Raw genomic sequence first — 57,671 nt, 5'->3', positions numbered from 1 at the left:
AACTTAGCCGAGCCAATGAGATGCTGCTTGGTGTTATGCTGCCCTTCGTTTTGTTGGCCTGTGTTGAACTATATGCGAAATCACGTGGAAAGATAAGTTCAGAATATATTGCGCTCAAAAACATTAAAGCCGCGCGTAAGGAAAGTGTACAGCGGATTGATAACGAAGAGGAAATAGCATTGAAAAGCCAGAATAAATTTGGATTGAAGATGATTGCATTTTCGCTCACCTTTATTGCGTTGCTGCTTTATGTATTGTGTTTTTTCTTTGCAGACCGTTCTCCATTAGTAGGCGGAATTGCAACAGTAATACTTATCAGTGCGTTGATTCCATGGCGCGCAGCTAATAGAGTTTTTATAAATCAGGTTTAAATACTCAAAAATCAGCACAGATTATCTGAGGCACTTCGTTTTCTTAGTGTTTTTTAACTTTATATGTTTGTAAACCCGCTATTAAACAGTTAAATTGCTTAAAATTTATTGTCAATTAGAATATAAACATACATAAGATGAAAAGAAATACCGCTTTTCTTTTAGGGGTTTTAGCTTCTTGTGCATTACCACAAGTGATCTCTGCTAAATCATTCGCAAAAGAATCTGTGCATTACAGGCAAGAAGTTGAAGGAAAAGAACTGATCGGGCGTTGGGATATTGAAGTTGACGTCAATGGCACACCGGCACCCTCCTGGCTTGAAGTGAAATTGTCGGGTTACAAGACCTTAGTCGGTCATTACGTAAGTACTTCTGGAAGCGCACGGCCTGTTTCACAGGTTTTTTACGAAAATGGGAAATTCAAATTCGCAATTCCACCACAATGGGAAGGCGGAAAGATGAATTTAAGTGTAGAAGGGGAGATCTTAAACGGAACATTGCAGGGAACGATAACGGAACCAGATGGAAAAACACATCGTTTTAAAGGAGTACGTGCGCCCGAGTTAAAAAGAACGGCCGCCGTAAAGTGGGGGAAACCGATCCAGCTTTTTAATGGAAAGGATCTGTCGGGCTGGAAAGCGACCGGAAAAACCAATCAGTGGATTGTGAAAAATGGTATTTTAACCAGTCCTCAATCGGGCTCTAACCTCGTCTCGGAACAAAAATTTGAAGATTTTAAATTGCACGTTGAATTTAAAATTCCTTCGGGCAGTAATAGTGGGGTGTATCTTAGAGGGCGCTATGAGGTGCAAATTGAGGATAGTCCGAAAGATGCGCATCCTAATGCCGTCCTTTTTGCAGGCGTCTATGGTTTCCTTGCAGCAAATGAGATGGTGAATAAAGGGGCCGGAGAATGGCAGACCTATGATATTACATTGATAGGACGCCTGGTGACTGTGGTTGCCAATGGTAAAACAGTGATCAGCAATCAAGAGATTCCGGGGATTACCGGCGGAGCACTGGATAGTAGAGAGGCTGAACCTGGTCCGATCTATTTCCAGGGTGATCACGGACCGGTTGAATTCCGTAAAGTAGTTATTACACCGGCCGTTAAATAATAGTGTAGAAAGCAATTATTCATGTGATGAGCTCGATATTTTATCGGGCTCATTCCTTTTAGATTCCAATTACAACGACCACAACGTCTTCGTTCTGGTATGATGTATAGTATCGATCAATTGAACCACTTTCTTTGTAATCCTGTAGTTCCTTAAATATCATTTTTTTTAAGGTACCTTTTCCCTTTCCGTGAATAAATTTGATTTCGTTCATCTCCCAATAAATGGCTGCATCCAGGTTGGATCTGAGGTAATCAATAGATTCTAACATCAGTTCGTCAGCCGAGTAGTCTTCCCAGTCTTCGAGAAAAGCATCTGCGTGTAGATCAACTATAGCGGGTGGTTTGCGCATGATTCAAATATATTACAATGCCGCAAATGTAAAACAAAACAACGACTTAGTAGGCGAGATCGGCGATGAAATCAACAGCCCGGGCGAATTTTTCATACCATTTTTTTATAATGGCAGCAATTTCGTATTCCTCTTTCTCTGCATGATTTAACATCAGTAATTCCAGCGATTGCAATAACTGCTTATGATCCAGGAACAAGCCGTCATAATCACGATAAGCAGAAACTGTTTCTTGAATAAGTTGCAGACTTTCATGCCTGGACACGATTGTCACATGCCGGGAGGAAATTCGGTCTAGCAGACATTCTTTCTGAAAATCGGACGCGATATGCCTATCGCATGCCTGATTAAACAATATTTCAAATTCAACAAGCTGGCTTTCTAAACCATGTATGGCGGATTGGAGCTCCTCAAAAGTGCCGATGATCCTTTCCTGTATTTCCATGTTTTTTGATATAATAGCCATGATATTTTTATCTAAATTTTATATAATGTTGGTTATTAGAATTTTAAATAAAAGCATGTAAGGTATATACAAACGGTTTGAATAAATGTTTTTCTTAATTTGAATAATAGTTGACCAACGATAGTGGGAGTTCTGCATAACAGTTATTGGATCTTGAGGGCCTCCGTGAAAAAGCGGAGTAGATTATCCTAATTGCCCTATAGCTGAAAATAGGTATTTTGCTTTTTTTTTGCGTTATTCGCATTGCGTAAAAACGGGTTAAAAATAGAATTGAATGAAGGAGAAAACAATCGGAAGCTATCAATTGGAAATATGTTCCAATTCAGTGGCTTCAGCAATCCAGGCGGAGAAAGGCGGTGCGACACGTATTGAATTTTGTCAGAATCTGGAGAATGGTGGTACAACACCGTCTTTTGGTCAACTAAAACTGGTGCGTGAGCTTGTTCATATCGGAATTCATGTCCTGATCAGACCACGGGGTGGAGACTTTCTATATACGGAAGAAGAAATGCTGGAGATGATCGCCGATATTGAGCTATGTAAGGAATTGGGCATGGATGGCGTTGTCCTAGGGGTATTGAATGCCGATGGTACCGTGGACAAGGTTAATACAAAGCGTTTGGTTGATGCTGCTCGACCTATGCATGTCACGTTTCACCGTGCTTTTGATCGGGTCAAAGATCCTTTTGGTGCATTGGAAGATATCATTGCTTTAGGTATTGACCGTATCTTGACTTCGGGACTGAGAAATTCAGCTTTATCCGGTGCGCCATTGCTGAAACAATTAATTGAGCAGGCAGCCGGACGAATTGTGATTATGCCAGGTGCCGGAGTGGATGCTTCCAATATCACGACAATCTTGGCGGAGACTGGGGCCATTGCGATCCATAGTTCAGCAAAAGAAAGTCAGTCTTCAAAGATGAGATTTTCGCAAGATCAGGTGAAGGGGATGGACGAGGCGCAGTGGATGAGCTCAAAAGAAAAAGTCCACCAGATGGTAGACTTATTAAAAAGCCTTTAAAGTATAACTTTAAAGGCTGCTAATTTCTTTGTGCTTATTTAGCTTCTGCAGCTAATTGATTTAAGATAGCATCGTTTTTAACGATTTGGTTGCTAGCTTTCATTTTTGATCTAGAACCTAACTCAACGTTAGTTCCTAATTTCAAGAACTGAACTTCAACACGTGAAACAGTTTTATTTCTTCTATCTTTTCTTTTTAAACGTGTAACTCCCATTTTGATAATATTTTTATTGTTTAAAATAAAACGAGGTCGGAAGCGGATTCGAACCGCTGTAGGAGGTTTTGCAGACCTCAGCCTAGCCACTCGGCCATCCGACCCTATTTTTTTCCTTTTGAAGGTCTGCAAAAATAAAACTTATAATTGGAATTAAAAAATCTTTGTGATAAAACTTTTGCGTTTTTGAGCATTATCTTGAAAACCAAGGGTGTAGTTTTTGAGTATGTTGCTTATGCAGGCTTTAAGCGTAGAAATACTAATGTATACGATCAGTAGAAAACATTAAAATTTCTACAAGCTACTGTATCATTTAGAGGACATTCAAAAAAAAATCGGCACGAGTTTTTTCTTTTGTTTTGAAGTGAAAATGAATAGTTTATCTATTTTGGAATAGATATTGCAAATGTCACTGTAATAAATCTCATACAAGAAATATATGAGAATAAATGATAGAAGAACAAAGTAAATTAAATTAGGAAACATGAAAAAACTATTATTATCTGCAGCAATTTTATTTGGTTCATTAGGAGCTTTTGCACAAGGCGGATTGGGATATGGACTCCGTGCGGGTGTAAACATTCCTAAATATTCTACGGAGATTGATCAGACAAAATCTAATACAGGCTTTTTTGTAACAGGTTATTTAGATGCGCCTATTTCTCCGTATTTCTCCATTCAGCCAGGATTATCTTTACAAAATAAGGGAACAAAATGGAAACCGACTGATGACCAACGCGAGGCGAAAGAGAGTATTATGACATTAGATATTCCGGTAAATGCTGTTGCGAAATTCCCTACAACATCTGGTAATTTCTTCGTTGGTGCTGGGCCTTATGTGGGTTTTGGTTTGAGTGGTAAATACAAAGGTGAAGACAACCAATCAAAATTTGAGAATGATATAAAATTTGGTAGTGAGGCGGGTAACGATCTAAAACGTACTGATTTTGGTGTGAATTTCCTAGCAGGTTATCAATTATCTAATGGTTTTCAGATCAACGCAGGTTACGGTTTAGGCCTAACAAATTTATCGCCTAATGGGGGCTCAATTAAAAACCGCGTATGGTCTATTGGTATTGGCTTTGGACTATAAGAAATATAAGTACTTAAGCTTATTATGAGGAAAGAGTCCCTGCATCTGTAGGGACTTTTTTATTTCTCTAAACTTAAGTCATCCGAAATTGTTATTTTTATTCAAAAGAATATTCAATGAAAAGATTCCTCACTTTACCCTTTTATGTGAAGTTGGCCTGTGTATTAATCAGTATCCTTCTTTTGGGTTATCTGGCAAAGATTGGTGATACGATACTTATCCCGATGATTTTGGGCTTGCTGTTCTCGCTGCTTTTGATTCCACTAAGCAATTTTATGGAACACAAGTTGCGATTCCCACGGACATTGGCCGGAATACTCAGTGTGATTCTGTTTTTCGGGGTACTGGGTTACGGTCTCTTCTTATTAGCCTCGCAACTCACACTGCTTAAAGAAGACTTTCCGGCATTTAAAGAGCAGATAATGGACGGAGCAGGTAAACTGCAAATCTGGGTCAGTGAACAATTTGGAATACAGCACAAAGAGCAAATGGAATTTATTAACAAAACAGCTTCAAAGTCAGTTGATTCCGGTACCCTATTTTTAGGCACGGCATTGGTTTCACTTTCCTCCCTGTTTATTTTGTTTGTTTTTACCTTTCTTTATACCTTCTTCTTACTGATTTATAGAGGTCATATTGTCAAGTTTCTTTTGTTTGTTAACCGGGTTGAAGATCGACCTATTGTTGTAGATGTTGTTAGGCAAATTCAATATGTTGTCAAGAAGTATTTGATCGGTCTGTTGATCCAGATGAGTTTAGTTTCCCTTTTAGTTTTTATTTGCCTCTCCCTAATTGGTGTGAAGTACAGTTTACTCTTGGCTTTAATCACAGGCGTATTCAACGTACTGCCTTATGTAGGTATTTTCTCATCCATGCTGATTATCTCCATTCTTACTTTCGCTACCTCGTCATTGACCCATGTTGTGTTAGTCATTCTAGCATTGATTATTGTACATATGATTGACAGCAATTTTATTGTTCCCAAAATTGTAGGATCCAAAGTGAAGGTCAATTCCCTATTTGCCATGCTGTCCATTATAATCGGTGAGATGATCTGGGGTATTTCAGGTATGTTTTTGGCAATCCCTATTTTGGCGATAGTCAAGATTGTGATGGACCGCATTAAAGAGCTGAAACCATGGGGATTCTTGCTGGGGGAAGAAGATAGTAAGGATGAAGTGTATAAGGATCTATTTGAGACTTTAAATCCGATTGAGAAGAAGATTATTGAAAATGAGGCGAAGGAGTGATTTTATTAAAACCGTTAACTTATTTTTAATATTGATAATCATGGTATTACGGATACTATTGTTTATCGGTTCTATGGTCCCCGGAAACCTGTACGATGACAGCATAGGGCTTTGCTATAGTTCCTTTCTGCAAAGAGACTCATAACTATAACACGTTATAAAAAATATTTACAAAAAACAAAATCAAGCCAGCGGAGTCGCTCTGCGATTAAAGTCATATGATGACTTTCTCTAATCTTGAGAGCGTAGCGACCCTGTTATATGCCGCTTAAAGACCTATCCCAACACTATTAGATTTAGCTCTTAATACCTTTTAAAAAATGAATAATTTTTACAAGAATGGGGAAGTAGTTGTCTATGTACTCGTTAAGTACTGTTTAAGTACAGATATAGCTTTGTTTGCGAAATTGTTGTTTAGCCCATCGGCAAAAAAAAATGCACTATACAGATACTTATCCCATGCTAACAAAGCGTTTGAAAAGCAGCGGTCAAATAACAACTAAGGAGTAGATTTTTTCAAGTGGCTTTTGGACTTTGTTCGGCTGGTCTTCGAACCTGCTCTGTAACTTGGTGGCTTAAGAAAGCCTCTGCAAAAGAGGGAAACGCGGAATTAGTCAATGGAAGAAGGGAGAGTTGTTTAAATTTGATGGTTTTAAGGTGTTTTGTGAGCGTGTTATTTCCATTGTTGGCTTTTTTTTTTGCTGATGGTACTTCAATGGCTAGAGCAGCTTAAAAATAGGAGTTAAGTGATAGGTTGTATACAGGAACCTTTGAAGTTCCAAAAATGTAATAGGAAATTTGTCGATTCATTTTTGATTGCATTTCAGTAAAATATATTATTTTAGTATTATATTTAATTTATTTTTTAATGAAAAGAAAATTACTCTCAATTGCAGCAGCATTATGTTTTATTGCTGGAGCAAAAGCACAAACTTCTTATGGTTTTAAAGCAGGGGCAAACTTTGCGAAGGTGAAAGAATCTCTTAAAGGTCTTTCTTATACCTCTGACGCGGCAACGTCATTTTATGTGGCAGGTTATGCGGATTTGCCATTGGCAAACAATTTTAGCATCCAGCCCGGGGTTTCTTTACAAGGTAAAGGACGTAAAATTTCGGTCGAGAAGTTGGCTGAGATCATCGGGGTAAGTGGAGCAACAGGGAATATCAAACAAGATTTTATGTACATTGAGGTACCTGTGAATTTTGTATATTCTATTCCGACAGGAAATTCCGGTAATGTCTTTTTGGGGGCCGGACCTTATGCGGGGATTGGAATTCATGTTAAAGAAAAAATAGAGAATATGAGCGGATTCGATGAGTATGGTGGTACTAATGGAACGGACAGTGGAAGCTTTAGTGATGCGGGTTTGAAAACTTTTGATGCTGGAGCAAACCTTTTAGCTGGTTTTAAATTTGCTAATGGTTTCTTGATTAATGCTGGTTATAGTCTAGGGCTAACAAATATAGCGAAGGATTCTGGCGATAGTTCAGCTAAAAACCGTGTTTTCTCAGTAGGTATCGGTTATCAGTTATAATGGTAAGACGGGACAATAAAAAAGGGCTTTTCTTACGAAAGGCCCTTTCTTTTTTCAGTGACTGAAATCTATCACACTTTGATTTCTACTTCAACACCTGAAGGCAATTCAAGTTTCATCAATGCGTCAACAGTTTTAGCGTTTGATGAATAGATATCCAACAATCTTTTGTAAGCACACAATTGGAATTGCTCACGTGCTTTTTTGTTAACGTGTGGTGAACGTAATACCGTGTAGATTTTTTTCTCAGTAGGCAATGGAATAGGACCACTAACAACTGCACCTGTAGGTTTTACTGTTTTTACGATTTTTTCAGCTGATTTGTCAACCAAATTGTAATCGTAAGATTTCAATTTAATTCTGATTCTTTGGCTCATAGTATATGATATTATTAAAAAATGACCGCTGATTAGAGCTATTAACAACCAGCGGTCGGTTTATTTTTGAGTTCTATATTATTCTACAGAACCTTTGATTCTACCTTTTGATTTTGCGATTACTTCTTCAGCAACGTTACGTGGAGCTTCAGCATAGTGATCAAATTCCATTGTAGATGTTGCACGACCTGAAGTGATTGTACGTAATTGAGTTACGTAACCGAACATTTCAGAAAGTGGAACCAATGCTTTGATTACTTGTGCACCGTTACGTGAATCCAAACCTTGCATTTGACCACGACGACGGTTCAAGTCACCCATTACATCACCCATGTTTTCTTCTGGAGTCAATACTTCAACTTTCATGATTGGCTCCATCAATACTGGAGAACATTTAGGCAATGCCTCACGGTAAGCCATTTTAGCTGCCAATTCGAATGACAATGAATCTGAATCGACTGCGTGGAATGAACCATCAATCAAACGAACTTTCATGCCAGAAAGTGGGTAACCAGCTAATACACCATTATTCAATGATGCTTCAAATCCTTTTTGAACCGAAGGGATGTATTCTTTTGGAATCGCACCACCCACAATTTCGTTTACGAATTGAAGTGCTGATTTTGTTGTATCGTAATCTGCATCGATAGGAGAGATAACAACTTTGATATCCGCGAATTTACCACGACCACCTGATTGTTTTTTGTATACCTCACGGTGCTCAGTAGTACCATTGATAGACTCTTTGTATGCTACTTGAGGAGCACCTTGGTTAACCTCAACTTTGAATTCACGTTTCAAACGGTCGATCAAGATCTCTAAGTGAAGCTCACCCATACCAGAGATAACTGTTTGGCCAGTCTCTTCGTCAGATTTAACAACGAATGTAGGATCCTCTTCAGCCAATTTACCAAGACCAATACCTAATCTATCCACGTCAGCTTGAGTTTTAGGCTCAATCGCTAAACCAATTACTGGCTCAGGGAAAGTCATGGACTCTAATACGATAGGCGCTTTTTCGTCACAAAGTGTATCACCAGTTTTGATGTCTTTGAAACCTACAACTGCACCGATATCACCTGCCTCGATAAAAGGAATAGGGTTTTGTTTGTTCGCGTGCATTTGGAAGATACGAGAGATACGTTCTTTGTTACCTGAACGTGTGTTCAATACATAAGAACCTGCATCTAACTTACCAGAGTAAGCACGGATGAAACATAAACGACCTACGAATGGGTCAGTCGCAATTTTGAAACCTAAAGCTGCGAAAGGCTCATTAACAGATGGTTTACGCTCGATTTCTTCACCAGTATCAGGGTTAGTACCTTTTACAGCCTCTACATCAAGAGGTGAAGGCAATAATTCCATTACAAGATCCAACATGGTTTGAACACCTTTGTTTTTGAAAGATGAACCACAAACCATAGGAACGATAGAGTTATCCAATACTGCTGCACGTAACGCATTTAAGATTTCACGCTCAGTCAATGAATCTGGATCTTCGAAGAATTTCTCCATCAAAGACTCATCATAGCCAGCTACTGCTTCCAATAATTTCTCACGGTATTCAGCAACCTCGTCCAACATATCCTCAGGAATTGGAACTTCAGTGAAAGTCATTCCTTTATCATGCTCATTCCAAACGATACCACGGTTGTTGATCAAATCAACCACACCTGTGAACGTATCTTCAGCACCGATAGGCAATTGTAAAGCTACAGCATCAGAACCTAACATGTCTTTTACTTGTTTTACAACTTTCAAGAAGTCAGCTCCTGAACGGTCCATTTTGTTAACGAAACCGATACGAGGTACTTTGTAGCCATCAGCTAAGCGCCAGTTTGTTTCAGATTGAGGCTCAACACCATCAACTGCTGAAAACAAGAATACCAATCCATCCAATACACGTAACGAACGGTTTACCTCAACCGTGAAATCCACGTGTCCAGGTGTATCGATAACGTTTACTTGGTATTTGTTGTTACGGTAGTTCCAGAATACAGTTGTTGCAGCAGAAGTGATCGTGATACCACGCTCAGCCTCTTGCTCCATCCAGTCCATTGTTGAAGCACCTTCGTGAACCTCACCAATTTTATGGTTTACACCTGAGTAATAAAGGATACGCTCAGTTGTTGTAGTTTTACCAGCATCGATGTGTGCAGCGATACCGATATTTCTAGTGAATTTTAAATCTCTTGCCATAATATTTTTAAGCAGCTGGCCTTACGGGCCTTATGTGTTTAAATGTAATGTTAAATAAGTACACCGACCTTGATAAAAGAGTGTTCGTTTATCGGAGGTCGGTGTAATCATATTTTTTTGAATGTCTTCAAAATTAGAATCTGAAGTGTGAGAACGCTTTGTTAGCTTCCGCCATTTTGTGCGTATCTTCTTTCTTCTTAACAGCAGCACCTTCACCTTTAGAAGCTGAAATGATTTCTCCTGCTAATTTTTCGAACATTGTTTTTTCACCACGTTTACGAGCGTATGAAATTAACCATTTCATACCCAAAGCAATTTTACGCTCTGGACGAACTTCCATAGGAACTTGGAAGTTAGCACCACCTACACGGCGTGATTTAACTTCAACAGCAGGCATAACGTTGTTTAAAGCTTTTTTCCAAGCTTCTAAACCGCTTTCTTGTGTTTTTTGTTCTACTAATTCTACTGCATCGTAAAAAATATCATAAGCGATGGATTTTTTACCATCTACCATCATATTGTTTACGAAACGTGTTACCTGAACGTCATTAAACTTTGGATCAGGTAAAATGATTCTCTTTTTCGGTTTTGACTTTCTCATTTTTCTTTCCTCCGTTTAATTATTTCTTTTTACCTTTTGCTGGAGCTGCAGCTGCTTGTCCTGGTTTAGGACGCTTAGTTCCGTATTTAGAACGACGTTGGTTACGACCTGCTACACCTGAAGTATCTAATGCACCACGGATGATGTGGTAACGCACACCTGGTAAATCCTTAACACGACCACCACGGATCAATACGATCGAGTGCTCTTGTAAGTTGTGACCTTCTCCAGGGATGTAAGCGTTGACCTCTTTACCGTTTGTTAAACGTACACGAGCTACTTTACGCATTGCTGAGTTTGGTTTTTTAGGGGTAGTAGTATATACACGTGTACATACACCTCTTCGCTGTGGACATGAGTCCAACGCTGGTGACTTACTCTTATCAACCAGAGCTACTCTACCTTTTCTAACTAATTGTTGAATAGTAGGCATTTACCTGTTTTTGTTTATAAATTTTATACCTAAATTATTTTAAGTTCGCAAAGATACTGATTCTGTTTTGAATATTAAATAGTTAGTGTATAAAATTTAGATTATTTTTTAGAGATGTCGGATGCCTTTTCCCTCTGGCGAAGCTGTTTTCCCTCCTTGTTTGATGAGTTCGCGCTCCTTCTCGTGCATGCTGTCCTTGGTTTAGATGATTTAGTCGGGTGGAAGTTTCATTTCCCCGTCTGTCGGAATTGGTTCGACGCCCGTTTGTGTCATCCGCCGCAGTAACGAAATGATCCAGTTCACTGTCGAAATGATTCCGTCACCTGTCTGGCCCGTTTTGTCAATGGTTTGGATGATTTCGCCGAGTGGAATTTTCATTTCCCCACATGGAAAAATGATTTCGACACTGGTTTGTCTCAATCCGACATCGCGCAGAATCAATATTTTACTTGGCGAAATGGAGTAAACACAGTGCGGAATGTTTCCTTTTCTGAGATAGCGCAATAATATGTAAGGTGTGCTGTGATAATAATGGGAGCGTCGTTTAATGCTTGTACAATCCGATATTGCGCTCGCAAGTTTAGCAGCTGCTACTGGTTATTATTATGTTGTCAAATAAGGACAACGATAGTAGCGTTGTCTTAGGCTGGGAGCGAAAAGCAGAACACAATGTTTGACTCGTAAAAATCTTTATTGTCTTGAATACTAGTCGCTCTGTGTTTTTTCTGTGAAAATATTCTTCTACTGGTTTCTGAGTATATTTTATCTTTTTGCGTGTTTATGCTTCTTTTTGGCAAGACGTTTGTCAAACACGGACGGATAATTAACAGAAAAAAACAAATTAAAGTATGCAAATTATGAAAATCAAATCGATGTATTTAATGGTGTTAACGCTTGTGACTCTAGCGTTTGTGGGATGTTCAAAAGATGATGATCCGAAACCGGTGAACTTCAAAGATCATGATATTACGGCAACAATCACTGTTTCGAAAGAATTCAAAAAAACTGAAGATGATTATTTTAATTTATCAATTAATGGCGGGAAAGAAAATGGTACCTTCGTGGATTGGGATATAAATGGTACTAAAGTCACAGATGACATTATACAATTAGGGACGGATGATTTTGATGGAGGAAAAACAATAGTATTGAAATCATTAGAAAAGTTCCAGTTTGGTAGTTTGAAATTCGGAGGATTTGAATTCGGGAGTACTCCGTATACTGTTACTTGGAAAATCGAAGATAATGGAAAAGTAGTGGACGAAGGTAGCAAAGTGATTATTAAGGATGCCGATCCTCAATTTTTAAAAATGGTTTCATTTAACGAAGTTGATTAACAGATCTTAGTCTTTCCGTCATAAAAAAAATAAAAAGGAGAGCTAGTTCTCCTTTTTATTTTTGTGGAAGCTAAGACAACAACGTAAAATCTATCTGTCGTTTATCCAGATCTACTTTCTTCACACGGATCTGTACCTCATCGCCCAACTGAAATTTCTTTTTCTTCCGCTGGCCGATAATCGCGTAGTTCTTCTCATCCAGTACATAGAAATCATCCGTGATATCACGTAAGCGTACCATACCCTCACACTTGTTCTCCTCAATCTCCACATACATACCCCATTCGGTCACACCCGAGACAATACCGGTATATTCTGTGCCGATCTGATCCTGTAGATATTCTGCCTGTTTGTATTTGATGGATGCGCGTTCCGCTTCGGCTGCCTTTTTCTCCATCTGTGAAGAGTGCTCTGACATTTTCTCATAGTGCTCGGCATTGACCTTTGTGCCACTATCCAGGTAGAACTGCAAAAGACGGTGAACCATCACATCCGGATATCGACGGATAGGGGAGGTGAAATGGGTATAATAGTCAAATGCCAATCCATAATGGCTTGTTTTCTTCGTCGTATAGATGGCCTTGGCCATGGAGCGCACCGCCAAAGAGGTCAGCATATTCTGTTCCTTGCTGCCTTCGATCTTGGTCATGATAGCATTTAGGGATTTTGCTGTTTCCTTGTCTGTTTTAATGGTCAGCTTATGGCCAAATCGTGCCGCAAATTGCGAAAATGTCGTCAATGTTTCCGGATTCGGCACATCGTGGTAACGGTATACAAATGTTAATTTGTTTTTACCGCGGCCTTGCTTACCGATATACTCAGCCACTTTACGGTTGGCCAACAACATAAAATCTTCGATCAGCTTGTGTGCATCCTTACGTATTTTGGTATAGACACCCGTAGGTTTGCCGTTTTCATCCAGGGTAAATTTGACTTCCTCACTTTCAAAGGCGATCGCACCATTCTTAAACTTACGCTCCCGGAGGATGTATGCCAGTTCATTCAATTTTAAAATCTCAGTACTGAAATCACCGGATTTTGTCTCAATGACTTCCTGTGCTTCCTCATAGCTAAAGCGCCTGTCCGAATGGATAACCGTACGGCCAAACCATTGATCGTGTATATTGGCTTTTTCATCCAACTCGAATACCGCCGAAAAACAGAGCTTGTCCTCATGTGGTCGTAATGAACATACGCCATTGGACAATCGCTCGGGAAGCATTGGAATAACGCGGTCTACCAGATAGACTGATGTAGCCCGGTTAAAAGCTTCCTTATCCAGTTCGGTATCCGGAATCACAAAATGTGATACATCGGCAATGTGCACACCGATCTCGTAATTGCCATTCTCCAGCTTTTGGAACGATAGGGCGTCATCAAAATCTTTGGCATCCGCAGGGTCAATCGTGAAGGTTGGAACTCCCCTGAAATCACGTCTTTTGGCGATCTCTTCCTTGCTGATTTCCTCCGTAATTTTATTGGCTTCTTCTTCTACCTTCTTTGGGAATTCCAGTGGGAAACCGTAGTCTGCGAGGATAGCATTCATCTCGGTATTGTTCTCTCCCTTGACCCCGAGGACATGCTTGACGGTACCAACCGGATTCTTGCTGCCGCTTGGCCAGTCAATGATCGAAACCACAACTTTTTCCTTGTCCTTGGCACCATTCAGGTTGTCCAGTGGTATAAAGATGTCGTGCAACATCTTGCGGTCGTCGGCGATAAAAAATGCGAAATTATTTGAAATGCTGATTGTTCCGGTAAAGTCGGTTTTGGCCCGTTGTAAGATTTCGACAACTTCGCCTTCTTTTTTACGTCCACCTTTTCTTTTCTCAAAAGTATGTACTTTGACAATATCCCCATGCAGAGCCTGCCTTAGTTTACGGGGTGCAATATAAATATCGTTCTCAAACTCATCGTCTGGGATGATATAGGCAGAGCCGTCAGCCGTCATATCCACTTTTCCGGTCACATATACTTTAAGCTGCTTGAGGTTGAACTTTCCACGCTCAACCTCGACAAATAGTCCACTCCGGACATTATCCTGTAAAATATCGGCAATGGCAACTTTGGAATCGTTGTCCGTCAGATTCAATTTGGAAGAAACTTGTTTATAGTTGAGTGGCTTGTTTCCTGATTTTTCGAAAATATCGATGATCAGTTGTGTTAATACCTCTTTATAGGGATTATCTTTTCTTGTCTTCATTCGTTTTATTATTTACTCATTCGTATTAGCCACCAAGTCATTTGCATGATAGCCAATGTGTAAAACAGTGGTTATTAGACCCGCAGGTACAATAAACCAGCTATGTGCGCAATCACTTATCAAGTATGGTTGCGGTGTTGATACAAGGTACAAAAAAAATCAGCATTCACCTGTACAATAGCCGAGCCAATCGGAGCGAATCCAATTATCAAACTATAGACAGATCAAGCGAAAAATTGTTTTGAAGCTGTACGTTGTGATTTATTTTTTACAATGGTTACATACGCCGAGTGCATTTACGGCAATCGCTTCCAGGCTAAACCCATTGGGGATATTTACTTTTGGTAATGTAATTTCATCCAGGCAATAGACCGAGTTGCATACCCGACAGATGAAATGTACATGTTGGTCATGATGGTCGTGTTCGGAGCAGTTGGTGGAACACATGGCATAGGTAGCGGTTCCGTGCAGATCAAAGATCTTGTGGATAATACCTTTTTCCTCAAAACTGGCCAGCACACGATACAAGGTCACACGATCGATATCCTTACCCAATAATTTCTCCAATTCAGGTTGAGAGATGGCCGAATCTTTTGTTGAAATAATTTCAAGTACCTTCAACCGGGGTTGGGTGACTTTTAAGCTATTCCGTTTCAGGATTTCTGGATATACGGTATTGGATTGTTCCATGGACTTCTTCGTTAAACCTTAGATCAACTACAAAAATACGGAATTTATCCGCATAAGAAAACCGATAAGGTTAAGATTATTGTCATCTTCTCCTTATCGGTTTAAAACCTATACCGAAATATAGTCTATTTTATTTACCCGCAGCTTTTGCGTGGTCAGCTAAAAATGTTGCTAAACCGCTGTCAGTCAATGGGTGTTTTAATAAAGATAAAATTGCCGACAATGGGCCTGTCATCACATCTGCACCAATTTTAGCACAGCCCAAGATGTGTGCACTATGGCGTACAGAAGCGGCCAAGATCTGTGTTGGATATTGGTAGTTATCATAGATCAGACGGATATCTTCGATCAATGCCAATCCGTCGGTAGAGATATCATCCAAACGGCCAATAAAAGGAGATACATAAGTCGCACCTGCTTTTGCCGCCAATAGCGCTTGACCAGCGGTGAATACCAATGTACAGTTTGTTTTAATCCCTTTTTTGCTGAAATATTTGATTGCTTTCACGCCATCTTTGATCATAGGAACTTTGACCACGATCTTGCTGTCAAGAGCTGCTAATGCTTCTCCTTCTTTAATCATTTCTTCATAAGTAGTCGAAATAACTTCAGCACTCACGTCGCCGTCAACAATTGCACAGATTGCTTTGTAGTGGTTGATTACGTTCTCATCACCGCTGATACCTTCTTTAGCCATTAAACTTGGATTGGTCGTTACACCGTCTAATACGCCTAAGTCCTGGGCTTCCTTGATTTGCTCTAGGTTCGCTGTGTCAATAAAAAATTTCATTGTGTATGTTATTGAATGATAATTATTTGATTATTTTAACGTTCGAAATAATAGGTGCAAAGTTATTGATTATATTCCAGTATTACGCATTGATTTCAATGAATTGCATCATTATTTTTGCAAATAAGAACCTCTTCTCTTTCTTTTTTGTTATATTTTTATAGTATTATCTTTCAATATGCAGGTTTTTAGGTCTCTCCATTATAGAAACTTCCGTTTACATGTTATAGGACAAGCAATTTCCCTGATGGGAACGTGGATGCAACGGATAGCGATCAGCTGGCTGGTGTATGAACTGACAAGTTCTGTGTTTTGGTTGGGTTTCGTTCAGTTTATTTCTTTATTGCCCTCGTTGGTATTGTCGCCTTTTATCGGAAGCTTCGTCGATAAGCACAAAAAATATAAATTGGTATTATTGACGCAGATCGGCCTGATGATACAGGCTGGTATACTCACGTTGGTGGTTTACCTCAGGTGGGAGAGTGTGCTGTGGCTCTCGGTTCTCGGTCTGATACAAGGGGTCATCAATTCCTTTGATGTGCTCGGCCGGCAGTCGTTGATGATGTATCTGGTCGGTGACCGCAAGGATCTGCCCAATGCCATTGCGCTCAATTCGACTATCTTTAACGCTGCCCGGATGCTGGGACCCGCGATTGGGGGTATTTTGCTCAGTACTTATGGCGAGCTGGTCTGTTTCGCATTGAATTTTATCAGTTTTGTACCGGTTATCATTACATTGCTGATGATGCAGGTGGATGAAACCAAAGGGCAGCTCAGTAAAGGGAGCAACTGGGAAGGCTTGGTTGAAGGTTTCCGCTACCTCAAGCGTTCGCCACATATCTCCTCCTTGATTATTATCATGACGTTTTCCAGTTTGATTGTGATCCCTTATACCTCGCTCTTACCGGCCATAGCAAAAGAAATGTTCCATGGGGATGAACGCACTTTCTCCTGGTTTGAAAGTGCAGCTGGATTGGGAGCTATGATCGGCGCATTTAATATGGCTCGCTTGAAGTCCGGATCAAACCTGCGGTATCAGGTGATGGGGGCTGCTGCGCTGATGGGACTGGCCTTGCTCTTCCTTGCTCATTCGAATATCTTGCAGATGGCGCTCGTCTATGTAATGCTGGTTTCCTTTGCCATGATGATGCAGAACTCGAGTATCAATACTTATATTCAGACACATGCCATACCGATATACCGGGCCAGGGCTATTTCATATTATGTCATGGCCTTCCAGGGAATTTTTCCGATAGGAACATTGATGATCGGCTCCTTGGCCAGTTATTGTGGTCTAAGGGCGACTTTATATACCATGGGGGGATTGGGGATATTGATCGCTATCCTCTATTATACTTACCTTCGCCTACATATCCATAAAAGGCTTTTTCGATTTTAGTATTGAGTAGTTCGTATGGAGGATTTAGATTTTTGGGAGTACAAGCCGGAGGTTTACTTATTCTTGATTTTTCGGTCGCGTAAGCGTAATGTCTGCTTGGCGTAATCAATGACGGCGCCATAGTCGGCAAAAATATCACCCCCCAATACCCCGATGACGGGATCAAGTTCCATTTGCCCGTAGGCATAATTAATGGAACTTAAGTCCAATACTGCAGTTTTTAATTTGTTGATTCGCCAGGTGCCGATCGCCAGGCTGGGGATTTCCATAGTAAAGCTCTCCATGGAATTGGTACCGAGACCAGTTGAAAGGGTTTCTGATGGCTCCAGCAGCAACTGATCTTCCAGAAGATGTGCCATTTGGGTTTTGTCAAATACGGTTTTAGATGCTCCTGTGTCAATCACCATTTTAAAATTGCGTTCGTATAGTGTTACATCAACTAGAATATGTGTTCCTTGCCCTTGAAGATCCAGGATTTGAAATGGTACTTTTGTCATATTCCCAAACATAGCCAAAAATTTAATTAAAAAAAATTTTGACGCCGGCTTATTATCTTCACCTCAAAAGTAAAATTTAGGGGTGTCATCTGTCAGATAGAAGATAAGGGAGAAATAATCTATTCTTTTAATGGCGGCTGTAGAGTGTGGGCAGCCCGGTCGGAATATTACAAAAAAGGCTGTCATTTAAAATAACAGCCTCTTTTTTTCATTTGCTTATACCAATTATAATGCATTGATTTCTTTCAATACGTTATTCATGGCACGTACCGCATCGGCACTCTTACTGAATTTTTCTTTATCCTCCTCATCCAACTGCAATGGAATAATACGGTCCCATCCTTTTTTGTTAATGATAACCGGAACACCTAGATTAATATCTTCTTGTCCAAATTCCCCTTCTAGGTAAACAGAAGCAGTAAATAATTTACCTTGGTCGCGCACGATGCTTTCCACGACGGCAGCGGTAGCGGCACCGGGGGCATACCAAGCTGAAGTACCGATCAGACTCGTTAATGTGGCCCCACCGACCATCGTCTTATGGACGATCTCTTCCTGCTCCTCAGCTGTAAGGAAGTTGCTTACCGGAATGCTGTTCCACGTGGAGTGCTTGATTAACGGGATCATCGTGGTATCACCATGGCCACCAATGACAATGGCGTTGAGATCCGCCGCCGAAGCATTTAATTTTTCACTCAATTGATATTTGAAGCGTGCAGAATCCAATGTTCCTCCCATCCCGATAATCCTATTTTTAGGCAAGCCACTCGATTTGAGTGCAAGATAAGTCATCGTATCCATTGGGTTGGATACAATAACAATAATGATATCCGGAGAATGTTTTACTAAATTCTCTACCACTGATTTGACGATATTTGCATTTGTTCCGATCAATTCCTCACGGGTCATTCCCGGTTTACGGGGAATGCCAGAAGTAATGACAGCAACAGTGGAGCCCGCAGTTGACAGATAGTCATTGGTTACACCTTTGATTTTGGATTCAAATCCCAATAAGGCCGCCGTTTGAGCCATATCCTGCGCTTTTCCTTCCGCAAATCCTTCCTTGATATCCAATAATACAATCTCCTCGGCGACATTTCGACGGATTAAATTGTCTGCTGTAGTTGCGCCTACAGCTCCAGCACCAACAATAGTTACTTTCATATGTAAATTATTTGTTTATTATGGGCATATGGAATATCCAGTCCATTTTCACGAATGCTTGTACCGTTCTTTTGCATGGATATTTCATGAGCATTAATGTGGATTAGTAAATAATGCTTGAATTTAATGAATTATTATCAGTAAATCAATCAATTTCACTGGAATAACTTGATTTTGGAAAGATAATAGAAGGGCCTGGGCGGATTTTGCTGTTTGCTATGCTTGTTATTACAAGAGTCTTGATTAAGGGGTATTTTGCATGTGTAAAATCTTCATGCAAAATACACCAGTAGTCTGCACTTATACTTATTTTGCCGGAACTTCAATCTCGATGGTTCCCTCTTCCAGAGACAGGATGTTTTTACCCTGTAAACTGCCTGTTTTCTTTAAATTTTCAAAGAATTCTTCTGTAGTTCCTGCGTGGGCAACTTGGATAGTTGACTTGTCTTTTTTAAATTTTAGGTTTGCGTTTTTTACACCTTTGCAGGAAACTATGTTGTCCTTAAATTTGTCAACATCATCATAGGATGCTAATCCTACGACATGTATAGTTGTTGCTGGAGCCATAGTGCTTTCAGCTTCCTTTTTGTCTTTTTTCTTAAATAGACCGCCAATTGTTTTCAGGGTTTTACCGGCTTTGTTTACCGTTTCCGCAGCTCCATCGGCCATATTCAGCGCGTTGTCGACCTTGGATTGCGCGAATGCACTGTGGCTTGTGGCTATTGTGATTAATACAATTCCCAATAATCCACAAATCTTCATGATGTTTGATTTCATAATCTTTGAATTTTAATTGTTCTTCATAAAGAATATGTACGATATCCTTTTATTTGTTTTGAAAGATAAAGTTATTGAAGCTGAAGATCAGAAACGCTCCATCTTATAAGGTGGGCGTTTTTTGTGGCCGTCTATCAGGTTAGACATGCACGAGAGAAAATATAAGTCAATCTAAAAAAGACTGAGCCCGACTTTTTTATCGGGCTCATTAGTTTGATTATTATTTTAATGCTGTTCAACTTTTGAACTGCATTTCATGGCGAGAGAGTCTAGAACGGATATCCAATAGCCAAATTGAACATCAGGTTATCTTTTCGCCACTTCGAACTGCCAAAATCTATATCTTTAAACACCCAACGTTCTCCTTTTGGTAAGTAAGGGATTCGGAAGGGAATCGAAAAATCCGTCCGGACAATCAGGAAAGTAAAGTCAAAACGTAGGCCGGCGCCACCGCCCACGGCAAGTTCATTTAGAAAGTTTTTACTGAACTTGGCTCCGGGTTTGTTGACATCCTCACGTTGCAACCAGACGTTACCAGCATCAATAAATGCTGCCCAATGTACAAAACCGGCCAGCTTAGCGCGGTATTCGGTATTCAATTCCAATTTGATGTCACCGGTTTGATCAGCATAAAACAGGCCATTGCTCAGTTTTTCCGGAGCAAGGGTTCCCGGACCAATAGCGCGGGCGCCGAAGGCACGGATGCTGTTTGGACCGCCGACATAATATTGTTTCAAATAAGGTAGGGAGCGCGAGTTCCCATAGGAATAACTCAAACCGAGGCTCACCCTTGAAGCTAGTTGTGAATTCTCCGATAATTTAAGATAATGTCTTCCGTCACCGCTTATTTTGATATACTGAGAGAAGTATGCGTCAAATAACTTGAAGGTTTTGCCTTTATTAAAATCCGCTCCCTTGATCAGACCGAGGATATTGCCCGACAGGTCTAAATTTCCTTTGAAATAGAACGTATTCTTCAAATGTTGCTTCATCGTATTCTGGAACGTGAAGTTGTAATTTGGTCCGATCGTAAACTGGGGATCGATCGCATGCCGCAAAGCAGGGATCGTATCCATTTGCTTTTGGTAATTCTCCGAAATGCCTTTCGGCTGTACATAGGTAATTTCCAGTAAAGCCAAATCATGCTGCTTTTCTTCCGATTCCTGCCAGATGTAACCATAGTCCAATGCAATGGAATTGAGGGTATAAGCCTTGCGACGGTTCAAGAATTCGTATCGGCCTTTCACATAGGTTTTGGGAATAAAGCGACGCGAGGGATTGATATGCCCGAAGGGAGAGAGTATCCTCGGAAAAGTTACTGTAGCTTCCATTCCGTAGCGGTAATAACTGGAATTTAGATCCGCATTTCCCCCGGTCTGTGTTTCATATCCGCCAAAGACGTTAAAGCTCAATTGCTCAGCGCCTTTAAATGCATTGCGCAATGTCCAGTTGACGTTTACCTCTGTACCGTTGTAGACTGAAGCCATTTTTCCTAAAAGCTCTACCCGCAACGATTTTTTTGGCAACGGTGTCAGATAGTAGTAGACATCCAGTGCATTGGGGACTTCCTTGCTATCGACAAAATTGTTCTTCACAAATTTCCAGCTATTTAGACTGACCAAATGACTGATTGTTTGGTTGTGCGCCGTACGGTTATAGACATCCCCCGGTTTAAAGAAAATATGATTGGCAATGACCGGCTTCCGAAAGGTACGCCTTCGATCAATAAAATAGTAACTGCTGTCAAAGAGTTCGGCATTGCGCGTTGATCTTTGGTAGCCCGAACTGGTCTCTGTGTAGTTCGGGAAAATATAGATCTTATTGATTTTAGACGGGATCTTCGCTTGGGCAGGTGTTTCCTTTTTTACGGTCACATACATGTCTACCCGATTATTTCGATGTGAGCTATCGACTTCCACCAAAATATAATCCGGACTAAAATAGTAGTAGCCCTTGTTCTTAAGGTCATTGTCAATACGGTCACGCTCATTCAAGATAACATCAAGACTGTAATTTTTCCCTATCTGGAGTAAGCTTTTGTCTGAAGATGAAAGAATATCCCGTCCCAATTGGCTTGTGCTATCCATGTCAAACTTGACCGATTGTATCCTATAGATCAGATTCGGTTTAGCCGTATAATTGATAGTTGCCTTTTTCTCTTCAACCAAGGTGTCTGATTTAACCTCGGCATTGAAAAAGCCAATGTTTTCCATGCGGTTACGTAGGAGATTTTCATTGTACTCACGGTTGACATCGCTCAACAGAACGGGTTCTTCTCCAATTTTCTTGAAGAATCTTTTGATCATGTTTTTGTTGGCGGAATCACCGGCCATATTGTTAAAATATAGCTTAAATGGGACACCTGCCAGACGTTTATTGGGTTTGGGCATCAAGGACGACTGGAGATAGGTCGAAAGTTTTTCCTTGTTCTCTTTTGAAATGGTGTCTGAATCTATAATGACATTACCTTTGACATACAGGCTTTCCCCTTCTTTCAAATTCTTGGTAGAAGAGCAGGATGCTATGATCGTAGTCAGTGTCAATATTCCGATAGCAAATTTCAGCTTAGCTCGCATGATAACTCCTTTCCTCATCTTCATTTTTAATCGCAGTCGTTCTGATCGTATCTAATTTTGTTTTTGGACCCGGATTTTTTGGCGCATTCTTGCTTGAGTCCAATTCTTGTTTACGTTTTTCTTTTTCGCGTTCTTCAATACGTTTTCGATATGCTGGACTATGGAGCATCAAACTGTCTCTAATCACTGTACGTACACTGTCCCGATAGACCGAGTCGGTTTCCATCCGCTCCACATTAAAGCGTTTCCTAAACCCTTTGCTGTCGGTATCATAGTATTCTTTGAGTTTTTTTGAACTCATCCATATCTCTTTAAACTTATTATAATCCATATTAATAATGAATCCGATACCTGTTTCCACATATTGCCCTTGAAGGGTTACTTGATATTGGTTTTTGCGATACATACGGGCAAAATAGCGGCCATCTTGTGAAAGTTGGTAATCCAATTGAATATCGCCAGCGATATTATTGGACGCTTCGCCAGGACGGGTATTGCCTTCAACTTCAAAATTGGAACCTATCGTAATTTTCAGCCGGTCATTGAGGAGCATTTTTGAGACGCCGATATTCAGATCTGTCCTTGTCTGCCCAGCCCCGGTAGTATAATCTTCTTCAGAAGTCAAGTTGAAATCCAATTCTACACCCGTAATTAATTCTGAAGCCAAACGATTTAACTGTCCACTCAAAAACGAACTGATGCTGTTTCTGACAATCGCTTCTGTGCCGCCGCCTCCGGATAAACTTTCAAATGGATTAGTCGACATAAATCTTCCCAATACAATGAGTGAGAATACCTGCTTATTAAGTTCTGAGGGGTTTTCGCGGAGGGTAGTCAATGCATTGTTTACTTTACTGACCACGTCTTGGGATACAATAGAGTTGTTCTCATCCAAATCAATGTCAAAACCCAATTGCGGCTGGAAGAGCTTATCCGTAATTTTTAGCAACACGTTGAATGGTACACGTTGTTTATACAAATTTGCGTTTTCCGAACCCAATTGCGTCGCGACTAATTCCAACGTAGGCGCTTTGGTCGTATATGCTGCTGTGATATTCAGTCGTGCATCCAAGGGGTCTCCATTCCAGGTGATGGTACTTCCTTTTTGGAAGGTAAAATCTTTTTTCACGGGACCAAAACTAAACGAGTAACTCCCTTTGTCTACAGTAAATGTTCCGGACAAAGTAATTTTGCTGCTGGCATCTATACCGGCATTTAATTCAGCCTGACCCTGAATATTAAGAGCATCCTGGGAGCCTGCATCCAGAAGAATTTTAAATTTAGCCTCTTTGTCTGTCTGCAGGTTGAGGTCTACATCCATTCCTGTCAATCTGGTAACGGTCATCGAATCCAACTTGGCAAATACATTCGCACGGGTTGTATCACTCTTATCAACAAATTCGACCACCCCTTTGCGGTCAGCCATCCCGGGGTTTTCATTTGGCATGACAAAGGTGAAGTCAGTTTCGTCAAGTACTTTGATTGTTCCATCGACAACAGGCTTATCTAGGTTTCCTCTGATCCGTAGATTGGAGGTTAGGTACATCTTACCATAGAACATGTCGTTGTCTGTCTGGGTAGAGTTGAGCACCTCAAAATTGTTGGTATTGACATTGAGATTAAAATCAAAATCAGTATAGGTTTTTGTATCGATCGACCCCGTCACCTTAGCAATATTTCCTTTTTTGTCTTCCAATGCAAATTTAGGAAAAGTGATTCCGTTATTACCAAAATGTATAGTTTCATCTTTTGCTTTGAAAAGAGCATTTAACATCGCGATATTAAATTGGGCATCTTTAAACTTGACATCGCCATCTATAAGCGGCTTGGAAGGGGAGCCTGTTATTTTTAATTGACCTTCGAGGTTTCCTTTTGACTCCTTCAGATAGCCCAAACTAAATGCTTGCACAGTCTGCATGGTCAATGGCTTAATATCCAAGGTGAAATCCAGACTCGATTCTCCTTTCGGTGGACTGATAAAATCCCCACTTAACACCACGTTGTTGCCATTTTCGCTGATACTGATGTTTGCATTATAGGTGTTTTCTTTTTCATTATTGACTTTGATGTTCACATTTCCAACGGTATCTTTCCCAACATAGAATTTATCGATGACCAGATCCGAAACAAATACAGGATTACTTTCCAGTCGTGATATAGTAGCCTGCCCATTGATGCCACCGCCCAGATCCATAATATCGCTTTCGAGCATTTTACTTATAGTCTCAATACGGAAATTATTGAAGGAAATATTGACAGGCGAATTCAAAACGCTGTCCTGCGAAGTGATACTCAATTCTTGCCCCTTGTTGCTCAGGACAAAGTCTTTTGCCTGAATCCCCGTACTTCCAAATTTGAGCACGTTGGACGGATTTACGGTCCATTTGTCGTAGTTCAGCATGAGTCCGTCCTGTAGTAGACTAAAGACAAAGGCCCCATTGTCCACGCGCATATTGGCACCTAAATGATATTGTTCCTTCTCTTTCTTGTCTTTGATCCATAACCCGAAATCCAGATTATTCTGGATGACCTTACCACTAAACACGGTATTGACTAGTTCAATATTACTGACCTTGATCTTATTGATCAAAGCAGAATAATAAAGGGTGCTATCCAAGGTATTGATATCCAAGGTAACGTTATTTATTTCTGTTCCGTTATAGATTATTTTAGGGGCATCCAGTTTGGCCAATATGGTTTTCGTGGCACTATTGAACATTCCATCTAGGGTGATATCTTTCATTTCTGTCAATTCCGGGACAAAATCCTGTACAAATTTGGTACGGGTCAGCTGCGCTGAAAACTCGATATTCTGTGGTTCATAGGGGGGTACCTTCACCGGTTTTCCAGGTTGATAATAAACTTGCAAAATATCTTGAATAGCATTTTGTAGCTCTAGAATCTTATATTTCCCAACCAAGTGGGCATTGAAAAAAGCAGATTTAAGAAGCAACAAATTTCTGGATGTATCCGATTTTGCAATCAGGGAAATACTGTCCAAGGAGTAATAGGCATCGTTGTAGGCAATGGACGAGTTGGTGATATGTGCCTCCCCATTGAGAAAGTTTGGATCAGCGGAAGTAAAATGACCGACCATCTTACCGTGGTATTTGAAATCGTCCGCCATTAGCTTCAGGTTTTTGAGGTTGATGGTATCCACCATCAATTCAAAATCTACCTGTGGATACTTGGATTTCATATTGGCCGTGGCATCCAGTTTCAGCTTAATATTGGGGTCGGGGCTCACGACCGATGCTTTGATGTCACCTTTATCTGCAATGAGATTCATATCGATATTCTGATACCGATAACCCATGGCATCCATGCGGTTTACTTTACCATCGAAATTGGCGACAAGTTTCCTGAGATCCGTGCCATGTCCTTTTATTTTTCCTTCAAAGGAAAGTATACCTAAGGTACTGTCCATTTTCATGATCTTCCCAATATCAAAATCGCGGATACTAACAAGAGCATCGTAACTGGTATCTCTGTTTGCCATGCTGACTTTACCGTCAAATTTTGCTGTTCCTTTTTCGGTTACCAATGAAAGATTGGTGTCAAAAGCCGTCATACCGCCTTTAAAGGTACCTGTTAGTCCGATCGTATTCGGCAGTTCGATATTGGCCGGCAGCATGGATTTTGCAACGAGTTTTTCAATATCGGAACGTCCTGTGGTTAATTTTTTCAGATTCAGGTCAATGGACATTTTATCCACATTTGGCAGTCCTTTCAGTCGCATACTGGCGATTATCCGCGTATTGGATAGCGTCTGGAAATCAATATTGGGAATATTGAGGTCGTTTAACTTGCCTATCACGCGTCCATCAATATTAAACTTTTTATCCATCAAAGGTTTCATGACCTGCATCGTATCGAGGAAAGGAGCAAAGTAATAAATGTCGCGCATATCGACATGACTCTTTTTAAGCGTCGCATTCACATAGATCAGTTCTGGTTTTTTGGTAATGATATCCAGAGATGGGTAGGTTACTTTGAAGTAATTCCGAATCAGTGTACGTGGTGTTTCCGCATAGAGGTTTTTAATTTCTGCCCCTGTATTTGTATACTTGAAGTCACCTTTGAGCTGTTTAATAACCAAGCCTGAGTGATCGGATGCCGTCAGCTCATTCAGTGACCCACTAATGGAGTCCGCACTATAATATAAGTCGGTTAGATTTGTTTTTATCCCCGGAATTTTAATATTGAAGTAATCAAAGCCTTTCATGCGTGCCTGATTGTCATCTCTGTAGGCCAGACTTGTATTATTGATGCTGATATCCTTGGCAGAGACAACCCACTTAATTTTTGTGGTATCGGCTGTCGTGTCGCCTTTGGGCGGAATTTTCTTTGCAACCTTTCCAAAGAGCACGTCATTATCGGCACCATCAAGTTGGATGGTCTGGAGATCGACAATTTCTTTGTTTAAATCAATCTTGTTGATATCTGCCCGAAGATTCTTTATATTAAACTTGGTTTTCAGAGCACTGGATTCATCCTCATACCGAACCAGGATATTAGTCAGCTCGGCGATCTGTATTCCCACATCCGGAAGGAGCGTCGTTGTTTTTGCTGTCTTGTCCGTAATCCCAAAATCTTCGACCGATGGAGCTGAACCGTCAACGGCCGGCTTCCATTGTTTTACGGTCGCATTCAATCCTTCTATTTTTACCTTCGGTAGGTTGAAGGCCATATTTTTGGTCAGGTCAAATTTTTTAATATTGGTATTTAGCGTGCCCAGATACACATCAGCGCTCGTTCCGATAACATCGTCAGCATAAACGATATGAGATTTATCAAGCTTTACCTTGTCCAGATTAAAAACGAGGGCAGAAGTGGTATCTGCGGTAGGTTTACTTTCCTTTTCGGAGGCAAATGCTTTGACGATATAATCAAAATTAAAGGAACTGTCAGGCAGTGTTCGTCGAATTTTTGTAGTGATCCCTTCCGCTTCGATACTTTGGATTTCTACGGTGTTTTTCAGAAGCTTGAGCATGTTGATGTCCACAGCGATGCTTTTTCCGGCAACGAGAGTGTCCTTGCTCTGATCTTCCATATAGATATCTTGTAAGACTAACTTTTTCGGAAAATCAATATTGATGTAACCGATTTTAACCGGAGTGCCTATTTTCCCTTCGACATAATGCGTTACTTTTCCGGCAATATAGTTTTGAACGGCGGGTATCCGGATCAAAAATACAACTAGAATAATCAGCGCAATTATTACTCCAATAATCCACAATATTGTTCTGAATGCAATTCGGGTAAATCTGTTCAACGTATAATTTGATTTAAGTATCTATTAATAAAAACTAAAACGGAAAAAAGTTTGCAAAGTTTTTCAGATATTAAGTTATATCCCGCCGTTTCAGCAAACTAAGATAAATTTGCTTGTATATGCAAGTTTAATTTCTGCTACATAACGTTTAATTTGCGCTACGTATAGATATATGTAAACCTTGAGCCGCCCTCCCTCATCTCGCGCTAAATCGTGCTATTGAGGAGGTATCTACAAACCCATCAAATAATTGACCAAACCATTTTTGGAGTATAAAGTTTTTTATTTTTTAATTTTATACTAACAAAAACGTACAATCCCTATTAATTTCTTAATAATAGGAATTTTCCCTGACAGGATCCTGTCGTTTTTGTTTGGATGAACAGGATAATTATGCCATCAGTTTTTTATATTTCCTCCAATTTTCAAATACGACCCATATTCATAAAAAGTAAGCCAAACAAAACACAAACAATATTCTTTAGGATTTTCATGATCGTAAATTTTTTAAGGTCAAATTAGTTGACAGTGATCGTTGTCGGTGGTTCTGAGGGACCATCCTTTTTATCCTCTTCCTTCTTTTCGCTATTGCGCTCTACCGTAATTGTGCATTCGGTAAGCAAGGCTGCCACGGCGCCTATTGCGGCAAATACCGGCGCCAGGATCAGTCCGATCGCGCCAACTGTAATCGGAAAACTCATGATTTCTTTACCATGCTTGTCCGAGATACTGATTTTATTTACATTACCCTCTGCAATGATTTCTTTGATCTTTTGTAAAAGGTTTTCTCCGTTGATTTGAAATGTTTCCTTGAATCCCATAATGATATAATTTAAGTTCGTTCTTATAAAGTTATTCATTTTTTTACAGGAATCCGTATAAAGTTAAAAATCAACAATGAAGCTAGCATATAAAAGGGGTACGATTCTACCAGGCCATAAATGGACAGGAAAGTGCACCTCAAAAGAAGTCCCGCGGGTTTCGCGGGACTTTAAAAAATTATGATATTATGGTTTTTAACCTAACGCCGTTAAACTTTCTTGAAGGATCTTAATTTTAGCCTCTGCGTCTGCCTTCTTGCTTTTTTCGTTTTCAACAATTTCAGGTTTTGCATTTTGTACAAAGCGCTCGTTTGAAAGCTTTTTGTCTACAGACACTAGGAATCCTTTCAGGTAATCCAGCTCTTTTTCGATACGCTCGCGCTCAGCATCGATGTCGACATTATTTTCCAATAACACATAGCATTCATCTTTTCCTGCCAGGAAGCTTGTTGCGCCGGCTACTTTTTCAGTTACAAAAGTGACAGACTCCAGATTGGCAATTTTTGTGATGATGGCAATGTATTGCCCAAGATCGATATCAGATTGTTGATTAATGGCCAGAGGTAATGCTACTTTTGGAGAAATACCTTTTGAGTTGCGGATATTACGAACTTCGGAAATGATTTGTTGCGCTACCGCAAAATCTTTGATAACCTGCTCATCAAATACGTTGACTTTTGGAAATTCAGCAACAATGATACAGTCCTGCTCCTCTTTTGCGCCGAACAGTTCATCATGCCACAGCTCCTCCGTTAGGAAAGGCATAAACGGATGTACCAATGTCAATACACGTTGAAAGAAAGATGTTACTTTGTCTCGGGTTTCCGAAGCGATAGGAGAACCATAAGCCGGTTTGACTAATTCAAGATACCAGGCACAGAAATCGTCCCAGACCAATTTATATGTTGTCATCAGGGCATCTGATAAACGGTAGTGTTTGAAGTTTTCTTCAATTTCAGCCAATGCCTGGTTGAACCGAGCATCAAACCATGACGCCGAAATTTTATCTGCTTGCGAAGCCGGAGCATCAATAATCTCCCAGCCTTTTACCAGACGGAAGGCATTCCAGATCTTATTGGCGAAATTACGGCCCTGAACGCAAAGCTCGACATCAAAAGGCAGGTCATTCCCAGCAGGAGCTGTCAATAACATGCCCATCCGTGTTGCATCGGCACCATATTCATTCATTAGATCAATCGGATCTGGTGAATTACCTAAAGATTTTGACATCTTGCGGCCTAGCTTGTCGCGGACAATACCAGTGAAATAAACATTTTCAAAAGGCAATTGCCCACGGAATTCGTAACCCGATACGATCATACGTGCTACCCAGAAGAAAATTATATCAGGTGCAGTGACTAGATCCTGTGTTGGGTAGTAATAGTTGATCTCTTCATTTTCAGGTTCATTGATACCGTTGAATACAGAAATTGGCCATAACCAAGCTGAAAACCAGGTGTCAAGCACATCTTCGTCCTGACGCAAATCTGTAAGCGTTAGACCCGCATTGCCCGATTTTTGCTGGGCCAGTGAAAGTGCCTCTTCGGCGGTTTGAGCAACAACAAAATCGTCGTTACCATCGCCATAGAAGTAAGCAGGTATCTGATGTCCCCACCACAATTGTCTGGAAATGTTCCAATCTGTTACATTTTCCATCCAGTTACGGTAGATATTTTTGAATTTAGTTGGATGGAATTTAATGGTATCATCCATGACATTATCCAAGGCAGGTTTTCCCAGGTCTTCCATTTTCAGGAACCATTGGTTGGAGATCTTAGGCTCAATAACCGCACCGGTTCTTTCCGATGTGCCGACATTATTGGTATAGTTCTCTACTTTCTCCAGCAATCCTTTTTCTTCAAGTTCTTTTTCGATCTCTTTGCGGACTTTGAAACGATCCATGCCGGCATAATGTAAGCCGTTGTCATTTAACTTCGCATCGTCTGTAAAGATGTCCACAAATTCCAGATCATGCTTTTTGCCGAGTTCGTAGTCATTGACATCGTGTGCCGGAGTTACTTTAAGACAGCCCGTACCAAATTCCAGATCAACATATTCATCCTCGATGATATTCACTTTACGGCCTACAATCGGTACAATTACCTGTTTTCCTTTTAACCAGGCATAACGTTCGTCATTTGGATTGATACATACGGCCGTGTCGCCAAAGATCGTTTCAGGGCGAGTGGTCGCAACAACAATATATTGATCTGATCCTTCAACTTGATATTTCAGGTGGTATAATTTCCCGTTCTTTTCTTTGTAAACAACTTCTTCATCCGAAATATTGGTTTTTGCTTCCGGATCCCAGTTGACCATGCGGTAACCACGGTAGATTAATCCTTTATTGTAAAGATCGACAAATACACGGATTACCGATTGATATAATTCAGGATCCATGGTGAAACGGGTACGGTCCCAGTCACAGGAAGCACCTAGTTTTTCCAATTGTTTTAAGATAATACCACCGTATTTTTCTTTCCATTCCCAGGCATGTTTTAAGAAATCCTCACGCGATAAGGACCTTTTATCAATGCCTTGCTCCTTTAACATAGCGACGACCTTAGCTTCAGTGGCGATGGAGGCGTGATCAGTCCCCGGTACCCAACAAGCGTTTTTACCCTGCATACGTGCGCGGCGAATCAAAACGTCTTGAATGGTATTGTTCAGCATATGACCCATGTGCAATACGCCAGTGACATTCGGTGGCGGCATTACAATCGTATAAGGTTCACGTTCGTCAGGAGTGGACCGGAAAAATCCGTTCGCTTTCCAATAGCTGTACCATTTTTCTTCAGCTTCTTTTGGATTGTAAGTTTTCGCTATGCTCATTTTAAATTTTATATTCAAATTTTTAAGGAATACAAAAGTAAGGAATTCTATGTTATTTTCCTTGTTATCATTGATCTTGTTATTGATTGTAGATCAAAGACGAGGAACTAAAGATGAAATGGGCAAGCATTAGAGATGAAAGATCGAAGACAATGTCTAAAGAGGCAAAAATTAAAAAGTTGGAACCATCCGAATAAGCCGAAGGCTTGTACAAGCAGAATCTCAGTACTCAATACTCAATACTCAATACTCACTACTCACTACTCACTACTCAAACCTTAATACTTTTTTAATCTTTTCTTCATATTACTAGTCAATTAGCCAAGTTTTAATGTAAATTAATGTAAATTTGCCTGTTTTATTTTTACACGAAGGGATGCAACGATTTGCGAACGAACTTAGAGCGTTAACACAATATTTCTTGTTTTGGCTAATTGTCTGTTTTTTAGACAGATTTATCTTTATTTCTGCTTTTTTTGAGAAAATAGGGACGGATCATTTGACTGAAATTTTTAGAATTTATTTTCATGGATTAAGCCTTGATTTTTCAGCGGTATCCTATATCTGCGCCCTTCCATTTCTTATTTATTGTATTCTGGGATTCTTTCCAAAGGTTCAGCCAAAGCGTACCATCCTTGATGTTTATACCGTTATTGTACTCGTTTTATTTTTCGTAACCAGCTTTATCAATGTCAATATCTATCGCGAATGGGGCGACAAAATATCGAAACGTGCGATAGATGCTTTCTTGGCTTCACCTTCCGGAGCGGTAGCTTCAGCAGAATCTACACCGGTTTTTCTTCCGATATTGGGGATGTTAGTGGGCATATTCTGTGGCTATTTTCTTTATCGCTGGATGTTTAAAAAGGTGCATTTTTATAATGTTAAATCACCGGTTGGCAATTTTTTTAAATTGGTAGTAGGCGTCTTTGTTCTTTTTACCTTTATCCGCGGGGGCTATGGCCGCGCGACACTAAACCCCAGTAAAGCTTATTATTCCGAAGTTACCTTTTATAATCATGCAGCGGTGAATACACAGTGGTCACTTTTGCGCGATTTTTTCACCAAAAGCACAAAGCTGAAAAACCCTTATGATTTCTATGGATCGGACGATAAGGCTATTCGGGAACAGCTAAAGCCAGTTTTTCAGAGCAAGCCCGATTCGGCAGTCGAGGTATTATCCACCACGCGTCCGAATGTTGTCATCATTATGCTGGAAAGTTTTGTCGGCGATCTTATTCAATCTTTGGGCGGTGAGAAGGGAATTACACCTCATATGGAAGAACTGATCAAAGGCGGGATTTTGTTTGATCATATCTATTCGGCGGCTGACCGTTCGGACAAGGGCATGGTTGCTATTTTGAGCGGATTTCCGGCCCAAGGACCGGAAAGTATCATTAAATATATTGACAAACATGAAAATATGCCTGCCATTGGGCAGGAATTTGATCACGCAGGTTATGAAACCTCATTTTATCATGGCGGACAAAGTGAATTTTATAATTTCAAGTCCTATATGTTGACACACGGGATCTCCAGAGTAGTTGATAATGGCAGTTTTGGACTGGATGCCGAAAGAGCTTCCTGGGGCGTTTACGATCATGTCGTGTTTAATCAGATGATCAAAGATTTTAACAAAGAAAAACAACCGTTTTTTTCAACGATCTTTACCTTGATCAATCACGAACCATTCGAATTAAAGCATGGTTACAAATTTGGTAGTACCAATAATGCAGATAAGTTTAGAAGCACGGCCAACTATACGGATTCGGCTGTTTTCGATTTCATTGGCAAAGCCAAAAATGAAGCATGGTATAAAAATACGCTCTTTGTAATTGTTGCGGATCATGGACATCGTTTGCCCTCGGAAAAATGGGAGCTTTATCACCCGAATAGATTTCATATTCCGTTGATCTTTTTTGGCGATGTAATTAAGCCTGAATATCGGGGCAAAATCTTCAATCGCATAGGAAATCAAACGGATTTGGCAGCCACGTTATTGACGCAGCTGAAGCTCCCAACCAATAGATATCATTGGAGCCGTGATTTATTCAACCCTACGACATCGCAAATTGCGTTCTATAACTCCAAAGATGCTTTTGGGACAATCACACCCGAACAGGCGGTATCTTTTGATAATGTGGGGCGAATTATCAATTATCGAGCTAACAAAGACTATCCTGCAGCTAAAACAGACAGTATTTTAAATATTGCCAAAGCATATTATCAACAGGTTTATCGTGAATTTCTAAAATATTAACAGGATGAAATTAAGAGGAATACTAGCACCCTATATTGCAGTCGCCATTCGTTTTGCCTTTCTTTTAATCATTTATGCCCTGCTGAGATGGGGATTTTACCTACTGAATTCTTCTTTATTTCCCAACGTAAATGCAGGAAAACTGTTTGTGATGTTTGGCGGGGGCGTCCGTTTTGATACCGTTGCTTTGCTCTATCTGAATATTCTCTACATTGTTATGCAAACGGTACCCGGACCATTCATTTATAATCCCACCTATCAGCGGGTTTCCAAATGGATTTTTGTCGTAGTCAATTCGCTAGGGATCGCCTTGAATTTAATTGACTATGCCTATTATCCTTTTACACTAAAACGGACCACTGGCACAGTATTGAGCCAGTTTTCAAATGAAACCAATTTGTTTAAATTGGCATTTGACTTTTGTCTTGATTACTGGTATCTCCTGCTGGTATTTGCAATGCTCGTTTATGGCCTGTCCAAATCGTATCGGTTGATCAAACTCGAACAACCAAAAGGTTATTCCTGGAAACCTTTCCTGGTTCAGGTTCCCTTCTTTTTAATGACCGCTTTTCTTTTTATAGGTGGTGTCCGTGGTGGATGGGCACATAGCACCCGTCCGATCACTTTGAGCAATGCCGGCGATTACGTAGACACCCCAGAGGAAATGAATATCGTGCTGAATACACCATTCAGCATACTGAAAACTCTAAAGGCTGTGAGCCTCAAACCGAAGAATTATTATCCGGAGCAAGAGCTGGCCAAGATATATGACCCGATTCATCTCCCGCAGACGGATAAGCCTTTCAATAAAAAGAATGTTGTTGTGCTGATTTTGGAAAGTTTTGCAAAAGAGCATTTTGGCGAGCTGAATAAAGATATTCAAGGCGGAAAATATAAGGGATATACTCCTTTTCTGGATTCTCTGATTCGCCATGGCTATACCTTTACTGACACCTATGCCAACGGCCGCAAATCCATCGATGCTTTACCGTCGGTCATTACGGGGATTCCCTCCATTGGTGAGCCATTTGTACTATCGGTGTATTCCGGTAATGAGACCACCAGTCTGGCCAAACTTTTGAAAAAGAAAGGCTATGAAACCGCTTTTTTTCATGGTGCTCCAAACGGAAGTATGGGCTTCTCGGCCTACATGAAACTGGCAGGAATTCAACACTATTTTGGTAAAAACGAATACAATAACGATCAGGATTTCGACGGTATTTGGGGCATCTGGGACGAACCTTTTCTGCAGTTTACGGCCAATAAGATCAACACGTTAAAACAACCGTTTTTTGCGAGTTTCTTTTCACTTTCCTCACACCATCCTTTTAAGGTTCCCGAAAAATATCAGGGAAAATTTCCCAAAGGGCCACTGCCGGTACAGGAACCGATCGGCTATACCGACAATGCCCTACGTGAATTTTTTGCGACGGCCTCCAAAATGCCCTGGTTCAACAATACCTTATTTGTAATCTGCGCCGATCATGCTACGGTAAGTTACCTCCCGGAGTATCAGACCACAGCGGGTGGTTTTCAGATTCCGATTATATTTTATGCACCCGGAGATGGATTGGTCGGCAAAACGGATAAATTGGTCCAACAAATTGATATTATGCCCACGGTCTTAAATTACCTCCATTATGATGAGCCTTATTTTGCATTTGGCTCGGATGCATTTATGCCGGGAAGGGACAATTTTGTGCTGAACAATAATGCAGGAAGCTATAACTTTTATTATAAAGACTTTATGATGTCTTATGATGGTCTTAAACCGGTATCGCTTTATAACATGAAGCAAGATCGGTTGATGAAGCAAGATTTACTTAAGCAGCATCCTGCAATCCTGGATACAATGGAAACCAAGATGAAAGCTTTTATTCAGCAATATAACAATCGGATGATTGAAAATAAGCTGACCTATAAAAGATAAGCCTGCTTATTCCGGTTGCTTTTTCTGTAATTTAGCCCTGATACTCCTGTCGACAACAAATAGGGCAAGGTCATAGGTGATATAGATCAGAGGTAGCGTAAACATGACCAGGAGGATATAACCCCTGGCGTTATGCTCAAAAATGCCATTGACCAAGTAATTTGCCAGACTGGTCCAAAACCAACAAAAACCGTAAAATGACGCCGGTACAATAAGATTTCCTAGCAACAAGGCATAGCGGTAAGAACCTGTTTTGTATTTTTTGTAGATATACCTGATGTGAAAATAGAGCAGTAGAATGGATCCGATCAGGGCAAGGACTTCAGGATTTATCCAAAGAAGTATCTTTGCGGGGAACGATATTTTTTCGCCTACTTCGATTTTAAAACTGTCCTGTTTTCCGGTGGATTCAATGATCCAGTGAACGAGCGTATCAGTTTGCGCTTTAGGAACACCCAAATCCTGTGCGTATGCCTTCATTTTATTCCCCGTATGCAGGTATAGGTCAATCGGGCCAAAGGAAGACCAGTACTTTGAAGGAAATAGGAGATATTCAATTTGATATTTTGTGAGGATATCCCGACGGTCATAACCCATAAATGCACGGTATTGAACTTTGATGCTGTTTTCACCCTTGTGAAGCTTGACCGTAAAATAAAATGCGTCACTCAGGTTAATTCGTTCCCATTCCGCTTTTCCATAGCTGATCTCATAATAACCATCTTTGAACCGTAAGAAAGAGAATTTTGTGTCCGATGGATCCAAAGGGACGGATTTAATCTCTTTTTGGTTAATGGTCACCTTTTCTAATCCATCTAAATTGAGGGCAAGGAATACCAAAGGGAAGTCTATGTTTTCCTCCGCATGGATTATATACTCGATATTGAATTGGCTCTTATCATCATAATCCAATGAGTCGCGCACAAGGTGTATATCAATTCGTTCGCGAAGTACTTTCGCTTTACCTGCAGGAACCAATTGTGCTGTGATGCTGTGTGGGCCAAAAGGATTGGCCATATTGGCAGAGAGTGTGAGCACAGCGAGCAAAAGAACCATCGTCAGACTTATTACCTTTCCGTTCATAATGTTTATTTAATGCATTTTCCGTTCTGCCGGCTATAAATACCTGCTAGGCTTATTTGTTTGCTAAGAGGCTATCAGCGAAATCAAATATCCACAGATGAAAGTATAAATTAAAAAGAAGAAATTAAAACGCTGATTTATATTCGCAACGGCGAATTCGGCAAAAGCTAAATCAGACGGTCTATGCGGCGAGGAAGCGGGAGAGATGATTAACATTCGCATAAAAAAACCTATACGACAATCGTATAGGTTTTTTACGTTAAAATATTCTGGTAACAATTATACGCCCAACAATAAACGAGCTGGATCTTCCAATAATTGTTTTACACGAACCAAGAAGCTTACTGACTCACGACCGTCAATAATACGGTGGTCATAAGAAAGCGCGATATACATCATTGGACGGATCACAACCTGACCATTCTCAGCGATAGGACGTTGAATGATGTTGTGCATACCCAAGATAGCCGATTGCGGTGCATTAATGATAGGTGTTGACATCATGGATCCAAATACACCACCGTTAGTGATTGTAAATGTACCACCAGTCATCTCGTCGATCGTTAATTTGTTGTCACGAGCTTTACCTGCCAATGTAGCAATTGCTTTTTCGATTTGCTCCAAAGACATAGACTCCGCATTACGGATAACAGGTACAACCAGACCTTTAGGTGCAGAAACTGCGATAGAAACGTCTGCGAAGTCCGAGTATACGATTTCATTTTCTTCGATACGAGCATTAACTGCTGGCCATTCTGCCAATGCTGTTGTTACTGCTTTTGTAAAGAAAGACATGAAACCAAGACCGATACCGAATTTCTCTTTGAACGTATCTTTATATTTAGCGCGTAGATCCATGATCGGCTGCATATTGACTTCATTGAATGTTGTCAACATTGCTGTTTCATTTTTAACAGCGACCAGACGTTTCGCGATTGTTTTACGTAAAGACGATAATTTCTCACGACGTTCATTTCTTGAACCAGCCACTGGAGCGGCGGCAGGGGTAGCAGCCGGAGCCGCAGGTTTTGCCGCTGGAGCAGCAGTTTTAGCAACAGGTTGCGCTTTTTCAGCATCTTCTTTTGTGATGCGGCCATCTTTGCCTGTTCCTTTTATAGTCGAAGGATCAATTCCTTTTTCTCTCAAAATTTTTGCAGCAGCAGGGGAGGCTGTACCAGCAGCATAGCTATCTGGATCTTCGTCTTTTGCAACAGCAGCCGGAGCAGCAGTTGATGATGCCTCAGCAGCAGGCGCTGCAGCTGGAGCTGAACCGCCAGCAGGAGCTTCACCTTCTTCAATTGTACAAACGACAGCACCGATTTCTAAAGTATCACCTTCTTGTGCAATGATTCTTAAGATACCTGCTTTTTCAGCTGGTAATTCAAACGTTGCTTTGTCTGACTCCAGTTCCGCGATGTTTTCATCCATCTCCACATAATCGCCATCTTGTTTCAACCATTGTGATAAGGTTACCTCCGTGATAGATTCACCTACGGTTGGTACTTTAATTTCTAAGCTCATATATAATGTTCTTTATTGACAATTGCGTCCTGTAGATAAGACGCAATTGATTTTAAATTGTTTTTATTCGAATGATTTATTTAAGATTGCAGCTTGTTGGGCAACGTGTTGTTTCATATAACCTGTCGCTGTACTTCCGCTTTCTTTACGCGCTACGAAACCTGTAAATGCAATTTCTGTACCCATCAGTTTGCGGCAGTAGTAAGACCATGCACCCATGTTCTCATTTTCCTCTTGTACCCATACAAACTCTTTGGCTTTGTTGTATTTTTTACGGATTGCTTTTAATTGATCCATTGGAACCGGGAACAATTGTTCAATACGGACAATCGCAACATCCTTACGTTTGTCCGCTTCCTGTTTTTCCAATAAGTCGTAATAAACTTTACCGGAACAGAACAATACGCGTTTTACATCTTTTGCAGCAACATTTGCATCGTCAATAACTTCTTGGAATACACCTTCTGTAAAGTCTTTCAATGGAGAAACCACTTTCGGGTGACGCAACAAGGATTTTGGCGTAAATACCACCAATGGCTTGCGGAATTCACGTACCAGTTGACGGCGCAATAAATGGAAGTAGTTTGCTGGGGATGTACAGTTTGCCATGATCATGTTCTCATCTGCACATAATTCCAGGAATCTCTCGATACGTGCCGAAGAGTGTTCAGGCCCCTGGCCTTCCATACCATGTGGAAGCATCATGACCAAACCGTTTGAACGTTTCCATTTTGTTTCCGCACTTGACAGATATTGATCTACAATAATTTGAGCACCATTGTAGAAATCACCGAACTGCGCTTCCCAGATTGTCAATGAATTTGGATTAGAAGATGCATAACCATATTCAAAGCCCAAAACAGCATATTCTGAAAGAAGGGAGTTGTAGATCGAGAACTTATCACCACCTTTAATGTTTGCTAATGGAACATATTTCTCTTCGGAATCTTCCAGCGTCAATACCGCATGACGGTGTGAGAATGTACCACGTTGTACATCCTGACCAGAAATTCGAACACGATTACCCTGATCCAATAAGGTCGCGTAGGCCATTAATTCACCCATTGCCCAATCGTATGCATCATTGCTGATCATTTTGGCGCGGTCTTCAAATAAACGGGTGATCTTACGGAAGAATTTTTTGTCCGCAGGTAACGTGGTGATCTCTTTCGCTAATTTCAGGAACGTATCTTTCGCAACTTGTGTTTTATCGGTTGTTGTTAATACTTCTCCTTTTTTCGCAGGACGCAATCCTTCCCATGCACCTTTAAACATCGGAATTTCTTCAGTCAATACTTCAACTGTTTTTGCTTCCTCGAATTTAGCTTGCAATTCCGCTTTAAATTCTTTCTCTATATTTTTCGAATACACTTCATCAACGCTTCCTTCAGCAATTAATTTTTTTGCGTATACTTCTTTCGGATTTGGATGTTTTTCAATGATTTTGTACAACAAAGGTTGTGTAAACTTAGGCTCATCGGCCTCATTGTGACCAAATCTTCTGTAGCATAACAAATCGATAAATACGTCTGTCTTGTATTTTTGACGGTATTCAACAGCTAAATTAATTGCATAAACGACAGCTTCTGCATCATCCCCATTGACATGGAATACAGGTGAAGAAGTGATTTTAGCCACATCTGTACAATAGGTTCCAGAACGTGCGTCTTTATAGTTTGTTGTAAATCCAATTTGGTTATTGATGACAATATGTACTGTACCTCCTGTTTTGTAGCCATCTAGTTTGGACATTTGAGTGACCTCATAGACAACGCCCTGACCGGCTATTGCAGCGTCACCATGGATAATGATAGGTGCAATTTTCGATGAATCGCCATCGTACTTGAAGTCGATTTTAGAACGTACCATACCTTCGACAATTGGATCTACCGTTTCCAGATGGGAAGGATTTGGTGCCAAACTAAGATGCACAGATTTGCCATCGTTGGTTTTCACTTCTGAGGAGAACCCCAAATGGTATTTTACGTCACCACCGAAGTTGACTTCGGGGTCGTCCGCATAGGTTTTGCCTTCAAATTCAGAGAATACGGATTTGTAGGATTTACCCATAATGTTGGTCAATACATTCAAACGACCACGGTGCGCCATACCGATCACAAACTCTTGGATACCGATGTCAGCACCTTTCTCGATGACAGAGTCCAATGCAGGAATTAAACTTTCCGCACCCTCTAATGAAAAACGTTTTTGACCCAAAAATTTGGTTCCCAAAAAATTTTCAAAAGCAACGGCATCGTTAAGTTTGTTTAAGATTCTCTTTTTGGTATCCAAAGAAAATTTTGGCATATTACGATCCGCTTCCATGCGGTCTTGCAACCATTTTATCTTTTCTGGATTACGGATATATTTGAATTCTGCACCAATAGAACGGCAATAAGTGTCTTCAACCAATTGACGGATGTCTTTTAATGTTGCTGGACCTAAGCCCACTTCGACACCTGCATTGAAAACCGTATTCATGTCTGCCTCAGCAAGACCAAAGGTTTCCAATTCCTTTCCGGGGTAGTACTTACGTCTTTCGCGAACAGGGTTGGTGTGTGTGAAGAGGTGGCCACGGTCACGGTAACCATTGATCATGTTCAGCACATTGATTTCTTTCAATACGTGCTCAGGAGTAGCTTCGCCTACTGAACCTGTCGTTCCACCAGCATTTTGACCGAAATCAAAACCTTCAAAGAATTTTTGCCATCCGAAATCTACCGATTGGGGATCTTGCTTGTACGATTGATATAAGCCATCGACATAAGCCGAATCAGCATTACTCAAATATGTCAGATTGTCCATTTACAATTAAAACTATGAAATTTGTCAAAGTTATGAATAAAAAAAGAGTTTCTAATACTGAAATTGAATAATTTAATCAATAAATCTATCCAATTCTTAACATTTTTAGCATGATTTAAAACGGGTCTATTATGCCCTGCAAATTTCTTTTGTTTTGAAATTATTTATTTCTGCCGAAGATTTATTTAGCGAATAATTCATCCAATTTTGGAAGGCCATTTGGGAAATTTGTTTTGATCAATTTTTGCCAGTCCAAGGCCTTATTGTCTTTCTCACTGGTCCCGACACCGGCGACATGTGACCATTGGCCATATACCGTAGCCGGAGAATAATCCAATAGCTGTTCCTCAAACCAGGAAGCCCCCTTTAACCAATTGACCTGATATTCATGCACCAGGTAACTTGCTGCGATCAATCCGGCCTGATAGGGAATGTAGCCTGTTTTTTTGAGTTGTATCATGGTACTATTGATGAAGTCATGGTCTGTCTGTCCGGATTTCCACTTCTCAAATAACTCCTCATTTACCGTTAATGCCGGAATATCTACAGTGCTGTTATTTTTCGTGCCCAGGGGCTTGAAAAATATATTGGGATATTTTTTGAGCATAAAACGGAAATAATCCCGCCAAAGTAAAATGTCTATTATTTTCTCAAATCGTTTATCTTTTTTTCCTTCTCCTAATTTCTTAATGTTGTTGTAAAGAAGAATTGGCGATAAGGCTCCGGCAGCGATAAAAGGACCTAATATGACCGGATCCTGCTCTGTCTCCGGATAGGTGGACAAAACCGAATGCATAATACTCAGTGCTGTGTCTTCGCCACCCAATATATAGATGTCATCAACAGACTTAATCTGTTGCTCCGAATAACCAAGGTCCTTTAGCGTCGGAATCTTGGTGTCTTCCAGATGTGGTGGCGTCAGGAAATTTGACGGGAAAGGAATCGGTTGGCGCACCGAACTTTCACGTTCTACTTTTTTCTTAAAAATGGAAAATCCATTAGGGATGTCCTTAATTGGAAAAGGGAGATCTTCTTTGTGGTAAAGTGTATGGCCTATAAAGTGACGGAGATTGATTTTGCTGCTCCATAATTCACTTTCTACTTTCTCGGAAATGGAAGTCTCGCGAAGGGCAACTTCCCGGTGGTGATAGACTTCATTAACCTGGTATTTTTGAGCAATCCGCGGGATAATATCTTCAGGCTTGCCAATATAAGTCAGCAGGTCACTGCCATGGCTTTTCAATTTTTCTTTGAGTGCAGTAACTGCCTCAATGATAAATGCCGCGCGCAGTACTCCTGTATTTAAATTGCCAAATTGATTGCGGTCAAAATAACGGGGATCAAAACAATAGACCGGAATGATGAAAGAACTCTTCTCAGAGGCTTGATAAAATACTTCATTGTCATGAAGTCTTAAATCATTCCTAAACCAGATCATTGTAGCCCTTTTGTCCATAGAGGTGAAGATAAATACTTTTTAGTGCAGCCTATTTTCAGAAGATTTACAAATATATAAGGATATTGTGTTTATGAAAATATTTGGGCATGAATTGACATAAAAAGGACAAAGAAGAGGTTTGGGACAAAATTTTGGAGGAGAATAAATTCGGAATACTGTCTTTGCAGGTTTTTAATTCAGTGATAAAAAACGGATTAACTGACCGATAATCATTCCTTTGTTGGGAAAAGCAAGGTATTCGAACGGAAAAATAAAAATAGTGTTAAACTTATTTGATGTTTCGCTGTTCTAAAATCAGGGAATTATGATATTAGTTAGTCAGCATTTTGGAAAACAAAACCATCGGGAGCTTACACAATCTATTGGACAGTTCGAATGGGATAAACCGATAAAATCAATTCATTTATGCCATTTAAAGCGAGTGCTCAGAAATAATTACAAGGATGAAAAAGGTTTTAATCAGTGGGCTAAATACCTATTTAGGACGACGGGCGTCATGCTATTTACAAACGAAAGATTTTGATGTTACAGGTTTGGTGCGAAATTTATCCATTTTTAATAAAATTGTGAAAGAGAAGGTGACAGCAAAACTTTTTGAACTGGATCTTTTACGAAAAGGCCCCGCATATGATAATTTTCAGATCAGTGACCTGAACTTCGGGATTTATTTTACACAGGTTCCTTCGCTCGATAATGATATTCAGCTTCAACTGGAACTGCTTGGGCTCCGTAATTTTGTGGAAATCTGTAAGCGGGCGGGCAATAACCGTGTGATTTATGTGGCCCGATTGATGGATGAGCATTTTTTGGACCCTGTTCGCAACCTCCTGGAGGCTTTGCGCGTGCAGTATACCATTGTGGTCAAAAGTAGTGTTATCGGAAAGGAAAGTGTGTTAAATCGAATTTTTAGCAAACTGGCCAAAAGGCAGACTATATTCTATTGGAACTGGGTGGCCTCCCTGAAATTTCATCCTTTACCTTTGCTGGATGTTTATCGCTGGCTCCGGGAAATGCCCTGGGAGAATAATTTTATTTCTGAGGTGATTTACCTCGGCGGACATGAAGAGGTGACATTTAGAAGTCTGTTTTATCAATTTCTAAGCTCCACTTCCGACACGCAAAAACGGGAGATCGGCGTCAATAAATTTTTTGCGAAATTGTTGCTGAGCCGGTTCAACGATATCAATAAGGAAGATATTGATGAATTTAGACGGGTGCTTTATTATGAAAAAAATGTGGACAACTCGACCTGGCAGAAAGTCCAGCCCTTTGAATTCACGCCATTGAAAGCCTATGTCAGTATGGATACCTGATGGTGTGACACCTGCTGTCCGCTGCCAGCTAGATGTAATCCCTTCTTTGATTTAAGGTCTCTGATGCGTTGTGCACGGGTGAGTTTTTTCTGGTGTGAATAATTATTTACTTCTGATTTATTCTCTTAAATTTGTGGATTAACGCGTTGATACAGATTTAATATATGGGATACAATAGTCTCGCAGCATGTGTTGCGGATCTTGAGAAACATGGTCATTTAATCCGGATTAAAGAGGAAGTTGATCCTTACCTGGAAATGGCTGCAATTCATATGCGGGTGTTTGATGTGGCCGGACCGGCACTGTATTTTGAAAATATAAAAGGCTCGGAATTTCCCGCCGTATCCAATCTATTTGGAACGTTGGACCGTTCGAAGTTTATGTTCCGTGATTCATTGGACCATCTAAAAAAATTGGTGGATGTCAAGATGAATCCGGGTGCTGTGTTAAAAAAACCATTTCAATATATCGGCTCATCCATGACTGCTCTAGGTGCCCTGCCCTGGAAGAAGAAATCAGGGGCTCCGATCCTACATGGTAAAACTAGCATTGGTAAACTTCCTCAGATTGTCAATTGGCCAATGGATGGTGGGGCCTTTGTTACCATGCCACAGGTGTATACCGAAGATGTAACTAAGCCGGGAATCATGCATGCCAACCTGGGCATGTACCGGATTCAGCTTTCAGGCAACGATTATATTCCGGACCGGGAAATTGGACTGCATTATCAGTTGCACCGCGGAATAGGCATTCATCAAACAAAAGCCAATGAGCTCGGCGTGCCACTTAAGGTAAGTATCTTTGTTGGCGGCCCGCCGGCACATCCTTTGTCTGCGGTCATGCCGCTGCCTGAAGGGCTTTCTGAAATGATCTTTGCCGGTGCATTAGGGAATAGAAGGTTTCGCTATTTCTACGATAATGAAGGTTTTTGCATTTCTGCCGATGCGGATTTTGTTATTACAGGTACAGTATATCCCAATGAGAACAAACCCGAGGGGCCTTTTGGTGATCATATTGGTTATTATAGTCTTACCCATCCTTTTCCCCTGATGAAGGTGCATAATGTATACCATAAGAAGGATCCGATCTGGTCCTTTACCGTGGTGGGGCGGCCGCCGCAGGAAGATACGAGCTTCGGGGCACTTATTCATGAAATCACGGGGGCTGCAATTCCGCAGGAGATCTCCGGACTGCATGCTGTCAATGCTGTAGATGCAGCGGGAGTGCATCCCTTATTGTTTGCGATCGGATCGGAGCGCTATACACCTTATCAGACCGTGGACCGTCCGCAGGAAATTTTAACCATTGCCAATCAGATCCTCGGGAAAAATCAGCTGAGTTTAGCCAAATATCTTTTTATCTCGGCGCATGAGGATAATCCAAAATTGGATATTTACGATATCCCGGGATTCTTCGGTCACATTCTGGAGCGCATTGATCCGACAAGAGATCTCCATTTTCAGACGAATACGACCATAGATACTTTGGATTATTCGGGTGATGGATTAAACGCGGGATCAAAGGTGGTGTTTGCTGCTGCGGGTACCAGGAAAAGAGCACTTGCGCGTGAATTGCCGTCAAATTTTGATCTGCCAAGGCCTTTCAACCGGGCGAAGTTTGTTATTCCGGGTGTATTGGCGCTTGAAGGAGCGGCCTTTACAAACTATGTGGACGAAGCTAGGCTCATCGGGGAATGGTGTCGTGCTGCCGAAGGACTGGCCTGGGAAGGTTTTCCGCTGTTGATATTGTGCGATGATGCTAGTTTTACGGCTCAGACGGTCAATAACTTTGTCTGGATATCCTTTACGCGCAGTAACCCCGCATTTGATATTTATGGTATCAAGAGTTTTACTGCTTTCAAGCATTGGGGCTGTGAAGGGCCAATTATTATTGATGCCCGTAGCAAACCGCATCATGCCCCGGCACTGATTAAGGACGAGGCTGTTGAGAAACGAGTTGACCGATTGGGAGCTAAAGGGGGCTCGCTGCACGGAATCATTTAAGGACAATTAAGCAAAATAAGTATAGACAATTTAATCTGATGAAAACAGAAGAATTATTAGCCCGATCAAAAGAGAATCAGCTGCAGTTTCAGGAGGTCCTGGATCATATTGCAGAAAACTATCACTATAGTCCAGCGGCATTTCAAAATGGAAGCCTGAAAAATATGGCAACGGAAAATCAGGGAAGCGCAAAAGTATTGTATTTTGCCAAACGCCACGATCTTTCGGTAGCAGATACTTTGGTTTTGTTTGCCGAGCATTATCAGAATGTTTTGGATAACCCGACAGGCGAGGGGCATCAAAATATCCGGCAGTTTATGGCGAACGGCTGGAACGGTGTTGTTTTTGACGCCGAAGTCCTAACCGATAAGTAGTATCAGATGGATGGTTTGCTATTTAGCTGAAAGCAAACCAATGCCTTCCAGGAGAGTGTTGTTACCATAAAATAGAAAGGGGCTTCATCGGAAGCCCCTTTTTCATATGCTGATCTATGCGAAAACGATTTTTTTAATCTTTACTTTCACAATCTTCATCTTTGCTGCCACCGAAATAGACCATCCAGCAGATGCCAAACTGATCTTGGAATGAGCTGTATAGCTCCGCGAAAAATGTTTCACCCAAAGGCATTTCTACTACTTTTGCGTTGACACTGAGGGCTTCATAGAGTGTTTTGGCTTCATCAGCATTGTCACACATCAACATCACATAAGTATTGTTGCCCTGTACATATTGCTGGCCGAAAGCGGGAATAACGTCTGCTCCCATGAGCATGCTCTCGCCATTGATTGAAATGGCGGTATGGCAGATCTTGTTTTTGGCATCATCCGGAACTGGGGGCATTTGCGGATCTGCCGGAATATCACCATATCGCATGTACCCCGGGTTTTTTGTTTTAAAGACTTTTTCGTAAAATGTGAAAGCTTCTTCACAGTTACCGTTGAAATTTAAATAAGCGTGTAATTTTGCCATGATATCTAATTTTTGGATATATTGATTTTCTCAAATTTTTCTTTCTTCTAGTATAGCAACCAGGAGTACTATCTTTGGAATTGAAGATAAAATTAAGCGGAACTTTCGATAAAAATCTTGCCTTAAGGCAAGATTTGAAAATAGACTTCTGTCGACGGGGAGACCATTAATTGCCATGAACAATTTCTTTGCGGATGCGGCTCAAAGAAGTATCTGTGATGCCCAGGTACGAAGCAATATGTTTCAACGGGGCCTGCTGAATCAGGATGGGTTTTTCTTTTATCAGGCGCAGATAGCGGCTAGTGGCTGGCTCGGTAATCATCGCGATAGCTCTATTTTTGCTGTGAACCAGTTCCTGTGCCATCCACGAACGCCCCCATTCCCTAAATTCGGGGATGCGATGAAATAATTCCTGATGATCTTCAAATCGTATTTTCCAAAGTTTTGTGTCCGTAAGCGCCTGTATATTTTCCACGGTTGGGGTGCGTTGGAAAAAAGAGGCGACCTCGATCACTACGTCATTATCGCCACAAAAACCGATGGTGACTTCGTTGCCTTCGTAGTCGTGTAAAAAAGACCGTGTAAGGCCATGTTCTATTAAATAATAGGCATTGGACACCTGCCCTTTGCTTAAAATAAAATCGCCTTTTTTTATTGTAATGGCCTGGTGTTTCTCTTTTATGGAATTCAGTTCGTCCGCCGTGATAGCGAGGCCACTGTAAAAAGTTCCTATTAGATCCATTGTCCTTGGTTTATTTGATTATGTAGTGAATTTAAAGATTTATCTTTAAATGTCTTGTTAATCTATTGTGTGATTATTGTAAACAAACGGATGTTTCATTGTTAATTTGATTTGTTTAAACCGTGTTTGTTGATAAAAATATAATAAAATTTAAAAATTATTATGAATTTAGTTTTTAATTGTTTTACTTTGTGTCAATAACATAATGTAAAAACGAAATATTTAAAATTTTCATAATATGTGTGGAATTATTGGCGCTTTTGAATTGAAGCAACCCGCAGACTCATTGAGATCCCAAGTATTGGAAATGTCAAAACGTATTCGTCACCGTGGTCCAGATTGGTCTGGTATATTCACTGGCGAGAAGGCTTTATTGGCGCATGAGCGATTAGCTATCGTTGATCCGAAATCAGGTAGTCAACCTTTGTACAGTCCGGATGGCAAAGTAGTACTGGCTGTGAATGGCGAAATCTATAACCACCATGAATTAAGAAATAGTCTTCCGGATTATGAATTTGCAACACAGAGTGATTCCGAAGTGATATTGGCGCTTTATCTGGCCAAGGGACCATCGTTTGTCGATGAGCTCAATGGTATCTTTGGTTTTGCATTATATGATTCACGTGATGATTCATTTTTTGTAGCCCGCGACCACATGGGGATTATCCCTTTATATTACGGAAAAGATGCGCAGGGACAACTGTTCGTGGCCTCTGAATTAAAATCGCTGGAAGGTTTCTGCGAGACGATTGAGCAGTTTCCTCCAGGACATTATGTATATAGCAAAGAAGGTACAGCGCCACAGCGCTGGTACCAACGGGACTGGGAAAGTTATGATACAGTAAAAGACAATGAGACTGATATTGCTGTTTTGCGTAAAGCCCTGGAAGATGCGGTGCATCGTCAGCTGATGTCTGATGTACCTTATGGTGTATTGCTGTCGGGGGGGCTTGATTCCTCGGTGATTGCTGCCGTGACCAAAAAGTTTGCGTCCAAGCGTATTGAAACGGACGATAAAGAAGAGGCCTGGTATCCACAATTGCATTCTTTTGCCGTGGGGCTGAAAGGGGCTCCGGATTTAATCGCTGCAAAAAAAGCAGCAGATCATATCGGAACAATCCATCATGAAATCAACTTTACCATCCAGGAAGGCTTGGACGCTATCCGTGACGTGATCTATCATTTGGAGACCTATGATGTCACAACCGTGCGTGCTTCAACACCAATGTACCTATTGGCACGTGTCATTAAATCAATGGGCATCAAAATGGTGCTATCTGGTGAAGGCTCTGATGAGCTTTTTGGAGGCTATCTGTACTTTCATAAGGCGCCAAATGCACAGGAGTTTCACGAAGAAACTGTCCGTAAGCTGAAAAAACTGTATCTCTATGACTGCCTGCGTGCCAATAAATCACTGGCAGCCTGGGGTGTCGAAGGGCGTGTTCCTTTCCTTGATAAAGAATTTATGGATATTGCCATGCGTATCAATCCATCGGATAAGATGATCCGTGATGGCCGCATGGAGAAATGGGTCGTGCGTAAGGCTTTTGAAGATTATCTTCCGGAAAGTATTGCTTGGCGCCAAAAGGAACAGTTTTCAGACGGGGTCGGATATAGCTGGATTGATACCTTAAAGGAACAGGCTGAAAGTAAGGTTTCAGATCAGGAATTTTCTGCCGCTGCAGAACGTTTTCCGATCAACACACCAAAAAATAAGGAGGAGTTTTTGTACCGCACAATCTTTGAATCGCATTTTCCGTCTACTGCAGCTGCGCAGACCGTTCCGTCAGTGAAGTCTGTCGCCTGTAGCACGCCGGAAGCACTGGCATGGGATGCATCATTCCAGAACCTGAACGATCCATCGGGTAGGGCGGTAGCCTCCGTACATCAGGAAAGTTATGAGAAATCCAAAGTCGAAGCCGTGTAACTAATCAACCAATCTCATATAATGTTGTAATAGGGGTATCCGGGGATATCCCTATTTTTTTTGAACTGTAGATCCGCAATGACTGATCCCCGCTTCGTAAAAGTATAGGTAGCTGAAGGGTTGCTTTTACATAAACAAGCGCTATGCGTATGTTTTTTGAATTATCTTTTGTAAATTTCCGAAAACCAATCCTGCCGAACCTACAGGATGCTGAACGAACATACGAATGAAAGAATATACGAAACAAAGAAATCTGAAGTCTTTTGGACTGGCATTTTTGCTGTTGAGCAGCACAGCTATTTTTGCGCAAAATAAAGATGCCGTCGTTGCTGCCATTGTCCGGGAAGCTCAGGTCAATTCGCAGCTCGAAAACTATGCATTTGAACTCGTTGATATGATCGGTCCCCGTCTGGTCGGAAGCCCGCAGATGCAGCAGGCACATGACTGGGTCGTCAAGCAGTATACCGCGCTGGGTGCGGATGCACGTAATGAAGCCTACGGTGAATGGCGCTCTTGGGAAAGGGGAACCTCCCAGGTGACCATGACTTATCCACGGATTAAATCGCTCGAAGGAACACAGCTGGCTTTTAGTCCGACGACAAAAGAAAAAGGTGTGGAAGCTGAGGTGTTGGCGATGCCGCTGTTTCGTTCTCAAGCTGATTTTCAGTCCTGGCTAAAGACAGTTAAAGGGAAAATTGTCCTGATCGGAATGAATCCCATTTCAGGTAGATCCGATGCCAACTGGAAGGAATCGGCTTCTGCCAAAGCTTATGAAAAATATCAGGCGCTCAAAAGTGAGCAGCTCAGGCAATGGGAGCTTAGCATGTCCTATACGGGTAGCACCCGACGTACGCTGCCATTGGCCCTGGAAGCCGTAGGTGCTGTAGGAGTGATTGATTCCTATTGGACCGAACTACCGGGGATTACGCGCATTTTTGATGCAAAATCCAGACAGATTCCGGTGTTTAATGTCGCTTTGGAAGATTATGGCCTCCTTTATCGCATGGCTGAACGTGGTGTCAGACCGCGTATACTTTTGCAGGGGAAATCCAGAGAACTCGGAACAGCAAAGACGTATAACAGCATTGCTGAGATCAAGGGAAAAGAAAAACCAAATGAATATGTGGTCCTGTCGGCGCACCTGGATTCCTGGGATGGAGCTTCGGGGGCGACGGACAATGCAACAGGGGTCATCACGATGATGGAAGCTGTTCGCATCTTACGAAAAGTGTACCCCGACAACAAACGAACCATCCTGGTGGGCAACTGGGGCAGTGAAGAACAGGGGCTGAATGGTTCGTCGGCTTTTGTTGAAGATCATCCCGATATCGCTAACAATATTCAGGTGGTTTGGAACCAGGATAATGGAACCGGACGTATTGTGCGCATCGCTGGAAGTGGTTTTGAAAAAGCTTATGAATACATTGGCCGATGGCTGCAGTATCTGCCCGAAGAATTTCGTAATGAAATCCAGACTAGTTTTCCGGGGATGCCCGGAACCGGTGGGAGTGACCACTCTTCTTTTGTCCAAAAAGGAATTCCGGCTTTTGGTCTTTCTTCCACCTCCTGGGATTATGGAAAGGTAACTTGGCATACCAATCGGGATACTTACGATAAAATCGTCTTTGATGAGGTCCGGCAAAATGCGATTATCGTCGCGGTGTTGACTTACCTCGCTTGCGAGGAGCCGGGCTTGGTATCGCGCGACAAAATTGTGCTCCCCATCGATAAGTCAGGTAAACAAATGTCCTGGCCGACAAATTTACAATCCAAAAGAACAAGTGGCAATTAATGATGAAACAGCTTGTATTTACGATCGTATCCCTTTTCTTTCATTGTTTCGCCTTTGCGCAGATTTCCTATGCAGACAGAATCTGGCGCCATTAAGGCAAAACATTGGACGCTGTATAGCCTTTCTGAAGGATTGGAACAGTATCCAAATTAACCATTGAATAGTTTGTTTTTGCGAATGGTCTTTCCTTTGCGTAACTGAATGGCATGGTAGACAGTAGGAATATCATTAGACCAATTCTTCAGAATAAGGATAATGGCGATAATTTCCAGTCGGGTAATGACGCCCAGCCAAATGGTCACCTGGAATAAAAAGGTGGATTGGCAATGTAGGAGCAGTTCTATCAATAGCGTAAATAGAAACAAAGTCCACAACTTGGCGCCGATAGAATGGGTAGCAATTTCTTTTTTGAATTTTGTGAAACTAACCACATAGGTCAAGGCCTCCAAACCGAGTAGAACGAATATTAGTGTCGCGTTATTCCTAAAAAATAAAGGGCAGCTTAGGTATGTTCCCAACGTAATGCAGCTAAAGAAAATAAGGTCAACACTGGAATCCCATCGGCGTAATGAGGGCGTAGAAATGTTCAACTTTCGAGCGATTATGCCATCAAAGATGTCGCTCAGGAGACCGATCACAAGAAAAGTGATGGCGTAGTATTTAAAATAATCGATTTTAAACCAATAGAATGCCAGGAGCAATAGGCCTAGAAAAAGGCGAAGCAGGATCAGTGCAAAAGGGATCTGTTTTTTCAAAATTTACAAATGCTGGTGTATCTGGTTGATAGTGAACGGTACAAAATAATGTAAATTAAAGATAAACATTGTCCCGAAAAAATACAAAGGCGCCGATCGGAAAGAAAGGCGCCTTATGTTTAATGATATGCTCGCTTATTTTTTGAGATGCTGATTAAAATAATCGGCAATTTTCTCGTACATATGAATGCGGTCCTTACCCATTACGTTATGTTCGTGGGTAGGGTATAAGAAATAATCGACCTGTTTTCCGGCTTTAATGCATGACTCCAGGAATTCCATGCTGTTTTGTTGTACAACGACCGGATCCTGTGCGCCATGGATGATTAATAAACGTCCTTTCAGCTGATCCGCTTTATTTAGTAAAGACGTCAATTTATATCCTTCAGGGTTTTCCTGTGGTGTGTCCATATAGCGCTCACCATACATAACCTCATAAAACTTCCAGTCGATAACCGGCCCCCCAGCGACTGCTGCTTTAAAAATGTCGTTATGGTGCAACATAAATGAGGTGGTCATAAAACCGCCAAAGCTCCAACCGAAGATGCCCATGCGTTGTTGATCGACAAAGGATTTTGATTTCAGAAATTCAATTCCTTTTAGTTGATCGGCCATTTCATTTTGACCAAGGTTACGATGGGTAGCGGTATAAAAATCACGGCCCCGGTAATTGGTGCCTCGATTGTCCATGGTAAATACGATATATCCCTGTTGTGCCATATAGAGATCAAAGTAGCCTGCACCGCCCAGCCATTTGTTGGAAACCAGTTGGGAATGTGAACCGCCGTACAAATAGTACATGACCGGATATTTCTTGGCTGGATCAAAATCATTTGGATAGATAATGCGGCCGGTCAACGGGTATTTGCCGTCTGCCGAAGTCAGCTGGACAAATTCTATTTTTGGATTATTGATTTTTTCGCTGAACGGATTGTCAGCTTTGACCAGTACCGTTCCTTTGCCTGATTTGACCGCTTTGACCTGGATCATGTTCGGCGTCTTCAGATCGCTATATTGATCATAGATATATTTTCCGTCATCACTCAGCGAAGCCTGGTGTATACCGGGTTCGTTTGTCAGCTGAACCGTTTTTCCGGATTTAAGGTCTACCTCAAATAGCTGACGGTCCATGCCATTATTGGTGACACCGATATAGCTTACTTTGTTTCCATCCGCAGAAAAATCCAATAGATTGTCCAGTACAATATCCTGATAACCTAATTTTTTGATCAGTTTTCCTTCTGTATTGTAGAGGTACAGCTGGTTGTAGCCCTCTTTGTCGGACTGGTAAAGAAATTGGTCTGGCTTGTTAGGTAAAAATGTGAGCGGATTTTCCGGTTCTACCCAGGTGGTTGCAGTTTCCTCAAACAATGTTTTGACCAATGCGCCGTTTTCGGCATTGTATTTATTAAACTTAAGGTCATTTTGATCCCGATTAAGAACACCCACATAAATAAATTTACCTGAAGGATCCCAAGTTACGCAGGTCAGGTATTGCTCACTGTGATCTCCGGTTTGTAGTGTTACCTTTTGCCCTGTTACTGTATTAAAGATGACTAAAGTTACCTCTTCCGACTTCTGTCCTGTCATGGGGTATTTTATCCATTTGATCTCCGCTACTTTGGGACTCCACTGTGGCAGCGGATAGTTGGCAACCATAGTCTCGTTTTTGCGATAATAGAGCAGTTTGTCATTTTGAGCATTCCACCACATTCCTTTTTTTATGCCAAACTCCTGACGGTGGGTATAATCGCTGCCATTGACGATACCTTTGTCGCTGTCATTGGTAACTGCAGTCACTTTTCCATTTTTGTCAACGATAGCAATGTTGTTGTCGAGCAGATAAGCAATTTTTGAAAAATCTGCGCTCAATTCACGGTTTGCTCCCTGACTATCGTTTCCGATAAAACTTTCGACGCTTTTTGATTTGACGTTGTAGACTACTGTGTACACCTTGTCCTTTCCGTTTACCTGAAGCAACAATGAATTACCGTCACGCCATTTGTAGTCGTAAGGAAACATTTGCAAATGGAATGTTTCGTTTGGAATCGCGGCTTTTAAAGCTGCCTCAAGTTCTGCTTTCGACAGCAAGCTTGTTTCAGTCCAGTTGTTTTCCGCGCTTTTGGAGAACAGGTTTTGATACGATTTATCTAGGTAAGAGAAGCTGTTTGATTTTGGGATCCAGGAAGTGGCAGGAATAGATGTTGGTGCGTAGATGCGCGGTCCAAATACCGTTTCTTCCAAATTAAGGTTTCGCTGGGCATGGCTGGTTAGAGCGCTTGCCAACAAGAAGAATAGCGCAATTCTTTTCATTAGAATATTTTATTTTTAATGATGCTGTACCGATCATAAGCGTTTTTTTGTCGCTATGATGGCATTTGCTTTTAAATTTTATAGGGCTAAATTAGGTAAATAGCCCTATAAAACCTAGTACAGAATTGTTGCTTGTCTAACTGAAATTGTTGCGTTTGCCTATAATTTGCGGAGCCAGATGTTTCTGAACTGTACCAGATCACCATGATCTTGCAGGATAATAGGGCCCGGGCCATGGCTCACCTGTTTCGGTAGTCCGATGTATTCCGTAGTGCCATCAATCTGGGTGTTGTTTTGGACGATGACACCGTTGTGAAGGACAGTAACTGTGCCTTTGCTGATCAGTAAACTGTCTTTATTAAACTGAGGCGCTTTGTAGATGATGTCGTATACATGCCATTTGTCGGGCACAATAACCTGCGCCAGGGGTGGGCGTTGTTTGTAAAGGCTTCCGGCGCCGCCATTGACATAGGTTGGATTGTTGTTGTTGTCGAGGACCTGGATTTCATAGAGGCCCTGCAGGAATATACCACTATTGCCACGGCCCTGTCCTTCACCTTTGATCAGTTCCGGACTCTTCCACTCAATATGGAGCTGAAAGTCGGTAAAATGTTCGGTTGTCTCTATATTTCCGCTTCCGGGTTTTACTTCAAGCGTATTATTGGCGACAGTCCAATTGGCTTTTCCCTTTTCGCTTTTCCATTTACTCAGATCCTTGCCGTCAAAAAGTACGATGGCATCACTCGGGATTCCTTTGTCAAGCGTTACAGTAGGCGGGACAGGAGTATAATATTCTGTGTCGCTGGCTTTCATATTCGTTTGGGCATAGACCGCGCTGGCACCGCATAGGATCGCCATCGTTAGTGCCGAAGGTAAAGAAAAGTTCATCTGTTTGGTTTTTGTTGTATTTAAACTTAGGAAAATTTGTTTTTATATACAATTATAATTTCAGAATAGGGTACATCCCTGCGCCTATGTCGGCGTATTCAGGATGTTTGCTTAAGCTGGATATCATGGAATTCGTTAAGGCTATTGTTTTTTTTGATTTGGAACAATTTGCTTAGGTTTGTGCATGGCAACCATTTTACAGACAGTATCCTTGAAAGAGGCGCGGTTTTATGCGCCAATTGGCTATTACGAAGAAGAGCAGATTCTCGGTAATGAATTTTTTGTGTCCATTGATGTCTGTTTTCCTTTTCATAATACGGAAACCGAAGATTTACGCAATACCTTAAACTACGAAGAGCTGTACCAGATTACAGCAAAGGTGATGCAGCCCAGGCGGAAATTGCTGGAATCTGCCGCCGCAGAGATTCTGGAGCAGATTAGAATGGCTGTGTCGCATGCCGAAACAATCGTGGTTGTCATCCGTAAATCAAACCCACCTTTCGGCGGCGATCTGTCCTTTTCGGAGGTCAGTCTCAAATACCTGAAAGATTAAATTCTCAAACTGGACCAGCGAAAGCTCGGAGTGCTTGCTTAATTTTGCGGATCCATTGTATAATGTATCAATCTAATTAAATGAATATTTACGATCTTGTTATAGCCGATAAGGAAAAGATAGCGCTAGCAGATGTTTTTTTAGCGGCAGATAGCCGTCAGAAACTCTTGCAGCTGATCAAGGAACATCGTTATATCCGGCAACTTTCGGAATATGGCCTGCCTGTAAGCAATAAGATTCTATTGCACGGTTATTCGGGCTGTGGAAAAACGACAACGGCAAAGGCGCTGGCGACAGCACTCGACAAGCCCATTTATGTATTGAATTTGAGCAACCTGATCTCCTCCCGTATCGGTGAAACTTCGCAGCATATCAAACATGCCTTTGATAAGGCAGGTCGTGAAAAAGCTGTGCTGTTTCTGGATGAGTTTGACCAGATCGGGAAAGCGCGCATCAGTGAAGAGAAAGATGTGGGTGAGATGCGCCGTCTCGTGAATACGATTATTCAGCTGATCGACTATTTTCCGGATGAAGCAGTACTGATTGCGGCAACCAATCATCCCGAAATACTGGACACGGCAATTGTCAGGCGATTCCAGCTTCGTCTGGCTTTTGAATTGCCGACTCAGGTACAGTTGGATACTTATTACGATACGTTGTTTTTGCCTTTTCCGCAATATGATCCGCTTGTGTCACGCATCTATGGGATCTCCTATGCCGAAGCAAAAGATTATACATATAATGCGGTTAAATTTTTGCTGATTGCGGCGCTGGAACATGAAGAAAAGCAGGGAGAGGAAAGTTAAGGCCTTACTTATTTTTGATGTTTTGTCAAATTCAGTTCTTCTGAAAACAGTTTGTCCACTGTGACGTTAATACGAATAACGCATAGTAGGACATGGCCGTACCGACGACAAAATTGTTCGATTTTAAAGCCTTTTTTAATTTAGGTATGCCAATATGTCTTTTGTTTTTGTGATAAAATGACATTTTGTCTTTGTTTTACGACTGGTACGTGAATTGAATATCTCCTACAAAAGAGTTAGAAAATAAAGCTTAAACAAAAAAATAAAAAAATTAGGAGGACAAAAAAATGGCATTAATTAAATTCCCTACGAAAAGTTTAAACACCGACGCAGTAAACCCATTTGTGAATACCGTATTTGACAATCTGTTCAACGACAATTTTATTTCAGATCGTTTGGTTTCACGTGTTCCTGCAGTAAATATCTCGGAATCTGAAAAATCATTTAAGATCGAAATGGCCGCTCCGGGATTGGATAAGTCAGATTTTAAAATCAATGTGGATAAAAATTTGATCACGATTTCAGCAGAGAAAAAAGACGAACAGACAAGTGAGGAAAAATTGTACAGCAAAAAAGAATTCAATTATAGTTCGTTTTCAAGATCATTCACTTTACCCGAAACTGTTGACTATAGTAATATTGAGGCAGCGTACGAAGGTGGAATACTGATCTTAACTGTCGGAAAGAAAGAAGACGCGATCATTGCAAAACGTTTGATCGAAGTAAAATAGTTGATATAACGCGCATCGTCAGACTTGGGCGACGGATGCTTCATAAGATAGTTTTTAGGTTTAGTTTATGTTTTAATCCCCTGGAATGCATTTAGATTCCGGGGGATTTTTTTATCCAATCTCTTCATATCCCGCGGCGCGTGGTACTTTGGCCAAATAGGGTTCCATTTCTTCGGGTAATTTGGTCAGCTTTCGTCGTTTTAAATCAAGCCAGGCACCGTCGACGTTGACGGTACAGCACAGTGCACCATCCTTGCGATAGACCTGATGTACAAAAGAAAACCGGCTGTTTGTCTTATTGTATCTGGTCAGTTCTACCTTAACCTGTACATATTCGTCTAGATGTACTTCCTTGGAGTAGATCAGCTCTTCCCTAAATAGAATCGGTCCGATCTGAAACTCGGCGAACTTATCCAGCGAGAACCCCA

The 57,671-nt window shown here is 41.1% G+C and carries 45 protein-coding genes and 1 tRNA gene (2 of these 46 cut by a window edge); 18 read left to right on the top strand and 28 right to left on the bottom strand.

What is annotated here, in order from left to right:
- Together D7322_RS24215 and D7322_RS24210 are read left to right on the top strand one after the other, a co-directional pair.
- Nucleotides 1–371 carry the 3' end of a sodium:solute symporter family protein gene (locus D7322_RS24215; protein WP_121126765.1) on the top strand. It extends 1,312 nt beyond the left edge of the window, so 371 of the gene's 1,683 nt are visible here — the last part of the coding sequence; its start codon lies off the left edge, out of view; it ends in the stop codon at nucleotides 369–371.
- Nucleotides 372–508: 137 nt separating this feature from the next.
- Nucleotides 509–1,489, top strand: coding sequence for a 3-keto-disaccharide hydrolase (locus tag D7322_RS24210; RefSeq protein ID WP_121126764.1), 981 nt, complete (start codon nucleotides 509–511; stop codon nucleotides 1,487–1,489).
- A gap of 58 nt (nucleotides 1,490–1,547) precedes the next feature.
- Here the strand turns inward: D7322_RS24210 and D7322_RS24205 are convergent, their stop codons facing one another.
- Nucleotides 1,548–1,841 carry a Smr/MutS family protein gene (locus tag D7322_RS24205; RefSeq protein WP_108636779.1) on the bottom strand — a complete coding sequence of 98 codons (294 nt, stop codon included), beginning with the start codon at nucleotides 1,839–1,841 and terminating at the stop codon, nucleotides 1,548–1,550.
- Between the two features lie 46 nt (nucleotides 1,842–1,887).
- The gene (locus D7322_RS24200) at nucleotides 1,888–2,286 is read right to left on the bottom strand and encodes a hypothetical protein (RefSeq protein ID WP_147430538.1); all 399 of its coding nucleotides are present in this window, start codon (nucleotides 2,284–2,286) and stop codon (nucleotides 1,888–1,890) included.
- A 295-nt stretch (nucleotides 2,287–2,581) separates the two neighbouring features.
- Here D7322_RS24200 and D7322_RS24195 point away from each other — a divergent pair, with 295 nt between their 5' ends.
- The gene (locus D7322_RS24195) at nucleotides 2,582–3,328 is read left to right on the top strand and encodes a copper homeostasis protein CutC (protein WP_121126762.1); all 747 of its coding nucleotides are present in this window, start codon (nucleotides 2,582–2,584) and stop codon (nucleotides 3,326–3,328) included.
- Between the two features lie 34 nt (nucleotides 3,329–3,362).
- Here the strand turns inward: D7322_RS24195 and D7322_RS24190 are convergent, their stop codons facing one another.
- Together D7322_RS24190 and D7322_RS24185 are read right to left on the bottom strand one after the other, a co-directional pair.
- A complete protein-coding gene (locus tag D7322_RS24190) occupies nucleotides 3,363–3,542 on the bottom strand; it encodes a spore protein (RefSeq protein WP_077437607.1) in 180 nt (59 codons plus the stop codon).
- Nucleotides 3,543–3,575: 33 nt separating this feature from the next.
- Nucleotides 3,576–3,646, bottom strand: a tRNA-Cys gene (locus tag D7322_RS24185).
- Nucleotides 3,647–4,026: 380 nt separating this feature from the next.
- Here D7322_RS24185 and D7322_RS24180 point away from each other — a divergent pair.
- From D7322_RS24180 to D7322_RS24170, 3 genes are all read left to right on the top strand, one after another.
- Nucleotides 4,027–4,635 carry a porin family protein gene (locus D7322_RS24180; protein WP_121126761.1) on the top strand — a complete coding sequence of 203 codons (609 nt, stop codon included), beginning with the start codon at nucleotides 4,027–4,029 and terminating at the stop codon, nucleotides 4,633–4,635.
- A 116-nt stretch (nucleotides 4,636–4,751) separates the two neighbouring features.
- The gene (locus D7322_RS24175) at nucleotides 4,752–5,885 is read left to right on the top strand and encodes an AI-2E family transporter (RefSeq protein WP_121126760.1); all 1,134 of its coding nucleotides are present in this window, start codon (nucleotides 4,752–4,754) and stop codon (nucleotides 5,883–5,885) included.
- Nucleotides 5,886–6,753: 868 nt separating this feature from the next.
- Entirely contained in the window at nucleotides 6,754–7,419 is a 666-nt protein-coding gene (locus D7322_RS24170) for a porin family protein (protein ID WP_121126759.1), read from the top strand.
- A gap of 71 nt (nucleotides 7,420–7,490) precedes the next feature.
- Here the strand turns inward: D7322_RS24170 and rpsJ are convergent, their stop codons facing one another.
- The 4 genes from rpsJ to rpsL form a co-directional block, all read right to left on the bottom strand.
- On the bottom strand, nucleotides 7,491–7,796 hold the full coding sequence (gene rpsJ, locus D7322_RS24165; protein WP_028070501.1) for a 30S ribosomal protein S10: 306 nt from the start codon (nucleotides 7,794–7,796) through the stop codon (nucleotides 7,491–7,493).
- Between the two features lie 78 nt (nucleotides 7,797–7,874).
- Entirely contained in the window at nucleotides 7,875–9,998 is a 2,124-nt protein-coding gene (gene fusA, locus D7322_RS24160) for an elongation factor G (RefSeq protein WP_121126758.1), read from the bottom strand.
- 133 nt (nucleotides 9,999–10,131) lie between these two features.
- A complete protein-coding gene (gene rpsG / locus D7322_RS24155; RefSeq protein WP_077437603.1) occupies nucleotides 10,132–10,599 on the bottom strand; it encodes a 30S ribosomal protein S7 in 468 nt (155 codons plus the stop codon).
- 19 nt (nucleotides 10,600–10,618) lie between these two features.
- A complete protein-coding gene (rpsL, locus tag D7322_RS24150; RefSeq protein ID WP_002993550.1) occupies nucleotides 10,619–11,032 on the bottom strand; it encodes a 30S ribosomal protein S12 in 414 nt (137 codons plus the stop codon).
- A gap of 857 nt (nucleotides 11,033–11,889) precedes the next feature.
- Here rpsL and D7322_RS24140 point away from each other — a divergent pair.
- The gene (locus tag D7322_RS24140) at nucleotides 11,890–12,369 is read left to right on the top strand and encodes a hypothetical protein (protein ID WP_147430537.1); all 480 of its coding nucleotides are present in this window, start codon (nucleotides 11,890–11,892) and stop codon (nucleotides 12,367–12,369) included.
- A gap of 70 nt (nucleotides 12,370–12,439) precedes the next feature.
- Here the strand turns inward: D7322_RS24140 and rnr are convergent, their stop codons facing one another.
- The 3 genes from rnr to fsa all read right to left on the bottom strand — a co-directional run bounded on the left by rnr (nucleotide 12,440) and on the right by fsa (nucleotide 16,052).
- On the bottom strand, nucleotides 12,440–14,572 hold the full coding sequence (gene rnr / locus D7322_RS24135; protein WP_121126755.1) for a ribonuclease R: 2,133 nt from the start codon (nucleotides 14,570–14,572) through the stop codon (nucleotides 12,440–12,442).
- Nucleotides 14,573–14,833: 261 nt separating this feature from the next.
- A complete protein-coding gene (locus tag D7322_RS24130) occupies nucleotides 14,834–15,262 on the bottom strand; it encodes a Fur family transcriptional regulator (protein ID WP_121126754.1) in 429 nt (142 codons plus the stop codon).
- Between the two features lie 130 nt (nucleotides 15,263–15,392).
- On the bottom strand, nucleotides 15,393–16,052 hold the full coding sequence (gene fsa / locus D7322_RS24125) for a fructose-6-phosphate aldolase (protein WP_121126753.1): 660 nt from the start codon (nucleotides 16,050–16,052) through the stop codon (nucleotides 15,393–15,395).
- A gap of 178 nt (nucleotides 16,053–16,230) precedes the next feature.
- Here fsa and D7322_RS24120 point away from each other — a divergent pair, with 178 nt between their 5' ends.
- A complete protein-coding gene (locus D7322_RS24120) occupies nucleotides 16,231–17,451 on the top strand; it encodes an MFS transporter (RefSeq protein ID WP_121126752.1) in 1,221 nt (406 codons plus the stop codon).
- 53 nt (nucleotides 17,452–17,504) lie between these two features.
- Here D7322_RS24120 and D7322_RS24115 read toward each other — a convergent pair whose 3' ends face one another.
- The 7 genes from D7322_RS24115 to D7322_RS24085 all read right to left on the bottom strand — a co-directional run bounded on the left by D7322_RS24115 (nucleotide 17,505) and on the right by D7322_RS24085 (nucleotide 31,393).
- The gene (locus D7322_RS24115; protein ID WP_245971448.1) at nucleotides 17,505–17,960 is read right to left on the bottom strand and encodes a retropepsin-like aspartic protease; all 456 of its coding nucleotides are present in this window, start codon (nucleotides 17,958–17,960) and stop codon (nucleotides 17,505–17,507) included.
- A gap of 213 nt (nucleotides 17,961–18,173) precedes the next feature.
- Nucleotides 18,174–19,112 carry a malate dehydrogenase gene (locus D7322_RS24110; RefSeq protein ID WP_121126751.1) on the bottom strand — a complete coding sequence of 313 codons (939 nt, stop codon included), beginning with the start codon at nucleotides 19,110–19,112 and terminating at the stop codon, nucleotides 18,174–18,176.
- Nucleotides 19,113–19,418: 306 nt separating this feature from the next.
- The gene (locus tag D7322_RS24105) at nucleotides 19,419–19,889 is read right to left on the bottom strand and encodes a hypothetical protein (protein WP_121126750.1); all 471 of its coding nucleotides are present in this window, start codon (nucleotides 19,887–19,889) and stop codon (nucleotides 19,419–19,421) included.
- Between the two features lie 269 nt (nucleotides 19,890–20,158).
- Nucleotides 20,159–22,489, bottom strand: a complete 2,331-nt coding sequence (gene tamL, locus D7322_RS24100; RefSeq protein WP_121126749.1) for a translocation and assembly module lipoprotein TamL — start codon at nucleotides 22,487–22,489, stop codon at nucleotides 20,159–20,161.
- Nucleotides 22,455–27,740, bottom strand: a complete 5,286-nt coding sequence (locus D7322_RS24095; RefSeq protein WP_121126748.1) for a translocation/assembly module TamB domain-containing protein — start codon at nucleotides 27,738–27,740, stop codon at nucleotides 22,455–22,457. Before D7322_RS24095 ends, tamL begins: the two co-directional genes overlap by 35 nt.
- A gap of 518 nt (nucleotides 27,741–28,258) precedes the next feature.
- Nucleotides 28,259–28,600, bottom strand: a complete 342-nt coding sequence (locus tag D7322_RS24090) for a DUF4342 domain-containing protein (protein ID WP_241254838.1) — start codon at nucleotides 28,598–28,600, stop codon at nucleotides 28,259–28,261.
- A 156-nt stretch (nucleotides 28,601–28,756) separates the two neighbouring features.
- Entirely contained in the window at nucleotides 28,757–31,393 is a 2,637-nt protein-coding gene (locus D7322_RS24085; RefSeq protein ID WP_121126747.1) for a valine--tRNA ligase, read from the bottom strand.
- A 376-nt stretch (nucleotides 31,394–31,769) separates the two neighbouring features.
- Here D7322_RS24085 and D7322_RS24080 point away from each other — a divergent pair, with 376 nt between their 5' ends.
- Both D7322_RS24080 and D7322_RS24075 read left to right on the top strand, forming a co-directional pair.
- Entirely contained in the window at nucleotides 31,770–33,653 is a 1,884-nt protein-coding gene (locus D7322_RS24080; protein WP_121126746.1) for an LTA synthase family protein, read from the top strand.
- A 4-nt stretch (nucleotides 33,654–33,657) separates the two neighbouring features.
- Nucleotides 33,658–35,583: an LTA synthase family protein gene (locus D7322_RS24075; RefSeq protein ID WP_183078828.1), complete on the top strand. Its 1,926-nt coding sequence runs from the start codon at nucleotides 33,658–33,660 to the stop codon at nucleotides 35,581–35,583.
- 6 nt (nucleotides 35,584–35,589) lie between these two features.
- Here the strand turns inward: D7322_RS24075 and D7322_RS24070 are convergent, their stop codons facing one another.
- The 4 genes from D7322_RS24070 to D7322_RS24055 all read right to left on the bottom strand — a co-directional run bounded on the left by D7322_RS24070 (nucleotide 35,590) and on the right by D7322_RS24055 (nucleotide 42,430).
- A complete protein-coding gene (locus tag D7322_RS24070; RefSeq protein WP_121126744.1) occupies nucleotides 35,590–36,666 on the bottom strand; it encodes a hypothetical protein in 1,077 nt (358 codons plus the stop codon).
- 279 nt (nucleotides 36,667–36,945) lie between these two features.
- Entirely contained in the window at nucleotides 36,946–38,187 is a 1,242-nt protein-coding gene (gene odhB, locus D7322_RS24065) for a 2-oxoglutarate dehydrogenase complex dihydrolipoyllysine-residue succinyltransferase (RefSeq protein WP_121126743.1), read from the bottom strand.
- A gap of 63 nt (nucleotides 38,188–38,250) precedes the next feature.
- Nucleotides 38,251–40,992: a 2-oxoglutarate dehydrogenase E1 component gene (locus D7322_RS24060; protein ID WP_121126742.1), complete on the bottom strand. Its 2,742-nt coding sequence runs from the start codon at nucleotides 40,990–40,992 to the stop codon at nucleotides 38,251–38,253.
- A 181-nt stretch (nucleotides 40,993–41,173) separates the two neighbouring features.
- Complete coding sequence (locus D7322_RS24055) at nucleotides 41,174–42,430, bottom strand: deoxyribodipyrimidine photo-lyase (protein WP_245971447.1); 1,257 nt, start codon at nucleotides 42,428–42,430, stop codon at nucleotides 41,174–41,176.
- Between the two features lie 464 nt (nucleotides 42,431–42,894).
- On the opposite strand from D7322_RS24055, the gene D7322_RS24050 reads away from it, so the two are divergent.
- From D7322_RS24050 to D7322_RS24040, 3 genes are all read left to right on the top strand, one after another.
- Nucleotides 42,895–43,764 (top strand): NAD-dependent epimerase/dehydratase family protein, encoded by an 870-nt coding sequence (locus D7322_RS24050; protein WP_121126740.1) that lies wholly within the window; start codon nucleotides 42,895–42,897, stop codon nucleotides 43,762–43,764.
- Between the two features lie 164 nt (nucleotides 43,765–43,928).
- The gene (locus D7322_RS24045) at nucleotides 43,929–45,767 is read left to right on the top strand and encodes a UbiD family decarboxylase (protein ID WP_121126739.1); all 1,839 of its coding nucleotides are present in this window, start codon (nucleotides 43,929–43,931) and stop codon (nucleotides 45,765–45,767) included.
- Nucleotides 45,768–45,805: 38 nt separating this feature from the next.
- Nucleotides 45,806–46,141: a HopJ type III effector protein gene (locus tag D7322_RS24040; protein WP_121126738.1), complete on the top strand. Its 336-nt coding sequence runs from the start codon at nucleotides 45,806–45,808 to the stop codon at nucleotides 46,139–46,141.
- 133 nt (nucleotides 46,142–46,274) lie between these two features.
- Here the strand turns inward: D7322_RS24040 and D7322_RS24035 are convergent, their stop codons facing one another.
- Together D7322_RS24035 and D7322_RS24030 are read right to left on the bottom strand one after the other, a co-directional pair.
- Nucleotides 46,275–46,736, bottom strand: a complete 462-nt coding sequence (locus D7322_RS24035; RefSeq protein WP_121126737.1) for a VOC family protein — start codon at nucleotides 46,734–46,736, stop codon at nucleotides 46,275–46,277.
- A 166-nt stretch (nucleotides 46,737–46,902) separates the two neighbouring features.
- Nucleotides 46,903–47,478 (bottom strand): Crp/Fnr family transcriptional regulator, encoded by a 576-nt coding sequence (locus D7322_RS24030; RefSeq protein ID WP_121126736.1) that lies wholly within the window; start codon nucleotides 47,476–47,478, stop codon nucleotides 46,903–46,905.
- 238 nt (nucleotides 47,479–47,716) lie between these two features.
- Between D7322_RS24030 and asnB the strand changes: the two genes are divergently transcribed.
- Together asnB and D7322_RS24020 are read left to right on the top strand one after the other, a co-directional pair.
- The gene (gene asnB, locus D7322_RS24025) at nucleotides 47,717–49,405 is read left to right on the top strand and encodes an asparagine synthase B (RefSeq protein ID WP_121126735.1); all 1,689 of its coding nucleotides are present in this window, start codon (nucleotides 47,717–47,719) and stop codon (nucleotides 49,403–49,405) included.
- Nucleotides 49,406–49,631: 226 nt separating this feature from the next.
- A complete protein-coding gene (locus D7322_RS24020; protein ID WP_121126734.1) occupies nucleotides 49,632–51,197 on the top strand; it encodes a M20/M25/M40 family metallo-hydrolase in 1,566 nt (521 codons plus the stop codon).
- Between the two features lie 149 nt (nucleotides 51,198–51,346).
- Here the strand turns inward: D7322_RS24020 and D7322_RS24015 are convergent, their stop codons facing one another.
- The 3 genes from D7322_RS24015 to D7322_RS24005 form a co-directional block, all read right to left on the bottom strand.
- On the bottom strand, nucleotides 51,347–51,952 hold the full coding sequence (locus tag D7322_RS24015) for a CDP-alcohol phosphatidyltransferase family protein (RefSeq protein WP_245971446.1): 606 nt from the start codon (nucleotides 51,950–51,952) through the stop codon (nucleotides 51,347–51,349).
- A gap of 135 nt (nucleotides 51,953–52,087) precedes the next feature.
- Nucleotides 52,088–54,265 carry a S9 family peptidase gene (locus D7322_RS24010; protein ID WP_121126732.1) on the bottom strand — a complete coding sequence of 726 codons (2,178 nt, stop codon included), beginning with the start codon at nucleotides 54,263–54,265 and terminating at the stop codon, nucleotides 52,088–52,090.
- 159 nt (nucleotides 54,266–54,424) lie between these two features.
- Entirely contained in the window at nucleotides 54,425–55,153 is a 729-nt protein-coding gene (locus D7322_RS24005; RefSeq protein WP_121126731.1) for a 3-keto-disaccharide hydrolase, read from the bottom strand.
- Between the two features lie 184 nt (nucleotides 55,154–55,337).
- On the opposite strand from D7322_RS24005, the gene D7322_RS24000 reads away from it, so the two are divergent.
- The 3 genes from D7322_RS24000 (at nucleotide 55,338) to D7322_RS23990 (ending at nucleotide 57,243) form a co-directional block, all read left to right on the top strand.
- The gene (locus tag D7322_RS24000; RefSeq protein ID WP_121126730.1) at nucleotides 55,338–55,706 is read left to right on the top strand and encodes a dihydroneopterin aldolase; all 369 of its coding nucleotides are present in this window, start codon (nucleotides 55,338–55,340) and stop codon (nucleotides 55,704–55,706) included.
- 80 nt (nucleotides 55,707–55,786) lie between these two features.
- Nucleotides 55,787–56,512 (top strand): AAA family ATPase, encoded by a 726-nt coding sequence (locus tag D7322_RS23995; RefSeq protein WP_121126729.1) that lies wholly within the window; start codon nucleotides 55,787–55,789, stop codon nucleotides 56,510–56,512.
- Nucleotides 56,513–56,799: 287 nt separating this feature from the next.
- Nucleotides 56,800–57,243 (top strand): Hsp20/alpha crystallin family protein, encoded by a 444-nt coding sequence (locus D7322_RS23990; RefSeq protein WP_121126728.1) that lies wholly within the window; start codon nucleotides 56,800–56,802, stop codon nucleotides 57,241–57,243.
- Nucleotides 57,244–57,354: 111 nt separating this feature from the next.
- Here the strand turns inward: D7322_RS23990 and D7322_RS23985 are convergent, their stop codons facing one another.
- Nucleotides 57,355–57,671, bottom strand: partial view of an acyl-CoA thioesterase gene (locus D7322_RS23985; RefSeq protein WP_121126727.1) — the 3' portion only. The gene runs 121 nt beyond the window's last position; 317 of the gene's 438 nt are visible here — the last part of the coding sequence; its start codon lies off the right edge, out of view; its stop codon occupies nucleotides 57,355–57,357.

The sequence above is a fragment of the Sphingobacterium puteale genome (assembly GCF_003627955.1).
Taxonomy (GTDB): Bacteria; Bacteroidota; Bacteroidia; order Sphingobacteriales; family Sphingobacteriaceae; genus Sphingobacterium; species Sphingobacterium puteale.
Note: the sequence above shows the minus strand (reverse complement) of the source record. Positions and strands in the feature narration are given on the sequence as shown.

Bases quoted from the DNA above. Each gene is read 5' to 3' on its own strand.
- D7322_RS24000 (WP_121126730.1), top strand. From the start codon at position 55,338: ATGGCAACCATTTTACAGACAGTATCCTTGAAAGAGGCGCGGTTTTAT.
- odhB (WP_121126743.1), bottom strand. From the start codon at position 38,187: ATGAGCTTAGAAATTAAAGTACCAACCGTAGGTGAATCTATCACGGAG.
- D7322_RS24200 (WP_147430538.1), bottom strand. From the start codon at position 2,286: ATGGAAATACAGGAAAGGATCATCGGCACTTTTGAGGAGCTCCAATCC.
- D7322_RS24205 (WP_108636779.1), bottom strand. From the start codon at position 1,841: ATGCGCAAACCACCCGCTATAGTTGATCTACACGCAGATGCTTTTCTC.
- D7322_RS24080 (WP_121126746.1), top strand. From the start codon at position 31,770: ATGCAACGATTTGCGAACGAACTTAGAGCGTTAACACAATATTTCTTG.
- D7322_RS24175 (WP_121126760.1), top strand. From the start codon at position 4,752: ATGAAAAGATTCCTCACTTTACCCTTTTATGTGAAGTTGGCCTGTGTA.
- D7322_RS24075 (WP_183078828.1), top strand. From the start codon at position 33,658: ATGAAATTAAGAGGAATACTAGCACCCTATATTGCAGTCGCCATTCGT.
- D7322_RS24045 (WP_121126739.1), top strand. From the start codon at position 43,929: ATGGGATACAATAGTCTCGCAGCATGTGTTGCGGATCTTGAGAAACAT.
- D7322_RS24105 (WP_121126750.1), bottom strand. From the start codon at position 19,889: ATGAAATCAAACATCATGAAGATTTGTGGATTATTGGGAATTGTATTA.
- D7322_RS24060 (WP_121126742.1), bottom strand. From the start codon at position 40,992: ATGGACAATCTGACATATTTGAGTAATGCTGATTCGGCTTATGTCGAT.
- D7322_RS24140 (WP_147430537.1), top strand. From the start codon at position 11,890: ATGAAAATCAAATCGATGTATTTAATGGTGTTAACGCTTGTGACTCTA.
- D7322_RS23995 (WP_121126729.1), top strand. From the start codon at position 55,787: ATGAATATTTACGATCTTGTTATAGCCGATAAGGAAAAGATAGCGCTA.
- D7322_RS24195 (WP_121126762.1), top strand. From the start codon at position 2,582: ATGAAGGAGAAAACAATCGGAAGCTATCAATTGGAAATATGTTCCAAT.
- D7322_RS24070 (WP_121126744.1), bottom strand. From the start codon at position 36,666: ATGAACGGAAAGGTAATAAGTCTGACGATGGTTCTTTTGCTCGCTGTG.
- D7322_RS24030 (WP_121126736.1), bottom strand. From the start codon at position 47,478: ATGGATCTAATAGGAACTTTTTACAGTGGCCTCGCTATCACGGCGGAC.
- asnB (WP_121126735.1), top strand. From the start codon at position 47,717: ATGTGTGGAATTATTGGCGCTTTTGAATTGAAGCAACCCGCAGACTCA.
- D7322_RS24010 (WP_121126732.1), bottom strand. From the start codon at position 54,265: ATGAAAAGAATTGCGCTATTCTTCTTGTTGGCAAGCGCTCTAACCAGC.
- D7322_RS24050 (WP_121126740.1), top strand. From the start codon at position 42,895: ATGAAAAAGGTTTTAATCAGTGGGCTAAATACCTATTTAGGACGACGG.
- D7322_RS24130 (WP_121126754.1), bottom strand. From the start codon at position 15,262: ATGGAACAATCCAATACCGTATATCCAGAAATCCTGAAACGGAATAGC.
- fusA (WP_121126758.1), bottom strand. From the start codon at position 9,998: ATGGCAAGAGATTTAAAATTCACTAGAAATATCGGTATCGCTGCACAC.
- D7322_RS24120 (WP_121126752.1), top strand. From the start codon at position 16,231: ATGCAGGTTTTTAGGTCTCTCCATTATAGAAACTTCCGTTTACATGTT.
- D7322_RS24020 (WP_121126734.1), top strand. From the start codon at position 49,632: ATGAAAGAATATACGAAACAAAGAAATCTGAAGTCTTTTGGACTGGCA.
- D7322_RS24085 (WP_121126747.1), bottom strand. From the start codon at position 31,393: ATGAGCATAGCGAAAACTTACAATCCAAAAGAAGCTGAAGAAAAATGG.
- rpsJ (WP_028070501.1), bottom strand. From the start codon at position 7,796: ATGAGCCAAAGAATCAGAATTAAATTGAAATCTTACGATTACAATTTG.
- D7322_RS24005 (WP_121126731.1), bottom strand. From the start codon at position 55,153: ATGAACTTTTCTTTACCTTCGGCACTAACGATGGCGATCCTATGCGGT.
- D7322_RS24115 (WP_245971448.1), bottom strand. From the start codon at position 17,960: ATGTTTGGGAATATGACAAAAGTACCATTTCAAATCCTGGATCTTCAA.
- D7322_RS24090 (WP_241254838.1), bottom strand. From the start codon at position 28,600: ATGAATAACTTTATAAGAACGAACTTAAATTATATCATTATGGGATTC.
- rpsL (WP_002993550.1), bottom strand. From the start codon at position 11,032: ATGCCTACTATTCAACAATTAGTTAGAAAAGGTAGAGTAGCTCTGGTT.
- D7322_RS24055 (WP_245971447.1), bottom strand. From the start codon at position 42,430: ATGATCTGGTTTAGGAATGATTTAAGACTTCATGACAATGAAGTATTT.
- fsa (WP_121126753.1), bottom strand. From the start codon at position 16,052: ATGAAATTTTTTATTGACACAGCGAACCTAGAGCAAATCAAGGAAGCC.
- D7322_RS24035 (WP_121126737.1), bottom strand. From the start codon at position 46,736: ATGGCAAAATTACACGCTTATTTAAATTTCAACGGTAACTGTGAAGAA.
- rpsG (WP_077437603.1), bottom strand. From the start codon at position 10,599: ATGAGAAAGTCAAAACCGAAAAAGAGAATCATTTTACCTGATCCAAAG.
- D7322_RS24110 (WP_121126751.1), bottom strand. From the start codon at position 19,112: ATGAAAGTAACTATTGTTGGTGCTGGAGCTGTAGGCGCAACTACAGCA.
- D7322_RS24040 (WP_121126738.1), top strand. From the start codon at position 45,806: ATGAAAACAGAAGAATTATTAGCCCGATCAAAAGAGAATCAGCTGCAG.
- D7322_RS24190 (WP_077437607.1), bottom strand. From the start codon at position 3,542: ATGGGAGTTACACGTTTAAAAAGAAAAGATAGAAGAAATAAAACTGTT.
- D7322_RS24180 (WP_121126761.1), top strand. From the start codon at position 4,027: ATGAAAAAACTATTATTATCTGCAGCAATTTTATTTGGTTCATTAGGA.
- D7322_RS24210 (WP_121126764.1), top strand. From the start codon at position 509: ATGAAAAGAAATACCGCTTTTCTTTTAGGGGTTTTAGCTTCTTGTGCA.
- tamL (WP_121126749.1), bottom strand. From the start codon at position 22,489: ATGAAGATGAGGAAAGGAGTTATCATGCGAGCTAAGCTGAAATTTGCT.
- D7322_RS24170 (WP_121126759.1), top strand. From the start codon at position 6,754: ATGAAAAGAAAATTACTCTCAATTGCAGCAGCATTATGTTTTATTGCT.
- rnr (WP_121126755.1), bottom strand. From the start codon at position 14,572: ATGAAGACAAGAAAAGATAATCCCTATAAAGAGGTATTAACACAACTG.
- D7322_RS23990 (WP_121126728.1), top strand. From the start codon at position 56,800: ATGGCATTAATTAAATTCCCTACGAAAAGTTTAAACACCGACGCAGTA.